Source organism: Acinetobacter sp. MB5, from assembly GCF_003261585.1.
GTDB lineage: Bacteria > Pseudomonadota > Gammaproteobacteria > Pseudomonadales > Moraxellaceae > Acinetobacter.
Map to the genome: position 1 here is coordinate 1 of NZ_POVU01000009.1, position 57,671 is coordinate 57,671.

General features: G+C 42.2%; 56 protein-coding genes (1 of these 56 running past the window's edge). 32 read left to right on the plus strand and 24 right to left on the minus strand.

The features are described from left to right. The coding region (locus tag C1A47_RS11590) for an Rne/Rng family ribonuclease (RefSeq protein WP_111895204.1) at positions 1–3,218 on the minus strand (3,218 nt) is incomplete at its 3' end. Between the two features lie 705 nt (positions 3,219–3,923). On the opposite strand from C1A47_RS11590, the gene C1A47_RS11600 reads away from it, so the two are divergent. Both C1A47_RS11600 and C1A47_RS11605 read left to right on the plus strand, forming a co-directional pair. Continuing rightward, positions 3,924–4,856 (plus strand): RluA family pseudouridine synthase, encoded by a 933-nt coding sequence (locus tag C1A47_RS11600; RefSeq protein WP_111895205.1) that lies wholly within the window; start codon positions 3,924–3,926, stop codon positions 4,854–4,856. A gap of 1 nt (position 4,857) precedes the next feature. Then, positions 4,858–5,505, plus strand: coding sequence for an HAD family hydrolase (locus C1A47_RS11605; protein WP_111895206.1), 648 nt, complete (start codon positions 4,858–4,860; stop codon positions 5,503–5,505). 5 nt (positions 5,506–5,510) lie between these two features. Here the strand turns inward: C1A47_RS11605 and C1A47_RS11610 are convergent, their stop codons facing one another. Further along, positions 5,511–6,410 carry a LysR substrate-binding domain-containing protein gene (locus tag C1A47_RS11610; protein ID WP_111895207.1) on the minus strand — a complete coding sequence of 300 codons (900 nt, stop codon included), beginning with the start codon at positions 6,408–6,410 and terminating at the stop codon, positions 5,511–5,513. 239 nt (positions 6,411–6,649) lie between these two features. Here C1A47_RS11610 and C1A47_RS11615 point away from each other — a divergent pair, with 239 nt between their 5' ends. From C1A47_RS11615 to C1A47_RS11625, 3 genes are all read left to right on the plus strand, one after another. Then, a complete protein-coding gene (locus C1A47_RS11615) occupies positions 6,650–7,696 on the plus strand; it encodes an MBL fold metallo-hydrolase (protein ID WP_111895208.1) in 1,047 nt (348 codons plus the stop codon). Positions 7,697–8,051: 355 nt separating this feature from the next. Next, complete coding sequence (gene katG, locus C1A47_RS11620) at positions 8,052–10,241, plus strand: catalase/peroxidase HPI (RefSeq protein ID WP_111895209.1); 2,190 nt, start codon at positions 8,052–8,054, stop codon at positions 10,239–10,241. Between the two features lie 174 nt (positions 10,242–10,415). Further along, a complete protein-coding gene (locus tag C1A47_RS11625; RefSeq protein ID WP_111895210.1) occupies positions 10,416–10,616 on the plus strand; it encodes a hypothetical protein in 201 nt (66 codons plus the stop codon). Here the strand turns inward: C1A47_RS11625 and ptsP are convergent. Both ptsP and C1A47_RS11635 read right to left on the minus strand, forming a co-directional pair. After that, on the minus strand, positions 10,613–12,907 hold the full coding sequence (ptsP, locus tag C1A47_RS11630) for a phosphoenolpyruvate--protein phosphotransferase (protein WP_111895211.1): 2,295 nt from the start codon (positions 12,905–12,907) through the stop codon (positions 10,613–10,615). The two genes, C1A47_RS11625 and ptsP, sit on opposite strands and share 4 nt — an antisense overlap. A 111-nt stretch (positions 12,908–13,018) precedes the next feature. Then, entirely contained in the window at positions 13,019–13,492 is a 474-nt protein-coding gene (locus tag C1A47_RS11635) for an RNA pyrophosphohydrolase (protein WP_111895212.1), read from the minus strand. 185 nt (positions 13,493–13,677) lie between these two features. Here C1A47_RS11635 and C1A47_RS11640 point away from each other — a divergent pair, with 185 nt between their 5' ends. Next, complete coding sequence (locus C1A47_RS11640) at positions 13,678–14,328, plus strand: HAD family hydrolase (RefSeq protein WP_111895213.1); 651 nt, start codon at positions 13,678–13,680, stop codon at positions 14,326–14,328. Between the two features lie 155 nt (positions 14,329–14,483). On the opposite strand, the gene C1A47_RS11645 is transcribed toward C1A47_RS11640, so the two are convergent. Both C1A47_RS11645 and C1A47_RS11650 read right to left on the minus strand, forming a co-directional pair. After that, positions 14,484–15,347, minus strand: coding sequence for a LysR family transcriptional regulator (locus tag C1A47_RS11645; RefSeq protein ID WP_111895214.1), 864 nt, complete (start codon positions 15,345–15,347; stop codon positions 14,484–14,486). Positions 15,348–15,568: 221 nt separating this feature from the next. Beyond that, on the minus strand, positions 15,569–15,808 hold the full coding sequence (locus C1A47_RS11650; protein WP_111895215.1) for a DUF2061 domain-containing protein: 240 nt from the start codon (positions 15,806–15,808) through the stop codon (positions 15,569–15,571). Between the two features lie 238 nt (positions 15,809–16,046). Here C1A47_RS11650 and leuC point away from each other — a divergent pair, with 238 nt between their 5' ends. From leuC to C1A47_RS11675, 5 genes are all read left to right on the plus strand, one after another. Beyond that, a complete protein-coding gene (leuC, locus tag C1A47_RS11655; protein WP_111895216.1) occupies positions 16,047–17,465 on the plus strand; it encodes a 3-isopropylmalate dehydratase large subunit in 1,419 nt (472 codons plus the stop codon). Between the two features lie 11 nt (positions 17,466–17,476). Then, positions 17,477–18,127 carry a 3-isopropylmalate dehydratase small subunit gene (gene leuD, locus C1A47_RS11660; protein WP_111895217.1) on the plus strand — a complete coding sequence of 217 codons (651 nt, stop codon included), beginning with the start codon at positions 17,477–17,479 and terminating at the stop codon, positions 18,125–18,127. Positions 18,128–18,230: 103 nt separating this feature from the next. After that, on the plus strand, positions 18,231–18,803 hold the full coding sequence (locus tag C1A47_RS11665) for a hypothetical protein (RefSeq protein ID WP_111895218.1): 573 nt from the start codon (positions 18,231–18,233) through the stop codon (positions 18,801–18,803). Positions 18,804–18,847: 44 nt separating this feature from the next. Continuing rightward, complete coding sequence (leuB, locus tag C1A47_RS11670; RefSeq protein WP_111895219.1) at positions 18,848–19,927, plus strand: 3-isopropylmalate dehydrogenase; 1,080 nt, start codon at positions 18,848–18,850, stop codon at positions 19,925–19,927. 101 nt (positions 19,928–20,028) lie between these two features. After that, the gene (locus tag C1A47_RS11675; protein WP_111895220.1) at positions 20,029–20,406 is read left to right on the plus strand and encodes a lysozyme inhibitor LprI family protein; all 378 of its coding nucleotides are present in this window, start codon (positions 20,029–20,031) and stop codon (positions 20,404–20,406) included. A gap of 121 nt (positions 20,407–20,527) precedes the next feature. Here the strand turns inward: C1A47_RS11675 and infA are convergent, their stop codons facing one another. Further along, on the minus strand, positions 20,528–20,749 hold the full coding sequence (gene infA, locus C1A47_RS11680) for a translation initiation factor IF-1 (RefSeq protein ID WP_004754324.1): 222 nt from the start codon (positions 20,747–20,749) through the stop codon (positions 20,528–20,530). Between the two features lie 213 nt (positions 20,750–20,962). On the opposite strand from infA, the gene C1A47_RS11685 reads away from it, so the two are divergent. Next, positions 20,963–21,973 (plus strand): AraC family transcriptional regulator, encoded by a 1,011-nt coding sequence (locus tag C1A47_RS11685; protein ID WP_111895221.1) that lies wholly within the window; start codon positions 20,963–20,965, stop codon positions 21,971–21,973. A gap of 6 nt (positions 21,974–21,979) precedes the next feature. On the opposite strand, the gene truA is transcribed toward C1A47_RS11685, so the two are convergent. The 8 genes from truA to C1A47_RS11725 form a co-directional block, all read right to left on the minus strand. Beyond that, positions 21,980–22,783, minus strand: coding sequence for a tRNA pseudouridine(38-40) synthase TruA (truA, locus tag C1A47_RS11690; protein WP_171294382.1), 804 nt, complete (start codon positions 22,781–22,783; stop codon positions 21,980–21,982). 7 nt (positions 22,784–22,790) lie between these two features. Further along, positions 22,791–23,753: an asparaginase domain-containing protein gene (locus tag C1A47_RS11695; protein WP_111895223.1), complete on the minus strand. Its 963-nt coding sequence runs from the start codon at positions 23,751–23,753 to the stop codon at positions 22,791–22,793. A 53-nt stretch (positions 23,754–23,806) separates the two neighbouring features. Continuing rightward, positions 23,807–25,375: a hypothetical protein gene (locus C1A47_RS11700; RefSeq protein ID WP_111895224.1), complete on the minus strand. Its 1,569-nt coding sequence runs from the start codon at positions 25,373–25,375 to the stop codon at positions 23,807–23,809. A gap of 46 nt (positions 25,376–25,421) precedes the next feature. Further along, positions 25,422–26,801 carry a hypothetical protein gene (locus tag C1A47_RS11705; RefSeq protein WP_111895225.1) on the minus strand — a complete coding sequence of 460 codons (1,380 nt, stop codon included), beginning with the start codon at positions 26,799–26,801 and terminating at the stop codon, positions 25,422–25,424. Positions 26,802–26,928: 127 nt separating this feature from the next. Beyond that, positions 26,929–28,047, minus strand: coding sequence for an aspartate-semialdehyde dehydrogenase (gene asd, locus C1A47_RS11710; RefSeq protein WP_111895226.1), 1,119 nt, complete (start codon positions 28,045–28,047; stop codon positions 26,929–26,931). 639 nt (positions 28,048–28,686) lie between these two features. Further along, the gene (locus tag C1A47_RS11715; RefSeq protein ID WP_111895227.1) at positions 28,687–29,787 is read right to left on the minus strand and encodes a glycosyltransferase family 4 protein; all 1,101 of its coding nucleotides are present in this window, start codon (positions 29,785–29,787) and stop codon (positions 28,687–28,689) included. Between the two features lie 15 nt (positions 29,788–29,802). After that, positions 29,803–30,738: an LpxL/LpxP family Kdo(2)-lipid IV(A) lauroyl/palmitoleoyl acyltransferase gene (gene lpxL / locus C1A47_RS11720; RefSeq protein ID WP_111895228.1), complete on the minus strand. Its 936-nt coding sequence runs from the start codon at positions 30,736–30,738 to the stop codon at positions 29,803–29,805. A 100-nt stretch (positions 30,739–30,838) separates the two neighbouring features. Next, positions 30,839–31,468: a LysE family translocator gene (locus tag C1A47_RS11725; RefSeq protein WP_111895229.1), complete on the minus strand. Its 630-nt coding sequence runs from the start codon at positions 31,466–31,468 to the stop codon at positions 30,839–30,841. Positions 31,469–31,568: 100 nt separating this feature from the next. Between C1A47_RS11725 and C1A47_RS11730 the strand changes: the two genes are divergently transcribed. From C1A47_RS11730 to C1A47_RS11740, 3 genes are all read left to right on the plus strand, one after another. After that, positions 31,569–32,120 (plus strand): O-acetyl-ADP-ribose deacetylase, encoded by a 552-nt coding sequence (locus C1A47_RS11730; RefSeq protein ID WP_111895230.1) that lies wholly within the window; start codon positions 31,569–31,571, stop codon positions 32,118–32,120. Between the two features lie 17 nt (positions 32,121–32,137). After that, positions 32,138–32,380: a DUF1272 domain-containing protein gene (locus C1A47_RS11735; RefSeq protein ID WP_111895231.1), complete on the plus strand. Its 243-nt coding sequence runs from the start codon at positions 32,138–32,140 to the stop codon at positions 32,378–32,380. A 77-nt stretch (positions 32,381–32,457) separates the two neighbouring features. Next, positions 32,458–32,850 (plus strand): cytochrome b562, encoded by a 393-nt coding sequence (locus tag C1A47_RS11740; RefSeq protein WP_111895232.1) that lies wholly within the window; start codon positions 32,458–32,460, stop codon positions 32,848–32,850. 75 nt (positions 32,851–32,925) lie between these two features. On the opposite strand, the gene C1A47_RS11745 is transcribed toward C1A47_RS11740, so the two are convergent. Further along, the gene (locus tag C1A47_RS11745) at positions 32,926–34,839 is read right to left on the minus strand and encodes an ATP-binding cassette domain-containing protein (RefSeq protein ID WP_111895233.1); all 1,914 of its coding nucleotides are present in this window, start codon (positions 34,837–34,839) and stop codon (positions 32,926–32,928) included. Between the two features lie 35 nt (positions 34,840–34,874). Here C1A47_RS11745 and C1A47_RS11750 point away from each other — a divergent pair, with 35 nt between their 5' ends. The 10 genes from C1A47_RS11750 (at position 34,875) to C1A47_RS11795 (ending at position 45,276) form a co-directional block, all read left to right on the plus strand. Continuing rightward, positions 34,875–35,117: a SlyX family protein gene (locus C1A47_RS11750; protein ID WP_111895234.1), complete on the plus strand. Its 243-nt coding sequence runs from the start codon at positions 34,875–34,877 to the stop codon at positions 35,115–35,117. Positions 35,118–35,579: 462 nt separating this feature from the next. Continuing rightward, positions 35,580–36,020 carry an ammonium transporter gene (locus tag C1A47_RS11755; protein ID WP_111895235.1) on the plus strand — a complete coding sequence of 147 codons (441 nt, stop codon included), beginning with the start codon at positions 35,580–35,582 and terminating at the stop codon, positions 36,018–36,020. 29 nt (positions 36,021–36,049) lie between these two features. Further along, on the plus strand, positions 36,050–38,695 hold the full coding sequence (gene topA / locus C1A47_RS11760) for a type I DNA topoisomerase (RefSeq protein WP_111895236.1): 2,646 nt from the start codon (positions 36,050–36,052) through the stop codon (positions 38,693–38,695). A gap of 84 nt (positions 38,696–38,779) precedes the next feature. Further along, positions 38,780–39,538, plus strand: a complete 759-nt coding sequence (locus C1A47_RS11765) for a hypothetical protein (RefSeq protein WP_111895237.1) — start codon at positions 38,780–38,782, stop codon at positions 39,536–39,538. Positions 39,539–39,551: 13 nt separating this feature from the next. Continuing rightward, positions 39,552–40,121, plus strand: a complete 570-nt coding sequence (locus tag C1A47_RS11770) for an HdeD family acid-resistance protein (protein ID WP_111895238.1) — start codon at positions 39,552–39,554, stop codon at positions 40,119–40,121. A gap of 226 nt (positions 40,122–40,347) precedes the next feature. After that, entirely contained in the window at positions 40,348–41,811 is a 1,464-nt protein-coding gene (locus tag C1A47_RS11775) for a CHAD domain-containing protein (protein ID WP_111895239.1), read from the plus strand. Between the two features lie 208 nt (positions 41,812–42,019). Further along, entirely contained in the window at positions 42,020–43,996 is a 1,977-nt protein-coding gene (locus C1A47_RS11780) for an ATP-dependent helicase (RefSeq protein WP_111895240.1), read from the plus strand. Between the two features lie 51 nt (positions 43,997–44,047). Then, positions 44,048–44,296, plus strand: a complete 249-nt coding sequence (locus C1A47_RS11785; RefSeq protein ID WP_111895241.1) for an RNA recognition motif domain-containing protein — start codon at positions 44,048–44,050, stop codon at positions 44,294–44,296. 125 nt (positions 44,297–44,421) lie between these two features. Next, positions 44,422–44,925 (plus strand): DUF6586 family protein, encoded by a 504-nt coding sequence (locus tag C1A47_RS11790; protein WP_111895242.1) that lies wholly within the window; start codon positions 44,422–44,424, stop codon positions 44,923–44,925. 72 nt (positions 44,926–44,997) lie between these two features. Further along, positions 44,998–45,276 carry a hypothetical protein gene (locus C1A47_RS11795; RefSeq protein ID WP_111895243.1) on the plus strand — a complete coding sequence of 93 codons (279 nt, stop codon included), beginning with the start codon at positions 44,998–45,000 and terminating at the stop codon, positions 45,274–45,276. A gap of 53 nt (positions 45,277–45,329) precedes the next feature. Here C1A47_RS11795 and C1A47_RS11800 read toward each other — a convergent pair whose 3' ends face one another. The 4 genes from C1A47_RS11800 to C1A47_RS11815 form a co-directional block, all read right to left on the minus strand. Continuing rightward, complete coding sequence (locus C1A47_RS11800) at positions 45,330–47,039, minus strand: cation:proton antiporter (protein ID WP_111895244.1); 1,710 nt, start codon at positions 47,037–47,039, stop codon at positions 45,330–45,332. A gap of 137 nt (positions 47,040–47,176) precedes the next feature. Then, on the minus strand, positions 47,177–47,332 hold the full coding sequence (gene rpmG / locus C1A47_RS11805; RefSeq protein WP_001205031.1) for a 50S ribosomal protein L33: 156 nt from the start codon (positions 47,330–47,332) through the stop codon (positions 47,177–47,179). A 12-nt stretch (positions 47,333–47,344) separates the two neighbouring features. After that, a complete protein-coding gene (gene rpmB, locus C1A47_RS11810) occupies positions 47,345–47,581 on the minus strand; it encodes a 50S ribosomal protein L28 (RefSeq protein ID WP_004754274.1) in 237 nt (78 codons plus the stop codon). Positions 47,582–47,748: 167 nt separating this feature from the next. Continuing rightward, the gene (locus tag C1A47_RS11815) at positions 47,749–49,188 is read right to left on the minus strand and encodes a coniferyl aldehyde dehydrogenase (RefSeq protein WP_111895245.1); all 1,440 of its coding nucleotides are present in this window, start codon (positions 49,186–49,188) and stop codon (positions 47,749–47,751) included. A gap of 120 nt (positions 49,189–49,308) precedes the next feature. Between C1A47_RS11815 and C1A47_RS11820 the strand changes: the two genes are divergently transcribed. Both C1A47_RS11820 and purU read left to right on the plus strand, forming a co-directional pair. Beyond that, positions 49,309–49,998 carry a TetR/AcrR family transcriptional regulator gene (locus tag C1A47_RS11820; protein ID WP_111895246.1) on the plus strand — a complete coding sequence of 230 codons (690 nt, stop codon included), beginning with the start codon at positions 49,309–49,311 and terminating at the stop codon, positions 49,996–49,998. Positions 49,999–50,079: 81 nt separating this feature from the next. Then, entirely contained in the window at positions 50,080–50,946 is an 867-nt protein-coding gene (gene purU / locus C1A47_RS11825) for a formyltetrahydrofolate deformylase (RefSeq protein WP_111895247.1), read from the plus strand. 46 nt (positions 50,947–50,992) lie between these two features. Here the strand turns inward: purU and yihA are convergent, their stop codons facing one another. From yihA to C1A47_RS11845, 4 genes are all read right to left on the minus strand, one after another. Further along, complete coding sequence (gene yihA, locus C1A47_RS11830; RefSeq protein WP_111895248.1) at positions 50,993–51,814, minus strand: ribosome biogenesis GTP-binding protein YihA/YsxC; 822 nt, start codon at positions 51,812–51,814, stop codon at positions 50,993–50,995. Positions 51,815–51,890: 76 nt separating this feature from the next. Next, a complete protein-coding gene (locus tag C1A47_RS11835) occupies positions 51,891–52,334 on the minus strand; it encodes an RrF2 family transcriptional regulator (protein WP_111895249.1) in 444 nt (147 codons plus the stop codon). A gap of 93 nt (positions 52,335–52,427) precedes the next feature. Then, positions 52,428–53,192, minus strand: coding sequence for a globin domain-containing protein (locus C1A47_RS11840; protein WP_111895250.1), 765 nt, complete (start codon positions 53,190–53,192; stop codon positions 52,428–52,430). A 208-nt stretch (positions 53,193–53,400) separates the two neighbouring features. Then, a complete protein-coding gene (locus tag C1A47_RS11845; RefSeq protein WP_111895251.1) occupies positions 53,401–54,585 on the minus strand; it encodes a PLP-dependent transferase in 1,185 nt (394 codons plus the stop codon). Positions 54,586–54,743: 158 nt separating this feature from the next. Between C1A47_RS11845 and C1A47_RS11850 the strand changes: the two genes are divergently transcribed. The 5 genes from C1A47_RS11850 to rplW all read left to right on the plus strand — a co-directional run. After that, positions 54,744–55,475, plus strand: coding sequence for a type 1 glutamine amidotransferase (locus tag C1A47_RS11850; protein ID WP_111895252.1), 732 nt, complete (start codon positions 54,744–54,746; stop codon positions 55,473–55,475). Positions 55,476–55,850: 375 nt separating this feature from the next. Further along, on the plus strand, positions 55,851–56,162 hold the full coding sequence (rpsJ, locus tag C1A47_RS11855) for a 30S ribosomal protein S10 (protein ID WP_000070912.1): 312 nt from the start codon (positions 55,851–55,853) through the stop codon (positions 56,160–56,162). 60 nt (positions 56,163–56,222) lie between these two features. Further along, on the plus strand, positions 56,223–56,861 hold the full coding sequence (gene rplC, locus C1A47_RS11860) for a 50S ribosomal protein L3 (RefSeq protein ID WP_100241842.1): 639 nt from the start codon (positions 56,223–56,225) through the stop codon (positions 56,859–56,861). Between the two features lie 11 nt (positions 56,862–56,872). Beyond that, the gene (gene rplD / locus C1A47_RS11865; protein WP_111895253.1) at positions 56,873–57,475 is read left to right on the plus strand and encodes a 50S ribosomal protein L4; all 603 of its coding nucleotides are present in this window, start codon (positions 56,873–56,875) and stop codon (positions 57,473–57,475) included. Then, on the plus strand, positions 57,472–57,671 hold the 5' portion of the coding sequence (gene rplW / locus C1A47_RS11870) for a 50S ribosomal protein L23 (RefSeq protein WP_111895254.1). Its footprint extends 121 nt past the window's final position; 200 of the gene's 321 nt are visible here — the first part of the coding sequence; it begins with the start codon at positions 57,472–57,474; its stop codon lies beyond the right edge, outside the window. The genes rplD and rplW overlap by 4 nt, the downstream gene beginning before the upstream one ends.

Consider the following 57,671-nt stretch of genomic DNA (forward strand, 5'->3'; position numbering starts at 1 on the left):
TCAACAGCTTCAACAGCTTCAACAGCTTCAACAGCTTCAACAGCTTCAACAGCTTCAACAGCTTCAACAGCTTCAACTTCAGTGTTTGCTGCTTCAGTAACAGACTCTACAACTGTTTCTGATGTTACTTCTGCCGATGTTTCAACTACAGGAGCAGAAACTTCAGTTGCCACGGGTTCAGCCGCTTGAGTAGCCACAGCAGTTTCTTCTGTTTGCTCTTGGATATGCTGCGCTTTAGCAAGCTCGGCCGCTTGTTTTGCAAGACGTCTACGTTCACGCGGATCATTGGCAACACGAACTTGTGGTGCTTCTGGTGGTGTGAGTGGTAGAACTTCAACAGGTTCAGCTTCTACAGTCGCTTTGCTTGGCAACTGTACATCACGCGTCACAGGCTTTTTCTCAGCTTCAACTTCAGCAGGTTGCTCTGCTAAAGTACTGACATATTGCTCGGTGAATTTAAGCAACGCGCGGTTAAAGGTTTGAACCAGACCAAACTGTTCAATGAGTACGGTGCAATCTTCACCATAGACATGGCGAATCAGGCTACCGATGTTGTATTGTACCAGTGTTGGTACTTGGCTTGGGTTGAGCTTAGCTACAGGTGCAGTCGTTTTTGCTTTGGCTTCACGTTGCTGGCGACGACGCATGCGCGGGTCATTGCTTGCACGTTTAACTTCAGCTTGAGCTGCTGGTTTGTTTTCAGCAGGTTTTTCTTCAGTTACGACAACAGTTTCAGCAACTACAGGTTGTTCAACCTTTGTTTCTGTTGCAGCTACTTCTTGAGTAGCAGGTTGAGCAACGACAGCCTCTTCTGCAACAGCAACTGGAGCAGGGCTTTCATGCAGTGCCACAATTTCACGTGTCGACTGTTCAACATTGACCAGTAGTGCAGTCGTCATTTCACCCGAACGCGGTACATCAACAACATTGACCTTTACTTCTGCTGACTTTGTAGGTGCAGCAGGGGGGGTATTGGTTTCAGTAGTTGGCTCTGTATTGAGAACAGAGGCATCACGATGGCGGTTTGGACGTTGTGGACGTTGTTGATTACGGTCACGACGTGCTACAGCAGGCGCTTCACTATTGTTTTGCTCAGCAGGAGTTTGCTCTTGTTGCTGGCGTTTTTGACGCTTTTGTTCACGCATTTCTTGACGTGACAATTGAACAACTTCTTCATGAACCTGATTGTTTTGGTTCTGATCTACTTGTTGTTCACGAGGCTCTTTATGCTTATTACGCTGTTTTTTGTTGTTATTGTTGTTGCGAGGTAATACCTTTTCTTCTTTCTCTGGTACTTCTCGTTTTTCTACTTTGTTTGAAACAGAAGAAGATGGTGCAAGGTAAGCATTACTTGCAGGTGTTGTTGCTACAGATGCAGCTTGAACACTTGGCGCTACTTGTACCTGACCAAACTGACCACGGCTTACTGCGCCATTGTTAACCATTTGTTCAATTGCTGCTGCTGCATTATTTGCAGAACGGGATTGATCAATGGTGTGAGCCTGTTTCTGAACAAACAAGTTTTCTAGCCAAGCACAAGGGCTATTTGGCGCAGCACTTTTTTGTGCAGGAGCAGATTGCGGAGCAACTTCGGCAACAGGTTGTTGTTGAGCAGGTGTACGGCGTTTTTTCGCTTCAGTAGCTTGTACTGGCGCAGTGTGTTCATCTTCCAAATGCCAGTCAGAAGACTCGTAACCTAACTCTTTTTCACTTGAACGCGTTGCTTCTGTACGTTCATAGCTTGTTGGTGCAAAACCTTCAGGGTTGTACTGAATTTCATAATGTGGTGTTTCCAAGTGCGGGTGAGGCAACACAGTGACACGTACATTTGAAGTTTGTTCAAGATAAACCAGACTGTGACGTTTTTCGTTCAATAAGAAAGCTGCAATTTCAACAGGAACTTCGACTTGAACTTCACCATGACGTTCTCGAAGTGCAATTTCTTCGATCTTACGCATGATAGAAAGAGAAAGAGAGCGGAGGTCACGCACCATGCCTGTACCATGACAGCGTGGGCAGACATAACCTGTTGCTTCTTCTAGAGATGGACGTAAGCGCTGACGGCTCATTTCCATTAAACCAAAACGTGATAGCTGACCAAACTGGATACGAGCACGGTCGCTTTGCGTTGCTTCGCGAAGTTTCGCTTCAACCACACGCTGGTTACGGTCTTTCGTCATGTCGATGAAGTCGATCACAACTAAACCACCGATATCACGTAAACGTAATTGACGTGCAATTTCTTCAGCAGCTTCAACGTTGGTGTTGAGCGCAGTTTCTTCAACATCGTGACCACGGGTTGATTTTGCTGAGTTGATGTCGATTGAAACCAAAGCTTCAGTTTGGTCAATGACAATCGAACCGCCAGATGGCAATTTCACTTCACGCTCGTAAGCGGTTTGAATTTGGCTTTCGATCCCAAAGTGTGCAAACAGTGGTTCATTCAGCGTATAGGTTTTTAATTTTTCGAGTTGGCGAGGCATCACCGCTTTAACAAAGTTATAGGCTTCGTTAAATGCTTGTTCGCTATCGATCAGGATTTCAGCAACATCATCACGCAAGTAATCACGAATGGCACGAGTAACAACACCCGCTTCCTGATGTACCAACATTGGAGATGGGCCAGAGTTTGCTGTGCTTTGAATTTGTGCCCAAAGGTCAAGCAAGTGTTGCAAGTCAAGTTGCAATTCTTCTTGGCTACGACCAATACCTGCAGTGCGGACAATCACGCTCATGCCACGAGGAACATTGAGCGATGCTAACATTTCTTTGAGTTCTTCACGGACAGAACCTGAAATTTGGCGGCTGATACCGCCACCTTTCGGGTTATTTGGCATAAGCACCAAATAACGACCTGCAAGTGAAATATATGTTGAAAGTGCAGCACCCTTGTTACCACGTTCTTCTTTTTCAACTTGAACAAGAAGTTCAGTCCCTTCGCTGATTAGTTCGCGAATGTTGCTGTTTTCACGTGGGTCGCTGTTGAGATAGCTGCGTGCAATTTCACGCATAGATAAAAAGCCTTGGCGACCAGCACCGTATTCAACAAATACAGCTTCGAGCGAAGGCTCGACTCGGGTCACATGGCCTTTATAGATATTTGATTTTTTTTGTTCACGGGTACGATTTTCGAGGTCAAAATCGTACAAACGATGACCAGTGATGAGTGCAACACGAACTTCTTCGGCATGTGTTGCATTGATCAACATACGTTTCATGGGTGTAATACCTAATCGTTGAAGCACAACGACAAGTCTGTTGCGGTGATGTATTCATGATGAAGAATCGAAAAGTTACGCAGAATTCGCGCACTCACGAGTGCCAACTTAAATGCTGGTATTTAATTCATGCATATGAATATACAAAACCGCTTTAATCCTTAATCGACTAAAATCACCTGAAGATTCACTGGCGCTCAGTAGGTGTATTGGATGTAGATACTTTCACTGTAGGTGGCAGGGCGTGTTTTTTGAACACGGGGTATACGGAATGTTCATCGTATCCTTTCCATGCATACAGTTCCAATACATCGAACATTGAGGCCTGAATTCGACATCAGGAGACTTGTCTGATGTGTTTCAGTTTACGTTTAATAACTAGCCTAAACTAGCGACATATTTTTTGGGGCAGGCTGTTTTACGTGCAAAAGTACAAATTAACGTAACAGCCTACAATTTTGCCGATATAATAAGCCTTCGGCGCGGCATATTCTTTTGGGACCTTTCCGAGTTGCACTTGAGATCTACCGTTCATTATTTTGAAATGGTAGACAATTTTACTCACTTACGGCGGTATCCGTGCGCTGACTATATCAAACCTTGTGGCATCTGCCTATGGGCTAAGCTTAAGTTTATTGTGAAAAGAATAGCCTATTTGATCTTTTTTTAATCATATTCGAGTATTTTTAAGGTTTAATGAGTTGTATGAATACCAACCAAGAATGGCAAAGTGTGACATGGTTTGAAGTGACTGAACACCAAGCAGGGCAACGTGTCGATAATTTTCTGTTTACCCGTTTAAAAGGCGTACCCAAGAGCCGTATTTATCGTTTGATTCGAGAAGGTCAGGTTCGCGTGAATAAAAAACGTATAAAAGCCGAAACGCGTCTGGAAATTGGTGATCAGGTTCGTGTCGCACCCATTCGCTATGAACAAAAACAAGAGGGTGATGTTCCTGTCAGTGACAGTGTTGCACAAGGTTTGTTGCAACGTGTGGTCTATGAAGATGAAGGTTTGTTAGTCGTTAATAAACCTTCAGGGATTGCAGTGCATGGTGGTAGTGGTGTGGCGTATGGCTTAATTGAAGCCTTACGTGCGGCAACAGGCAAAAAATATCTGGAACTGATCCACCGTATTGACCGTGATACGTCGGGTCTGGTGATGATCAGTAAAAAACGCAGTACTTTAAAGCATCTGCAAGATTTGCTGCGCGAACACAAAATCCAAAAAACCTATGCAGCGATTGTCAAAGGTCAGGTCAGTCTCGACAAGCAACTGATTGATGCGCCGCTTTTACGTTATGAATTGGCCAATGGTGAGCGCCGCGTGCGTGTATCTAAAGAAGGTAAACCGAGCCAAACGGTGTGGAAAGTTGCCAAGCGTTTTAAACAAGCGACTTTAGTGCATGCATCGCCTTTGTCGGGTCGTACGCATCAGATTCGTGTGCATGGGCAAAGTATCGGGCATCCTTTAGTGGGGGATGATAAATACGGACATACCACGCCCTATACTGGCCCTGAAGCGCGTCGCCTATGCTTACATGCTATGCGTTTGGAAATTCCAGATTATCCTGTGATCGAGGCTGAATTGCCTGAAGATATGCAGCAATTATTGAAAGAGTTGGAAAAAGGAGCCTAATGTGCAAAAACAATTGGTGATTTTTGATTGGGATGGCACATTATTTAATTCTGTTGGGCAAATTGTGACGAGTTTGAAATTTGCTGCGCAGCAACATCAGCAACCCTTAACGGATGAGGATGCCAAAAGTATTATTGGTCTTGGCTTGCCAGAAGTGATGCAAACCTTATTTCCAGATGTTCCTGAATTGCATCAGGAAATTTTGGACAGCTACGCACAGCACTATGTGGCCCATTCACAAGATGATCAGTGGTTTGAAGGTGTTAGTGAAATGCTGCAAGACCTGAAGCGACAAGGGATTCAGTTGGCCGTTGCAACAGGTAAGAGCCGTCGTGGTTTAGATCGTGTTTTGGCGAAAACCGAAAGTCAGGATTTATTTGTCATGACTCGTGCTGCAAGCGAAACGAAATCTAAACCTGATCCTTTAATGTTGCAGCAAATTCTGGATTTTACAGGCATCTCTGCCAATCAGGCGATTATGGTTGGGGATACCAGCTATGACCTTGAAATGGCGCAACGTATTGACATGCCAAGAGTTGGCGTGAGTTATGGGGTCCATCACGTTGATATTTTAAAACAATATCAACCACTCACCATTGCTAACAGTGTGAGTGAACTGCATGAGTGGTTAAATACTCAAGTTGCCTAAGTATCTTAAGCGTATTTCATCAATTCAAAATGCTGGCGTAATAACTCCAGCATTTTTTGCATTGGGAAAGACAGATTATTTTTGCGGTAGCTGACAAATAAATTCAGTGGCGGTAGGGCACATTCAAGTGGGCGGATTGCAATTTGATCCAGTTTGATAAATGGGTCAAGATACTGTGGCAAGATTGAACATCCCAAATCTTGTTCAATAGCCGCAATATTCTCCACCAAATTTTCTGTTTTTTCCAAAATACGTGGTTTGATGTGGTGCTTCTCAAAAAAATCTAAAATTGATTTATTCATGATGTGATAAGCCGTTGCATTCGACATAATTAAATCTACATCGTTCAACGCTTCTAGCGGAATGGTCTTGAACGCAGCTAGAGGATGGCTGTTAGCTAAAAACAGAGCCAGCGTGTCTTGTAGTACGACAAAATTATCGATTTCATCATCGTTGAAAGATTGGCGCGAAAATACGACATCAAGATCGCCCCGTTTAAGCGCTTTATGCTGATCAAACCCATTTAAAATTTGCAGATCAAGTTTAATATTCGGGTAAAGCATGCGTAGGCTCGGGAGTATTTTCGGAAATACGCGAACTTCAGCGGTGGTAATAAATCCAATTTTGAGACTTTGCTGTTTTGAAAAATGCAGTTCACGCGCCATTCGCACCGCTTTTTCAGCTTGAGCAATGGTGAGGCGAGCTTGTTCTAGAAAAACGGCACCTTCTTCGGTTAACTCAACTTTGCGTTTGGTTCGGTTCAGCAGACGGACGCCAATTTCATCTTCTAGGTCTTTGATTTGTTGGCTTAATGATGGCTGTGCAGTATACAGTTTTAATGCTGCCTTACTAAAATTAAGTTCTTCTGCGACGGTAATAAAATATCGAAGATGGCGTAGTTCCATTAACCGATCCAATTCTCAAGCATTTTTATCTATGGCTTAGCAGTATAATCGAAAGCGCTTCATTTGAAATGAAGAAAACCATACAAAAATAAAAAGAAAAATGAATCCAAATTCTGTATATGATCTAGGGCAGAATAATTTTTCAGCAATTTGCGTCAGTATCTTTGATCTTTAACGGTGACAGGATATATTGACAGTGTGGCACGTAAAACAGATTCGATTTTTATATTGTAAGCCTTATGGATAAAACAACAGAATTGCACTATGAACTACCAACTCAGAACAGTTGGTTTCACACTCTCTTGCAACCAAAGTCAGATTTTGAGTCGCCACACTTCCGTGCAGGGCAATTTCATAACGAAGTGACTGGTCCACGGGGTAGAAAATTTAGCTTATTTAAATGGCTGGCGACTCGAAAATCATCAACGTGGAATGTCGATCGCGATCAGGAGTTTCAGAAATTTCAGTCTGCTACTCGAGAATTGCCTGGAGATCATCCAAGTCAGGATATGAATCAATGGCGAGTCTGGTTTGTGGGGCATGCAACGGTTCTGATTCAAATTGGGCCTTATAATTTCTTGACTGATCCTGTTTGGGCAGAGTTTGTTAGTCCCAAGCAAGGCTCTGGCCCGCGTCGTGTTTGCCCAGCAGGGATTGCATTAGAACAATTGCCGCAGATTCATGGGGTGCTGTTAAGTCATAACCATTATGACCATATGGATTTGGCGACTCTGACTTGGCTTCATAAAAAATTTAACATGCCGATTTATACAGGATTGGGGAATGCTTGGTATTTGCCAAAGTCTTTTCATGTGGTTGAACTGGATTGGTGGCAGTCTGCGCATTTAGATGATTTTGAAATTATTTATACGCCCGCACAGCATGGCTCGGGGCGTGGCTTGCGTGATCAAAATCGTGCTTTGTGGGGTGGTTTCTGTTTAAAGCTCAAAAAGCAGTATTGTTTTTTTGCAGGTGACACAGGCTATGCGGGGCATTTTAAAGAAATCCATGCGCGTTTTGGCGCACCGCGAATTGCGTTATTACCAATAGGGGCTTATGAACCTCAGCATGTTCTGCATTACTTGCATATGAATCCTCAGGATGCATTAAAAGCTCATGGGGACTTACACGCACAGCGAACATTGGCCATTCATTACCGAACCTTTCAACTGACCGATGAGCAGCGTGATGAGCCAGAGCAAAATTTGGAACATGCCATCAAATATGCTTCTAAGTTGATGAATCCTTTTTATTGTATTCGGGAAGGACGAAAATTGATTGTTTGAAGTCATCCACCTGACTAAAAGCTTAGAGGAAGCACATGTTGCTTTCTAAGCTTTATGAGATGGATTGAACATTTTAGTCGCAATTTTGCGAAGAAAAACAACATTTATTATTTTTAGAATAGTTTTATTTAATTGAAATATAATAAATTTATAAAAATAAATGTGTTCTCACGACATAAGTGCTCCAAGTGCTGTGAACTTTATTCTCACAATCAAAGATAGAAGATTTCGATTGTTGTGATTAGTTAAATCCGCTTTAGCTTGTATGTAAAAACAGCTATTTTGATATACGTAGAACCTTAAAAACAACATTGATTGCAAGAATCAAAATGAGTTATTGAATTGGAGATACAACATGGACCATAAGCAAGCTTCGACAGGGAAATGTCCATTTGCACAGGGTGCAAATACGTCAGCAGCCAGCTCAAATACAGACTGGTGGCCAAATGCATTAAATCTAGACATCCTTTCACAGCACGATACCAAAACTAATCCTTTAGATCCTGATTTTAATTATGAAGAAGCATTCAAGTCGCTTGATTTAGATGCTGTTAAAGAAGATATCCGTGCCCTAATTAATACCAGTCAGGACTGGTGGCCAGCCGATTACGGTAGCTACATTGGTATGTTTGTCCGTACGGCTTGGCACTTGGCAGGAACGTATCGTAAGCAAGATGGTCGTGGTGGTGCTAACACCGGTAATCAGCGCTTTGCACCACTCAATAGCTGGCCAGATAACGTTAATACCGATAAAGGCCGTCGCTTACTTTGGCCAATTAAGAAAAAATATGGCAATAAGATTTCTTGGGGGGACTTAATTGTTCTCGCAGGGACAGTTGCTTATGAAGTCGCAGGCTTAAAAACTTTCGGTTTTGGTGGTGGTCGAGCAGACATTTGGCATCCTGAAAAAGATATTTATTGGGGTGAAGAACGTAAATGGCTCGATGCAACGAAAAATCGTTATGGTGATGATCAGGATCGTGCGTCATTAGAAAATCCTTTGGCCGCTGTGCAAATGGGTCTGATTTATGTCAATCCAGAAGGGGTTGATGGTCAGCCTGATCCGCTCAAAACAGCGCAAGATATGCGTACCACTTTTGACCGCATGGCGATGAATGACGAGGAAACCGTGGCATTGACGATAGGTGGTCATACCATCGGGAAAGCACATGGTAATGGTAAGGCCGATTTACTCGGTGCGGATACTGAAGGAGCGGATGTCGAATTTCAGGGCCTAGGTTGGCATAACCCTGAAGGTACAGGCAATGCGGGCAATACCATGGTCAGCGGGATTGAGGGGGCTTGGACAACGCATCCGACCAAATGGGACAATGAATATTTATATTTATTGTTTACCTATGACTGGGAACAGCGCAGAAGTCCGGCAGGAGCACATCAGTGGGAACCGATCAACATTAAAGAAGAAGACAAACCTGTCGATGCACATAACCCGAATATTCGCCGTAACCCAATGATGACCGATGCCGATATGGCATTAAAAGTGGATCCTGAATATCGCAAAATTGCAGAACATTTCTATCAAAATCCTGATGAGTTAGCAGACGTATTTGCCCGTGCATGGTTTAAACTCACCCACCGTGATATGGGGCCAAAAACTCGTTATTTGGGTGTAGATGTACCTGCTGAAGATTTAATCTGGCAAGATCCAGTTCCAGCAGTAGACTACACATTAACTGAAGCAGAAATTGATGAACTGAAAGCCAAATTGCTCAATAGTGGTTTATCGAGCAGTGACCTGATTACCACAGCATGGGATAGTGCACGGACATATCGAGGTTCGGACTTCCGTGGTGGTGCAAATGGCGCACGTATTCGTTTATCTCCACAAAAAGATTGGATCGGGAATGAGCCAGAACGCTTACAAAAAGTGCTCGCCAAACTTGAAGAAATTCAAGCAGGCTTGAGCAAAAAAGTCAGTCTTGCTGATCTCATTGTCTTAGGTGGAACGGCAGCCGTAGAAAAGGCAGCTCAAGCCGCAGGTGTCAATGTTAAAGTCCCATTTATCTCTGGTCGTGGTGATGCTACGCAAGCGCAGACCGATGAATATTCATTTGCCGATCTAGAGCCAAAACATGATGGTTACCGTAACTGGATCAAACAGGATTATGCGGTACAGCCTGAAGAAATGTTGCTGGATCGGACGCAATTGATGGGTCTCACTGCCCCTGAAATGACGGTCTTGATTGGTGGGATGCGTGTTTTAGACACTAACTATGGTGGTGCGAAAGAAGGGGTATTTACTGACCGTGTCGGTGTATTGAGTAATGATTTCTTTGTGAATCTCACTGACATGCACAATACATGGAAACCTGTTGGTAAAAACCGTTATGAAATTCGTGACCGTGCAACAGGCGCAGTAAAATGGACAGCAACCCGGGTGGATTTGGTCTTCGGTTCAAATTCGATTTTGCGTTCTTATGCGGAAGTGTACGCGCAGGATGATAACCAAGAGAAATTTGTACATGACTTTATTGCAGCGTGGAATAAAGTGATGAATGCGGATCGCTTTGATGTTAAAAAATAAGTCTAACGCATGATTGAAAAAGCCAGTTTAAATGACTGGCTTTTTCTTTTTTTGATTATTCAGAATAATTTTTGTCATGAATCCACGGACATTAAATTTTTTAAATTGTTTAATAAATGTGCTAAATTAGATCGCTGTCTTATATAGACAGCATTTTTAGAAAAGGTAAAGAAAATGGCGAAACGTCAAATGCAACCAGAGGTTGTGATTCATAATTTTGTGGCAAAACACATGCACGACGTCAATAAAAGTCAAGTGTTTGTGGATCGAAAGAAAAATGCCAAACGTGGCTACACCAAACATAAAAAAGGGCGATATTCTGAAGAAAGTCGCCCTTTTTTATATGCTGCTTTTGGCAGTCAGATGTATTGCTAAACACTTACCAAACGGTTGGTTTTCACCATATCGGCTAGACCATGATTTCTAAAATAATGTTCAAGCCAGCTTTTAATCAGTAATGGATTATTGAGTTTTAAAACATGATCAAGCAACTCTTGTGCATCTGTCATTGGGACATGACAAATCGCTTTACGAACCCGCAAGATATTACTTGAACTCATTGAAAGGGTATTAAAGCCCATTGCCATAAGTAAAATGGCAGACAACGGATCTCCCGCCATTTCCCCACAAATACTAATCGGTTTTTCATATTCATGACATTCTTTTACCAAGCGGTGTAAAGCGCGCAAAATTGAAGGATGAAAATGTGAATAGACACTCGAAACATGTGGGTTATTACGGTCTACAGCTAGTAGGTACTGAATCAAGTCATTGGAACCGACCGAGAAGAAATCTACCAGTGGTGCAAATTCGTCAATCTGCAACAATACACTTGGCACTTCGACCATAATCCCGATTTTAGGTTTGTTGATTTTGACCTGTTCTTCCTCTTGAACTGCAACCCAGTCACGCTCAAGTAAATACAGCACTTCTTCGACTTCGCTCACACTGGTGACCATTGGCAACAGAATATGCAGGTTATTTAAACCGATGCTGGCTTTAAGCATTGCTCGGATTTGTGCAGAGAAAATCTCTGGATGATCCAGTGTAAAGCGTAGCCCTCGCCAACCCAGTGCTGAGTTTTCTTCATCAATACTGAAGTAAGGCAAATCTTTATCTGCGCCAATATCGAGAGTACGCATAATCACAGGTTTATTGGCAAAATGGCTGAGCTGTTGCCGATAAATTGCGCGCTGCTCTTCTTCACCAGGGAAACGGTCACGCAGCATAAATGGAATTTCAGAGCGGTATAAACCAACCCCTTTGGCACCACGTTGTACACCACGAACCACGTCAATCATGAGGCCTGTATTAACAAATAGACGAACAGGAACGCCGTCAGGCGTAATCGCATCTTTGGTCTCATATTGCTTGAGATCTTTGGCGATTTGCTCTTCTTCTTTTTGAATTTCTTTATAACGTTGGCGCAGTCGACGTGGCGGATTAACAAAAACCCGACCTTGATAGGCATCGACAATCATTTCTGCATCATCAATGGTATTAATTGGAAGTTCAGTCACCCCGACAACCGTTGGAATACCTAAAGCACGTGCAACAATGACCATATGTGAATTGGCTGCACCTTCACTGGTCACGATTGCCGCGATTTTATCCATTGGGAGTTCAACTAGAGCGGCAGTACTGATTTCTTCACCAATTAAAATACTGTCTGAACTCAGTTCGCGGTGGCTTGAGTCAGCTTCTTGCAATGAAGCAAGAATACGTCGCCCCAAATCTTTGAGATCAGATACACGTTCGCGGAGATAGTCATCTTCCATTTGGGCAAAGAGTGCAATGTGTTTGTCGAGGACTTTTTTGACTGCCCCTTGTGCCCAGTGTCCTTCTCGGATCAATTCCTTGATTTCGGCAGGTAAGGCATTTTCATCAAGCATACGTAAGAAAACGCTAAATAAGGCGCGCTCTTCCGACATGAGCGAATCTTGCATTTTCTCATCGAGCGATTGAATTTCGCTACGAACATTGGCAACCGCATGGTCTAGCAGTTGAAGTTCATCGGGAATGCTTTCAGCTTCGCGTTCAGGAACAGCAGATAAATCGGCAGCAGGGTAGAGCACAATCGCACGTCCAAGCGCGACACCGCCTGCACCAGAAACGCCTTGAAAGGTTTTATAACTCGATAAATTACTCGGCTTACGAAATACATCGATATTTCCAACCGCATGCGCATGTGCAATAACACCTGAAAGCTGGGCACAGAGTGTAACGAGGAAGGATTCAGCCGCTTCGCTGAAATCTTGGGATTCTCGGTTTTGTACAACTAAGACACCCATCACCTTACGGCGATACATGACGGGTACACCAAGAAATGAATTGAAAATTTCTTCACCTGTTTCGGGGAAGTAGGCATAGCGTTCGTGTTGAGCTGCATTGTCCAGATTGACAATTTCTTCACGTTGTCCAACCAAGCCGACTAGGCCTTCACCCAGTTGTAAAGAGACGCTACCAACCGCCTCGGGATTGAGGCCTTTGGTTGCCATCAGCACATAACGCTGGTTACGTTCATCCAGTAAATAAATCGAACATACGTCAACATCCATGGCAACCGAAATCTGATTGACCACAATGTCTAGTGACTCATGCAAGCTCACGGCTGCATTGACCTCTTGGACAATGCGTCGGAGCGTGTCTAATTGCATGTTCGACATAAATACGTACTCCCAAAACAATTTATATAATTAGTAAGTAATTATTACTTTACTTATAGCAGTAGCCTGTTAGAAAAGCATTCACTAAAAAACTCTTTTTTTGAATTATTTTTAGTGGGGTAGCTGGCTACATAATTCGGCCATGGCCTTGCGGTATACATCCCTTTTAAAGTTGATGACTTGTCCAAGTGGATACCAGTAACTGACCCATTGCCATTCGTCAAATTCGGGTGGATCGGAGAGATTCAGCCGAATATTTTTTACAGATGCAGTCAGTTTTAATAAAAACCACTTTTGTTTTTGACCAATACAGACAGGATCTGTGCCTGCACGAATGTATCGGTGTGGCAAACGGTAACGCAACCAGCCTTTGGTCTGCGCAATGATTTGGACGTGTTCTGGCAATAAGCCAACTTCTTCTCTTAGCTCACGGTATAACGCTTGTTCAGGTGATTCTCCAATCTGGATACCACCTTGCGGAAATTGCCAAGCATTGTGCCCAATGCGTTTTGCCCATAACACTTGTCCATGTTCGTTTGCCAAAATGATCCCGACATTGGGTCGGAAACCTTCAGAGTCGATCATTTGGCTACCTAAATTTGTTCGATCTTATTGTCTTTATTTTGGGGATGGCAAAATTTGTGCATCCTACACAAAAAAAGACCTCAGAATATTGTTAAAAATTGCTATGATCTTAACGAATTTCTTTGCATTAGCGGCAACTGATTTACATTTTTTTGCTTTAATTTTCAGTTTTAACGAGAATTTCCATGAAATTGGCTTTATTTGATCTTGATCACACCCTGTTAAATACCGACTCAGACCATTCTTGGGGAGAGTTTCTAGTCAATGAGGGCTTGGTCGATCCAGTGCATCATCGTCAAATGAATGACAAATTTTATGATGATTACAAAGCGGGACAGCTTGATCCGATTGCGTATAATGAATTTGTATTTCAATTTTTGACCAAACATTCAAATCAATATTTAGCTGATCTGCATGAGTTGTTTATGCAGAAAATTATTCGGCCACAGATGCGTCAAAAAGGTTTTGATGCAATTCAAAAGCATAAAGACTTGGGGCATGCAATTGTTGGGATTACTGCAACCAGCGATTTTATTACTGCGCCAATTTTTCATGAATTTGGAATTACCGAAATTATTGCCACCAATGCAGAAGTTAAAGATGGAAAATATACAGGTAAAGTCACAGGTACGGCATGTTATCAAAAAGGTAAACTGGTACGTTTAGATCAGTGGTTGGCAGGTCGCGAGGTTGATGAATCTTGGGCATATTCAGATTCAATTAATGACCGTTTCTTGCTTGAGCATGCAACGCATGCGATTGCTGTGAATCCAGATGACCGTTTAGAACAACTTGCTGGGGAGCAGGGTTGGGAAATTCAAGACTGGTCGATTTAATTCTAGAATATCCTTGAGTTTTTCCACGTTATTAAGGGCTAGGTTGAGTATACAACCTAGCCCTTTTTATTATGATGTTATTGTGCAGAGGGTGCTTATATAACCAAGGTTTTATTGCGTTAGTTAGAAGTCATGTTTATAAGTTATTTTAAAAGTTATGGTCTTTTCATCATTTCAATCAATGCCTGCATAGCACGCGATTGGGTGCGGGCAGGATGCCAGACCAAGCCCAGTTGGCGCTGCATTTTAATTTCGAGCGGTAGTCTTTTCAGGTCTTGATTAACGAGTGTTAGGGGCAGCACTGACCAGCCCAAACCAATCGAAACCAACATGCGAATGGATTCTAGAGGGTTGTTACTCATACTGACTTTTGGCTTTAAGCCTTGTTTTTCAAACTCGGCCAAAGTGATTTGACTGGTATAGGTCTTTGCAGCAGGCAACAAACTCGGATAGGTCATTAAATCTTCTAAACTCAATTGAGTTTTAGCAGCAAGCGGATGAAATGGCGCAGCCACAAACACCAAAGGATCATTCCAGATCGGTTGATACTTTAAACGTTCATCCAGTTGCGGTGGTAAGGTTAAAAAAGCCAGTTCCAAATCACCCGCCAAGACCTGTTCATGGGCTTGCTCTGAATCGACAAAATGTACATCTAAGGTGACATCGGGATAATGCTGAACGTATTGCTTGAGTGGGTGAGGTAAGTGGTGCAAACCAATATGATGACTGGTGCCAATTTTTAAACGACCTTGTACGGTATTTTGTTGATGGCTAAGCGTGTGATGCATTTCACCCAGTTCATTCAACCATGTTTTGACTTTTGGTAGAAGCTCATAGGCGGTGTGTGTGGGTTGAATCCCGCGACCAGCAGATTCAAACAGGGTAACGCCAAAATATTCTTCTAAGCAGTGAATACGTTTAGTGACCGCAGGTTGGGTAATAAACAGTTGATCGGCGGCAAGTGAAATCGAGCCTGTTTCCATGACTTTAATAAAGGCTTCAAAAGCGGCCAAATTCATGTTTATTATCCATAAACTATTTTTATCGTTTTCTATTATTTAAGAATAATGTGGATTAAGCAAAATAAAATAAACCTTTTTACATATGCGTCTTTAATTTTCTTCGCAATCTCAGAATCTTTCATTATTTGAGAGATGAAAAGCGTGTAGGCATCTGAATATTGATCCAGATAAAAAAGCCACTGAAACAGTGGCTTCTTGAGGAATAGAAGTGCTTTAAGTTATGAGGACATTATTTTTTCTTTTTGATTGAGATTTTGCTTTTCCCAAACGCGTTCGTGAATAAAGTAAGCAAATGCTTGAACAGTGGGTTCAAGTAAACTCAGGGTCATGGCCATCCAAAAGTTACCTGTTACAAAATATCCCACCAACATGGCAACCGTAATATGCATGACATAGTAGCTCAGGGTTTTTTTGAACATTCGCTGATGCGTAATCACAAAGTGTTGAATGTGTGCCATATCGGGATTCCTCTGCTCAATGCTGATCTTGAATAGAGCTTAACGCTGACCATTTGATTTGTAAAAACGAATATTTTTGTTATTTTGATTGATAAAATAGATGTGCATGTGAATTCTATGATTCAATTCATTCCAAAAAGTTTATTGATTTATAAAAATGATAAATTAGATTTATGCAAAACACGGCTTATAATGAAAATAGAAGATTTAATTACCCAGTCCAATGGAGCACGTCGACATGGCAGGCAAGACATTATATGACAAGTTGTGGGATGACCATTTGGTGAAGCAACGTGATGATGGTTCGAGTTTAATTTACATCGACCGTCACCTTTTGCATGAAGTGACTTCACCGCAAGCATTTGAAGGTTTGCAACTTGCAGGTCGTCAGCCGTGGCGTTTAAGTGCCAACATCGCAACGCCTGACCATAACGTTCCAACGTCGAAAAAAGAACGTGAGCAAGGTGTTGCTGGAATTGAAGATGATACGTCACGTATTCAAGTCCAAACTTTAGATGACAACTGTAAAACCTTTAACATTGTTGAGTTTGATATCAATGATGTACGTCAAGGGATTGCACATGTGGTTGGGCCAGAGCAAGGTTTAACTTTGCCAGGCATGACTGTGGTGTGTGGTGACTCACATACAGCGACGCATGGTGCATTTGGCTGTTTGGCACATGGTATCGGCACTTCTGAAGTTGAACATGTATTGGCAACCCAATGCTTGGTTCAAAAGAAAATGAAGAACATGTTGGTTCGTGTCGATGGTACATTGGGCAAAGGCGTGACTTCTAAAGACGTGGTTTTGGCGATTATTGGTAAAATCGGTACAGCAGGTGGTACAGGCCACGCGATTGAATTTGGCGGTCAAGTCTTCCGAGACATGTCGATGGAAGGTCGTATGACTGTGTGTAACATGGCAATCGAAGCAGGCGCACGCGTTGGCTTGGTGGCTGTGGATGACAAAACCATTGAGTATGTGAAAGACCGTCCATATGCACCAAAAGGTGAAGATTGGGACAAAGCGGTTGCTTACTGGAATACTTTACATTCTGATGATGATGCTCAATTTGACACGGTTGTGGTGTTAAACGGCGAAGAGATTGAACCACAAGTCTCTTGGGGTACATCTCCAGAAATGGTGATTGCGGTATCACAAGCGGTTCCAACGTTGGAACAGGCAAAAGATGATGTACAGCGTAAAGACTGGACACGTGCTTATCAGTACATGGGTTTAACCGCAGGTCAGGCTTTGGCAGACATTCAGTTAGATCGTGTATTTATTGGTTCATGCACCAACTCACGTATTGAAGATATTCGTGCTGCGGCTGAAGTGGTGAAAGGCCATAAAGTAGCAACAAGCATTAAACAGGCCATGGTTGTTCCGGGTTCTGGTTTGGTGAAACAGCAAGCTGAAGCTGAAGGTTTGGACAAAATCTTCATTGAAGCTGGTTTTGAATGGCGTGAACCGGGTTGCTCAATGTGCTTGGCGATGAATGCTGACAAGTTACAACCAGGTGAGCACTGCGCATCAACCTCAAACCGTAACTTTGAAGGTCGTCAGGGGAATGGCGGGCGTACCCATTTGGTCAGCCCGGCAATGGCAGCCGCAGCGGCAATTGCAGGTCATTTCGTTGATGTTCGTACATTCTAAGGGAGTCGCAGATGAAAGCGTATACAGTTGAACAGGGTATCGTTGCACCTTTAGACCGTGCCAATGTCGATACCGACTTGATTATTCCAAAACAGTTTTTGAAATCCATTAAACGTACAGGCTTTGGCGATAATTTGTTTGATGAGCTTCGTTATTTGGATGAAGGTTATTTGGGACAAGACATTAGCAAACGTCCTAAAAACCCTGACTTCATGTTGAACCAAGCACGTTATCAGGGTGCTTCGGTGCTGATTGCTCGTAGCAACTTTGGTTGTGGTTCAAGCCGTGAACATGCACCTTGGGCACTTGAAGAGTATGGTTTCCGTACCGTGATTGCACCAAGTTTCGCAGACATTTTTTTCAATAACAGTTTTAAAAATGGCATGTTACCTGTCATTTTATCTGAAGAAATTGTTGATCAACTTTTCAAGGAATGTGCAGCGACTGAAGGTTATCAGTTAACGATTGATTTGGCTGCACAAGAAGTGCGTACACCATCGGGTCAAGCATTTGCATTTGAAGTTGATCCATTTCGTAAGCACTGTTTGTTAAATGGTTTGGATGATATTGGTTTGACTTTACAAGACGCGGATTTAATCCGTGAATATGAAGCCAAAACCAAACAAGCTCGCCCTTGGGTTTTCCAAGAATTACAGGGCTAAGTTGTTGCACTATAAACATGGCGCGAATGCCCAACTATTGCTAACATGTCGAATTATTTTATGTAATTCAATCTGCTGATCGGCAAAAGGTTGGGCCATTCAAATGCTAAAAAACATCGGTCGAGGTGCTTTCTGGGGGTTATGTGCGGTACTGCTCGGTGCGTGTCAACATACGCAACAGGCAGTCGATACGATGGCAATCAAGTTTATTGCGCCTGAGCAACGACCTGCGAATGTGAAGTTGTATTGCTCAGGAACAGCCAATTGTGAGTTTGAACGTTTTGATAATATTCAGATTGTTGATGACACTACGCATTTGGTGAATTATGAAGCCATTAAAAAAGGGTATGTACGTTTAAATGCAAAAACGACGGGCTACAACAACGCCTTATATTTAACCGTACCTGACCAGCAGCATGAGGTGGTGATTCGGTTCTATCCAATTTCGATGGATCGGGCTGAGAAAATTAGCATCATTCAAAACTTTAAACCCAATAAAAGCTATACCTTCAAGATGTATCGCAACCGTATTAAGCAATCAGGCAGCTTACTGAGTGTTTCTGCACCTGATCCTTTATGTGTCGTATTGTTGCAAGATCAACGCCCAATTCGCCGTTTTTGTAAGCCCTATAATGTGCTGACAGGCTTAGGTGAATTTGTGGAACAAAAATTTTAACTGGGCAATTTGCGCCACAGTTGTTGTGATGAATGGAACCATTTATGTCTAAACATATTTTAATTTTAGCGGGCGATGGTATTGGCCCTGAGATTGTTGCTGCTGCGGAAACTGTTTTAAACACAGTCAATGACAAGTTTAATCTTGGTTTAACTTGGGAACATGGTTTACTCGGTGGTTCAGCGATTGATGCACATGGCGAACCATACCCAGCAGTGACCAGTGCACAAGCACAAAAAGCGGATGCAATTTTATTGGGTGCTGTCGGTGGACCAAAATGGGACACCATTGAGCGCTCAATCCGTCCAGAACGTGGTTTACTTAAAATCCGTAGCGAACTTAACTTATTCGCTAACTTGCGCCCAGCGATCTTGTATCCGCAATTGGCAGATGCTTCAAGCTTGAAGCCTGAAATTGTAGCGGGTTTAGACATTCTCATCGTTCGTGAATTGACAGGCGGAATCTACTTCGGTCAGCCACGTGGTATTCGTGAACTCGAAAACGGTGAAAAACAGGGTTATAACACTGACGTTTATGCAGAGTCTGAAATTAAACGTATTGCCAAAGTTGCTTTTGAAATGGCAAACCTACGTGGTGGCAAAGTGTGTTCAGTAGACAAGGCTAACGTGCTTGAAGTGACTGAACTTTGGAAGCAAACCGTAACTGCGCTTAAAGAAGAACAGTACCCTGAGATTAATTTGTCACACATGTACGTGGACAATGCTGCGATGCAATTGGTGCGTGCACCAAAACAGTTTGATGTCATTGTGACAGGTAACTTGTTTGGCGATATTTTGTCAGACGAAGCTGCGATGTTGACAGGTTCAATTGGCATGTTGCCATCTGCATCACTTGATGAAAATGGCAAAGGCATGTATGAGCCATGTCATGGTTCTGCACCAGATATCGCGGGTAAAGACTTGGCTAACCCATTAGCGACGATTCTTTCAGTGGCAATGATGCTACGTTATACTTTCCGTGAAGAAGCGGCAGCAAAAGCAATTGAAGATGCTGTGGGTCAAGTTTTAGATCAAGGTTTACGTACCGCAGATATTATGTCTGAAGGCATGGACAAAGTTGGCACTAAGGCAATGGGTGCCGCAGTGGTTGCAGCTTTAGTGTAAGTTGAACAGATTTAAAAAGCGTGATCACCAAGATCGCGCTTTTTTCTTATTAAAAAATAGATAAAAAATTAAAGTTTATATAACAAGGAAAGGAAAAAATCATGAAAAGAAAGCTCGCTTTGGGCGTTTTAATCGCAGGCTTATCATGGGCAGCACACGCTGATAATTGTGATCATGTTCGAAATAGTTATGATGCGGTGCATTGTAATAATAAAGTTTATGTCAATGCTGACAATGACTTGAACAAAAACTATCAAGAATTACAGCGCAAATTGAGTCCCCAGCAAAGTAGTATTTTGAAGCGTTCCCAGCTTGCGTGGATCAAAGATCGTGATAATACATGCTCTGGCGAGTCAAATGTTGGGACGGTAATTTATACTGTTTGCCAAATCAGAAAAACACAAGAACGAAATGCATGGTTACAAGACCGTTTACGCGAATGTAAGGTCATTGGTTGCAAAACTTCGGCACTTTCATAGATCTTCTAGAGTTTGATCTGGAGAAGAGTTTAGGCAGGGGAATCTGTAGTGATAAGGATGACCTTGCATCCAACATAAAAAAAAGCCACAAACATGTGGCTTTTTTTGCTTCGGCTAATACTTAACGCGCACGGTAAGTGATGCGACCTTTGGTCAAATCATATGGAGTCATTTCAACTTTGACATGGTCACCCGTTAAAATACGGATGTAATGCTTACGCATTTTACCTGAAATATGAGCAATCACTTCATGACCGTTTTCTAAACGAACACGGAACATGGTATTAGGAAGCGTTTCGGTGACAACGCCTTCGAACTCAATCAGTTCCTCTTTATTGGCCATAGCCTACCTAAAAGAATAAATAACAAGGCGCAAATTATAGACAAAATTAAGCAATAAAACAATATAAAGGCAAATAAAGCGTGATGAAAAGCAGCAAAAGTGAACCATGCGTCTAAACTTTTTCAGTAAAAACCAAGAGCATCAGGTTGTCAGTTTGGTCAATCCTCAGTACTCTGAAAAATGGCGATGCATAGATAAAAATAAGGTGGAAATGTGGGACAGTTAACGGATGCTTCTGTCGTATTGAGACTCGGTTATCAAGCATTGCGTCGGGCAGGATTGTCAACCGAGCAGATTCTCGCCAAGGCAGGCGTAGAAATCAACCAACTTGAAACGAATCAACGTACTCCTGTGAGTGCGCAAAATGCTTTCTGGCTTGCAGCAGAGCAGATTAGCCATGATCCTGATATAGGGCTGCACTTAGGTGAGCATTTGCCTTTATATCGTGGTCAGGTCATTGAACATCTGTTTATGAGTAGTGAGAACTTCGGTGAGGGATTACGCCGAGCATTGGCCTATCAACGTCTGATTAGTGATGCTTTTCAGGCTCAGCTTGTTTGTGAAGATGGGCAGTGTTATTTGACCAATGGAACGCAAGCGCACCCCAATCGATTATTGAACCGTCATTTTTCAGAATGTGCCATGTCAGGCGTTTTACGGTTTTTTAAGTTTTTAACAGAAGGGCAGTTTCAGCCGCTTTTTATTGATTTTGATTTTCATGAAGGAGCAGCATCTGAAGAATATTTTCGTGTTTATGAATGTCCAGTAAGTTTAGGGCAAAAAGAAACACGATTGTATTTTGATCCTGCCATTTTAAAACATCCCCTTTGGCAGGCAGACCCTGATCTTTTACAATTGCATGAGCAACTTGCCAATGAAAAACTACAGGAATTGGCCCGTTATGACTTGGTGGCTGAGGTTCGCCGCGTGATTGGGGCGACGTTGGAACGGGGTGATACAACTTTAGAAAGTGTGGCAGCACAATTACAGATTACACCGCGTCGCCTGCGCACTTTATTGAGCGATGCGGAAACCAGTTTTCAGCAAATATTGTCAGGCTATCGTTGTCGATTGGCAAAAAAATTATTGGCCAATACTCATGAGAGTATTGAAAAAATTGTGTACCTGACTGGCTTTGCCGAGCCAAGTACCTTTTATCGGGCATTTAAACGCTGGGCCAATGAAACACCGATTGAGTACCGCAAACGAAAACAGAGTGACTAAGTCAAGTCACTCTGGCCAGTTAAGCCATTGAGGCCCCAACGCAACTTTGGGTAAATCAAATTGCTCTGGATAATAGGCTTGAATAAAATACAAACCATCCGCAGGGGCAGTCACGCCTGCTGCTTTGCGGTCTTCTGCGGCAAACATCACATCAATATGCTCAATCGGATATTGCTCCTGACCAATTTCCAGTAAACAGCCCATGATGTTGCGCACCATGTGATGCAAGAAGCCATCTGCCTGAATGTCTAAAATCAGAAATGGTCCATGCTGAGTAAGGCGGCAATGTTTCACATGGCGGACAGGTTGGTTGGATTGGCAAGCTGCTGCACGAAAAGTTTCGAAGTTATGTGTCCCTTCAAACTTTTGTGCAGCTTCCATCATTTTTTCAATATTGAGGGTCTGATGAATATGCGTGACTTGTTTGTGTAGCAAAGCAGGGCGATGAGCTGCGTTATATACGACATAGCGATAGCGTCGAGCAGTAGCTTTAAAACGTGCATGGAAATCAGAGTCTATCCGCTTGATCCACTGAATCGAGATATCTTTCGGAAGTTGACTATTGGTTCCCATAATCCAGCCGCGTTCAGAACGATCAGCCGGGCTGTCAAAGTGTGCCACCATGTTGGTTGCATGAACGCCTGCATCTGTCCGTCCTGCGCCATGTAAAATAACAGGATGATTGGCAACTTTGCTGAGCACTCGTTCTAAGGTTTCTTGAACGCTCGCAACACCTGCTTGCTGGGTTTGCCAACCACGATAGGCTGTACCACAAAACTCAATCCCAATCGCATAGCGTTGCGCTGTCATTTCTATTTCACTCATGCCAGTGTTTCAACCAATCACTTGCTTGATCGTACTGTAAGTAGAGTGCCAACAATTTGGCATACAAATCTGCATGACCTAAACAGTCAGACACTGCAATATTGGCTTCTTTGACCCATGCACTGACAGCATAGCGCTGATCAATGCCGCCCGCAGTCACTTGCGTATTCAATACAGGTAAACAGTTCTTTTGTTTAAGCTGCTGGAAGATCTCAATAATTGCAGGATTGGTGACCAAATTACCTGTCCCGAAACCCTGTAAAATCAGGAAGTCAGGTGCATGGTTTAATACATGTGCCAAATTCTGCTCGAGTTGATTTAAGCTGATTGGCTGCATCATCCAGTTTAAAATATTGAGGTTCTGTGCACGTTCAAGCACGGCTTCAGTCACGATTGTTGCCTGAGCTTGCTGTGCAATGGCTTGAGTAGCGGCAATGCCTTTAAATGCATCTAATTCAGTCGTATGGGCTTTAAGTGCAGTACGTCCATGAAAGAGTTGATGATGAAACGCTAAATAAACACCTGATTCAACAGTTAAAATATGCTCAAGGGCAAACCATAAGTTATCATGAGCATCGGTTTCTTCTCGAATGGTCGTACCATCAACAGTCAATAATGGGAACTGGCTGCCTGTAATAATCAGGTGACATGATTTTGCCAAAATTCGTGCAAGGACTGCACTGGCATAGCTGAGCGTATCTGTGCCATGAATGACGACAAAATGCTGAAAACCTTGGCTTTGTAATTGTTGAATAAACTGTGCCAGTTTGAGCCAGTCGACCGCTGTATAGGCACTACTGTCTTTAATCACAGGTGCAGCAAAACATTCGATGCTCAAGTGATCTGGCAAATAACTGTGTAGACGAGGGAGAAACTCATGTTCTGGCATTGGGCTAAGGGGTTCACCTACACAGCCAAATGTCCCACCCATATAAATTAAAGCAATTTTAGACATGGTAAAAATAAAAAAGCAGCCGAATTCGACTGCTTATGGTAGAACGAACTGCTTTAAGATGCTATTTGATTTAATAAATATTTAGCGCGATCTAATTCATCAGGATTATATTGGAGTTGTGTATCTTCCAATAATGCACGTGCTGAACTAAATGCACCTAAACGAATGTATTGTTCAGCGAGTGATAAATTAAGCTGGGTATCATTAAGTTCAGCTAACTCTGGAAACTTTTGAATAATATAATCAGTTGCTAATGGCTGGGCATTTACAATTGGCTCAATAATTTCAACTGATGTTGGTTCTTCAACAGGCTCTAATAAGTCAAAATTTGCAGTAGCAGGTGTTTCTGTTTCAAATGCAAGCGTAGGTGCAAGTGTTTCGACTACTGGTGGTATTTCAACTTTTGGTTGAGTGTCTAAATCTAAACGATCAAAGTTAAAAGAAAGATCAGTAACTTCTTCATTTGCTGGTTCAGATTCAGATTTTACTTCAGCATCTACTTTTTCAAAATTAAATGCCAGTTCAGCCGTAGGAGCTGGTTCTATAACTGGCTCAGGTTGTTTTTCTTGAGCGGGAACTGACTCTTCCAGATCAAATTTAAACTCTAGAGCTGATGGAGCTTCTTCAGTTTCTACCTTCTGGATTTTAAGGGCTTCAGCTTCTGTCTTTTTAATGACTTCACTGTGTGTATGAGCAATTGCATCATGATGCTCTTTTTTGGCAACTTCAGGAATGGCATCTTCTTTTTTGCCAAAATCTAAGCTCTTGGTGAAGTGTTCTGGGCCTCGAGTTTCTATCGCGCGAGGCTCAACAGACAAGTGCACATGTTCAGTAGGTTTTGCTTCTTCTTCAGTTGGACTAAAAGTATCAAAATTGAAGTCTAGCGGCTTATGTTCTTCTGCTTTTGGTGCTGGAGCTATCTCAACTTCTTCTTTTGGACTATGAAGTTCTTCTTGAAGTTGATCAAAATATAAGCTGTTTGTTGCTTGTGGCGTAGCTTCAGTTTTATTTAGATCAGCTTTAAGTAAATCAAAGTCAGGCGATGACTTTTTATTCGTTGCTGTTTGAGCACCTTCAGACGTTGGAACCTTATTTGCTTGTTGTGTAGGCTCATCATCTGGAAGCTGAACAGGTGTATATTGAACCGAATCAATTTTTGCAGGTTCTTTCTTTTCTGCAAGTTTTTGTTCAACTTGATTAATGACATCAAACAGATTTAATGCACGAAGGTGTGATAGTAATTGTTTGATTGAGAACTGATCATTTTGATCAATATGAATTTGTAGTAATAATAAATATAAGTCATGTTGTTCATGATCGGCATTGAGTGCTTGATTAATTAATGCTTCAGCATTATTAAAGTTTCTCTCACGAATCAGACTTTCAATTTGACTACGTAATGCAGGGTCAAGTTCTTTTGGTTTTGCTTCCGCTACAATCGTACCCTGAGCATCTTTTGCTTCCTCAGTTGCTGCTGAGTTCGAACGAGCCTTTACTTTCTTTTTTGGGTCAGCTTTTCTTTTTGACCGATTAGAATCAGTGTCTTGTTGCCCCGAACCTCGTTTCTTGAGCACAATCGCTACAACGAGTACTAAAACAAATGGAATGATGTATAACAACATTTTTTTATCCTTGCATTGGCAGCAATGAGTTCAAGCTAAATAGTTCTCAGTGATGACTTGGCTTTTTGACTTTTTGTTGCTGTTGCAACTGTTGCTGCAACTGCGCAAGTCGAGCATTTAATAGTTGAATTTGATGGTCTTTTTTCTGCAAGGCCAAATCCAATTGAACTACATTCTTTTGTAATGTAACGGTTTTTTCCCGAATTGTCATAACTTTTGATGATAATTCAGGTGAGGTCTTAGCCATATGTCGCCCATTTTCATCCATTTTACCAGAAGAAGTATTGGCATTTTCAGTGACTAAGGTCATTTCAGCCTGATTTAACCGATATTTGGTTGAATATTTATTTCCGGCTTTTGAGTTCATGCTCTTGGTCGGAGTATTTGGGTGAGCATGTGGAGGTGCTACATCATTTGCTCCTAAATTGAGCGTTGCTCCAGCTTTTAAACGATTGATATTTCCACCAATAAATGCATGTTCATTTAACGCTTTAATATGATTCATAACAGCACCAATCGGTTGATGAGTCTGTTCAGAAATACGCGCTGCAATTCGCCATAGAGAGTCTTGGTGCTGAACGACATAGTTTGTATGTTTTGTTGTTTCTGCTTGTGGCGTAATCTTGGCTTTTGGTGCTGTTGCATCAATAGGTTTGGGCACATTTTCTTTAAGTGCTTGCTGATGTGGACTGGTTTGTGGATTGTTTGTTGAAATTGCGGCTGGTTGTTGTGTTGCTTGAACCACATTTTGTGCTTTTCTAGCGATTGGTGTAGGTGTAGTGGCTGGTGCAGATTTCACGACCACAGAAGCTGAATTCGAAGGATTTGGCGTTACTGGGTTCAAGTGCGGTGGTGCTGAAACACTAATTGCTAATTGCTCAACAGGCGTAGGGGTACTGACCATTGGTGCTGTTTGAGTATATAACTTGCTTTCAGGCAAATTCAGAGCAATATCTTTTTCACTGACAATCTGTTTCGGAATAAGAGCATGCTCTTGGGTCGACATAGCCACAAGATTATTTCGAGCCATTTGTGTTTTTGGCGAGTCTCCAGTCAAACTTTTCTGAATTTGTTGCAGATGAGCGCCATCACCATCTTGAACTTTTAAAACAAGATTGATGTTTTTATTGTTGATCGGCTGTGATGAAGTAATGACAATGACACCACTACTTTTTCCAGTGCGACGAATGAAGAAGTTGAGACCGTTTAAGTCTTGCTGGCTGGCTCCCATTCGAATCAAGTCATCGGTATCAGCTAAACCAGCTTGAATTGTAGAGTTATCACTGGCATTGGCATACGGAATTTCTACATATAACAATTGCCCCTGAGTTGATTCAACTTGGGCAGCGTTAAAAGTTAAAGCATAGCCGCTTTGTGCAGCAAAACATAAAATCAGTGCTGAAGCGAGTTTGTTGTATGCAGTCATTTTCATCCACAAAATGGAATTGTTGATTGTTTTGTCTATAATGTAGCGGTATGTAATTGAATTGTAAATTTCTACAATGTTAAAAAGCCGATCTTTTCAGATCGGCTTTTTAGTTTGACGCTAAAAATTAGGCATTTTTATAGTCAATCAAGATACGCAGCATACGACGTAGTGGCTCAGCCGCGCCCCAAAGCAGTTGGTCACCTACTGTAAACGCACCTAGATATTCTTTACCCATGTTGAGTTTACGTAGACGGCCGACAGGAACACTCAAAGTACCTGTTACCGCAACAGGTGTGAGGTCAGTCATTGATGCTTCACGTGTATTTGGAACAACTTTTGCCCATTGGTTAGATTGACGAATCATACCTTCGATTTCATCAAGCGGAGCATCTTTTTTCAATTTCAATGTCAATGCTTGAGAGTGACAACGCATCGCACCAATACGAACACAGTGGCCATCAATCGGAACGATTTGCTGGTTACCCAAGATCTTGTTGGTTTCAACCTGACCTTTCCATTCTTCTTTTGATTGACCGCTTTCAAGTTGCTTGTCAATGTAAGGAATCAGTGAGCCAGCCAAAGGTACGCCAAAGTTTGCAGAAGGGAAGCCTTCGCCACGTTGTAATTCGGCAATTTTAGAGTCAATGTCCAAAATGGCAGATTTAGGATCATCCAACAAATCTTTAGTATTGTTGTATAAATAACCCATACCTGTGATCAGTTCACGCATATTTTGTGCGCCTGCGCCTGATGCAGCCTGATAGGTCATTGAAGTTGCCCATTCCACCAAATTATTTTGGAAGAGACCGCCTAAGCCCATCAACATCAATGAAACGGTGCAGTTACCGCCCACGAAAGTTTTAGTGCCTTTGACTAGACCTTCTTTAATGACATTCATATTCACTGGGTCAAGCACGATGATTGCTTCATCGTCCATACGCAGTGTCGATGCAGCATCGATCCAGTAACCGTTCCAGCCTTCTGCTTTAATTTTTGGGAAAATCTCAGAAGTATAGTCACCACCTTGGCAGGTAATAATGACATCCATTTGCTTCAGACTCTTAATGTCTGATGCATCCATAAGTGCTGGGGCAGTCTTACCACCAAAAGCAGGGGCTTCACCACCTGCATTACTGGTAGAAAAATAGAATGGCTCAAAATGTGCAAAGTCATTCTCTTCAACCATACGTTGCATAAGGACAGAACCAACCATCCCACGCCAACCGACCAGACCTACTTTCATGTCATTGTGCCTCGGTATTGTGATAAAAAAATAAAGGGTATTGAGTGTACCAAAAGTGTCCTCAACTGCAAGCGCTACATAAGTCAAACAAGCAGTTTTTTGAGTGAAATAACTTGTTTATGATACATACAAAACTGATAAAGCTAGTTTTGGGTACTTATACCATAAAAATTAAAAACATAGCGCAAATTTACAGGGCTTTTTTCAAGATATTGTTTTTACTGGAGTGTTGGCTTTTTAAGCAAAAATAATGATGAAATATTGAGCAATTTTGGTGTGTTTTGAGTTGACTAGACGGTAAAAAAATTGAATACGCTAATTTAAAAATTTTATTGTTCAAACAGTAAGTTAATGGAGAAGCGTAATATGTGCTTGTTTTATGTAAGCATAAACGTACAGAAAACTAGGCTGATGACGGCTATACGCTTTTGAGAATTCCTTTTAATCTATATTCATCGGCACAAGGAAGAATGGGAATGGAGCATCCCGTATGGAAGAGGTGCTGATTGGATAACATCAATGGCATGATGGCAACATGGATAGGCGACAATACAAATAAAAATAAGAAAATCTGGAAACACAACCTCAATTGACCCGAGTAAGGTAGGATGCCTGACTCGGGTTTTTAATTTTCAGTCTTTATTTTAATATCTCGGCATAAAGTGCCAAGGTATTCTGACACATATCTCGCAGACTAAATTGAGTGACAGGTGCAACACTCACAGGGTGTTCAATATGCTTTTGAACACAATGCAGTAGGCTTGTTGTGTCATCCACTTCAATAAGACCTTGCGGATACACCTCAGACAAAATCTCAGCGACACCGCCACGTTTCCAGCCAATCACAGGTGTTCCGACAGATAACGCTTCTAAGGCGGTACGCCCGAAAGTTTCTGCCTGATTGGAAAGAGACAGCACCACATCGCTGAAAGCGAGCCATTCACGAATATCTGAGCGATGACCAACGAAAGTGATGTCCTCGGTTAATCCTTGCTGTTCTACACTCTTTTGTAATTCATCCAGATAAGCCTGTTTCTTGGCATCTGCACCGCCAACGACTAAAGCATGAACTTGTGGGTATTGCTGCTTGAGCTGAACCATCAATTGAATCAGGGTTTCATGTCCTTTTAGGCGCGTAATTCGTCCAGGGAGACAGAGTAGAAACTTATTTTCAAGCTGTGGGTAATCCAAATAGACCTGATTGAGCCATTTCGCAGTTGGTTGATAGCCATGTGGAAATGCTTTGGGATCAATACCACGGTAAATTCGTACAATATCTTGTGCTGGGCATTCTGGGTAATTCTGATGAATGTAATCCACGACGCTATCAGAGACTGCAATGACTTTTTCAGCATGAGCCATGATGGCGCTGTAGCGGTTCACCGAATAAAAGCCATGTACCGTACTGATTAAATGTGGACGGCGTGCCGTGGGAATGCCCTTGAGTGCAAAATGCGTGAGCCAAGCAGGCACGCGTGAACGCACATGTACAATATCAGGTTGATACTGTTCAATGACTTTTCTAAGCGGACGAATTTGCCATAAGCTCGACAATGCTTTTTTATGAATGGGTAATTGAATATGTGTCGAACCTTCAGCTTCTAGTTCGGGTACTAAGCGCCCACCATTGGACACCACCAATGATTCATGGCCTTGTTGCACCAAAGCACGCGCAATTTCAAGGGTTCCACGTTCCACACCGCCACTGTTCAGTTCTGGAAGAAGTTGCATCACTTTCATGCTGAATTCCTGATTTTAATAAATTTTGTCGTAGCCTTCAGGGCGGGTTTTAAAGCGGCGGTGAAACCACATGTATTGCGTTGGTGCAATACGGAGCTGATTTTCAATAATTTTATTCACGCGAGTTGCATCATCGACTTCATCATCAGAAGGCAGGTTTTCAACAGGCGGTTCAATCAAAATATGATAACGCGGATCGGCTTCATCGCCATGACGGTAGAAATACAGCGGAATTGCTGCTGCTTTGCTAATTTTGAGCAAACGACGGTGCGCAGTCACAGTTGCGGCAGGTATACCGAAAAATGGTGCCATCACGCCTTGTTTTAAGCCAAAGTCCTGATCGGGGCTATACCAGATCGCGCGGCCATTTTTCAGATGACGAATCAGACCACGCATATCATCATGGTCAATTTGGTTTTTATAAATCGTGGCACGACCACGGTAAATCAGCATATCCAGTAAAGGATTGTTTTGCGGGCGATACACCACATCAGGTTCAAAGTACTGTGCGCAGACATAGCCGCCTGCATCGAGCAAAGTGCTGTGTGTCCCCAGTAACAGCACACCCTGACCTTTTTGCTGAGCATGGGTGATGTGTTCCAAACCTTCGATGGTTACACGATCTTTAAACCATTTGGGTTTATACCAAGCATTCAGTGTTTCAAATGTACCGAGCATCATGTCGACAAAGACTTGCTTGGCCTGTTGTTCCACTTCCGCTTGTGACCATTCAGGAAAACACACTTGCAGATTGCGAATTGTGGTTTTACGACGAGACTTGAGATATTTCCATGCCAAGTTCGCTAAAAGGTGTGCCAGACGGCGCTGAATAGCCCACGGTAACATGGCAAGCAGCATCAGAAAGACAATCGCAAGCCATACCCCCCAATATTTAGGGAGTAGAAAAGACCATTGAAATTGACCTGGAATGTAATCTTGCTGTTTACTCATATGGCGATAAAAACTGAATAAAAAACTGCACGCAGTGTAGCATGAACTGATTTTTAAAATTCAACAGTTATCGCAATCCATATCATGGCTAAGAGATTGGTTAACGACGTTGTTCCAATAAAACGCGTAAGGCAAGTGCTGAAAGGACAGTGCCCATCAGCCATTTTTGCAGTTGTGCCCAAGATGAATGCTGTTGTAAAAACTGAGCAATATGTGCTGCTGAAAATACAATCATGGCATTTACAGAGACACTGATCATAATCTGGATTAGGCCTAAAGAGACAGATTGCATCAAAATATGCCCCTGTTCAGGATGTAAAAACTGAGGCAGCAGTGAGAGATACATAACCGCAATTTTGGGATTGAGCAGATTGGTGAAGAAACCCATCAGAAATAATTTGTGTGGTTGGTCGTAGTTTAAAGATTTAACAGAAAAAACGTTTCCTTCAGAACGTATGGCTTTATAGGCTAAATATAGAAGATAGGCTGCACCTAATATTCGAATAGCATCGTAGGCATAGGGAATGGCAACCACAAATGAGGTAATGCCAAAGGCTGCACAAAGCATGTAAAACACAAAACCGAGAGCCACACCTGCTAGCGAAATTAGCCCTGCCAACCGACCTTGCGAAATTGAACGTGAAATCAGGTAAATCATATTTGGACCTGGCGTGAGTACCATCAGCAGGGACACTAGAGAAAATGCGAGGATTTGGCTCAGGTTAAGCATAGATATGATTATTGATTTATAGTGATTGAGGTCATTATAAAGAGGCTTGTTGAATTTTTAAACAGCCTGCTTGATGAATAACATCAGATTGGAGATTGAGATGAAAACAATCCGCATTATACAAGGAGATATTACCGAACTCGCTGTGGATGCTATTGTCAATGCAGCAAATTCATCATTACTGGGCGGTGGGGGCGTCGATGGAGCAATTCATCGAAAAGGTGGCGCTGAAATTTTAAAGGAATGTCAGCAGATACGCGCACAACAAGGCGGCTGTGCGGTGGGTCAGGCAGTCATTACCCATGCGGGCTTATTGCCTGCGAAATACGTGATTCATACGGTTGGTCCGATTTGGCGAAATGGTATGTATGATGAAAATCAGTTTCTTGCAAATGCCTATCTGAATAGTCTCAAACTCGCAGAAGCCCATCAGTTGCACCGAATTGCATTTCCCAATATTTCAACAGGTGTGTATGGTTTCCCCAAAGCACGTGCGGTCAAAATTGCCTTAACCACTGTAATTGATTTTCTAAAAACCTCAACACAGGTTGAAGAAGTCATTTTTGTCTGTTTTGATCAGGAAAATTATCAGCTTTATCAGCAAGAAAGTTTAAGTCATGCCAAGCAGCAGAGCGATTTACGCTTACTTTAAATTCAAAGGAAAATACCATGCTGGAACTTCGACCCAACTGTGAGAGTTGTAATACCGATTTAGCCGTAGATTCACAAGATGTGCTGATTTGTTCTTTTGAATGCACCTTTTGCTTGGCATGTAGCGAGCAGATTTTAAATTTTATTTGCCCTAACTGTGGTGGAGAATTGGTTAAACGGCCTCTTCGCCCAAGCAATAAACTCGAAAAATATCCTGCTTCCACCCTACGTGTTTTTAATCCGAATTTAAAGAATCACTAAGCTTCCTGTGACAAGATCGGACGTGTGGTTTGTAGTACACCGATACTCAGTTTGAATAATTCAATAAGGAAGCAGTAATGAGCAGAATATGGCAAATGATGGGTGCAGCAACTTTAGTTTTTGCAGTGCAATCCAGTTTTGCAGCAGATCTTGGGCAGGATATGGAAATCTTGCAGAAGAATTATATGGTATTTCAACATACTCAAAATACCAATCAAGCACTGACAGCTTTGACCGCCATGCAACAAGCAGCGCAAGATGCCAAGCAATCGATTCCGATGAAATTGATAGGTCAACCTGATAATAGTCCTGAGATTCAGCAGTATCATAAAGCATTCGACAATTTAGACTCTGAACTGAAGCAAACTATAGCTATGGTGAAAACTGGACATTTGCAGCAGGCGCGTGAACAGGCGATTCCTGTGATTGATCAGATCAAAAAGACCAATCACCAGAAATTTCGCGACTAATCCACACTATAAAAATGAATGAACGCGAATGAAAAAACCACGCCGTAGCGTGGTTTTTTTAGATACAACAGAGGATTAATTGCCGTTGGACATATTTTCTAGTTCATCCCAACGCTCTAATTTTTCAAGCAGAACTTCTTCAATTTCTGCTAAGCGCTGACTGGCTTGAGTAGCTGCATCGGCATCTTTAACGAACCATGAACCATCAGCCAGTTTTTCTGAAAGTTCACTTTGCTCAGCTTCCAGATTCTCAATTTCAGCAGGGAGTTGTTCAAGCTCACGCTGATCTTTATAGCTGAGTTTCACTTTCTTGGTTGGTGCTGCTTGGGCAGCGAGCTTCTCGGCTTCTGCTTTCGCTTGGGCTTTTTTCACATCGGCTTTTTGATCAACGACTTTCTCATCAGGGCGTTGTAGTAAATAGTCCTGATAACCACCGATATATTCAGCAATACCGCCTTTACCATCAAACACCCAAGTTGAAGTTACCACGTTGTCCATAAAGGCACGGTCATGGCTGATTAACAGTAACGTGCCTTTGTATTCAGCCAGCATTTCTTCAAGCAGCTCGAGTGTTACCATATCCAAGTCATTGGTCGGTTCGTCCATGACAATCAGGTTAGATGGCTTGAGCAAGAGTTTTGCCAGTAAGACGCGGTTACGCTCACCACCTGACAAGGCTTTCACAGGCGTGCGGGCACGTTCAGGTGAGAACAAGAAGTCTTGTAAATAACTGTAGATATGACGGCGCTGACCATTCACATCGACAAAGTCAGAACCTTCAGACACGTTGGCAGCCACCGATTTTTCAAGCTCAAGCTGGTTACGCAACTGGTCGAAGTAAGCCACTTCTAGCTGTGTACCTGTTTTCACTGTGCCTGTGTGTTCAACATCACCCAAAATGGCTTTAATCAGTGTGGTTTTACCAACACCATTATCACCGACAAGGCCGATACGATCACCACGCATTACCAATGCAGAGAAGTCTTTAATGAGCGGTTTGTCGCCATATTGAACACTCAAATGCTCAATATCAAAGACCAGTTTGCCTGAGCGCTGTGCTTCCTGAACGCCCATGTTGACTTTGCCTTGCTGGAAGCGACGTGCTTTGGATTCTTCACGTAAGGCTTTTAATGCGCGCACACGACCTTCATTACGGGTACGACGCGCTTTAATGCCTTGGCGAATCCAAGCTTCTTCTTCAGCCAGTTTTTTGTCAAACAAGGCATTTTGCTTTTCTTCAGCTTCAAGCTGTTGGGCTTTCAGTTCTAGGTAACGTGAATAGTTACCTTCAAAGCTGCGCAATGTGCCGCGATCAAGTTCGACAATTCGTGTGGCTAAGCTGTCTACAAATGCACGGTCATGCGAAATAAATAACAGGGTTAAGTTATTTTGATCGAGTAAGAATTTTTCTAACCATTCGATACTTTCGACATCCAAATGGTTGGTTGGTTCGTCGAGTAAAAGTACATCAGGTTGAGTTAAAAGTGCGCGAGCCAATAGTACGCGACGTTTACGACCACCTGATAAATCAGCCAAATCGGCATTTGGGTCTAAGCCCATTTTGCCCAAAATGGTGTTGACCTTGTTTTCAAGTGACCAGCCATCAAGCTGATCGAGTTTGTGTTGCAGGTCGCCCATGCGTTCGCAGGCAGCCATATCACCAAGTACGCAAGCATCGCTGGCAGTATGATATTGTTTTAAAACTTCAGCCGCTTCACCTGCGCCATCGGCGACGATGTCGGCAACTTTACCCGAATCCATCGGTACATCTTGGGCAAGCATGGAAATGGTTAAGCCATTTTGCACTAAAACTTCACCATGATCGGGCAATAAGCTTCCCTCAATCAGTTTAAGTAAAGTAGACTTACCCTCGCCGTTGCGCCCAATCAAACACACTCGTTCGCCACGTTCCAAATTAAAGTTCGCGCCGTCGAGAAGGGCAGGTCCACCAAATGCAAGTTGGACATCCCTTAAAGTAATATAGGCCATAGAGTTTCCTAAAATCTCAAATTGAGGAGTGTTAAATGACTAAACCACCATACGATGATCAAGCGTCATTTTCCGCACCCATTGAAGATTTGCAAGTCCGAATTGCATTTTTAGATGATTTAGTTGAACAATTAAATGAGCAACTGGCTCGTCAAAGTCAGGAAATTGCGGATTTACAAAAACAAATGCAGTTATTGTATCAGCGCGTTGAGGCTGCCGATTTGTCTGAAGGCGTTGCGCCGTTTGACCCAATGACCAATAAACCACCACATTACTAAATTATCGTTACACCTGTTTCAAGACGACAGCATTGTTGTGTACATGCGTATTTGGGCTTGAACAACGTGAATACAATGGCTGCACATCAACAAATACTTTTCGCTATAACAAAATATCCAAAAGTGATGAATTCAATATGACTTTGGGTTTGTGGTCTCTTCATCTACACATGTCAAATTTTCAGTTAACGTGATTGATGTGTGGATTTTCCTATTTGCTAAAGCATCAACCTGATCTGGATTTTACGGATATAAAACTACAGCGTTGATTGTGGCATGGCATCTATTTATGGCTCGAGAGTATATTTTCATATCACCCTAAAAATCAGTTTTTCATCATTCAAATTGAAAATATGATGACAAATACATACATCCTGATCTGCACTTGATCAGGAAAACTTGCCTTTTCTATTCAGCTTATGTAACTCTAATATAAAGATGAATAGATGAAGAACGTCAGGTATGGGGCTTTGGATTACCATTATTATTGTGGTGTTTGTGCTTGGGTCAATTTTAGGATTGAGGGTCAATCCACGGGAAAAAGCACTGGGAATCATGCGTGACAAAGCGCGCAAGATTGGATTGCATCCCCGTTTAATCGTTGCACCTGACTGGACAAATATTCCCAAAGCCACTGAAAGCCGTGCCAGTATGGTGGCCTATTACAGTGTGCTATTACCTGAAGCGAAACTACCTTTAATGCGTGCCCGAATTCAGGACGATAAGTTGGAACTGGTGTATGGGGATGAGAAATTTAAAGATTATCCCATTGCATTAAAGGGGATTTATGCTATTGATATGCAGGCAAACTGTGTGGGTGCGTATTGGGATGAACATGCAGACTTACATGCGACCCAATTAGAAGCAATGAAAGCATACTTAACAGCTTTGGCTGAACGTTAAAATTTTAGAAATAGGAAACGAATACCATTATGGCGAATGCTCCTCGGTCTAGCGCTAAAACGACTACAGAACAATCCGAAAGTGCGACTAAAAAACGCGCACTGGTGATTGTGGAGTCGCCAGCCAAAGCGAAAACCATTAACAAGTATTTGGGGAATGAATATATCGTCAAGTCTTCGGTCGGTCACGTTCGTGACTTGCCGACAGGCGGTTCAGCCAACAAAACGGGTGAGAAAAAACCAGCCACCCGTACCAAATTAACCGATGCCGAAAAACAGCAAAAATCACAGCTTGCTCTGATTAACCGTATGGGTGTTGATCCTGAACATGATTGGGCCGCGCATTATGAAGTTTTGCCAGGCAAAGAACATGTGGTTGCTGAGTTAAAAAAACTGGCTTCACAAGTTGATGAAATCTATCTCGCAACGGATTTGGACCGTGAAGGGGAAGCGATTGCTTGGCATTTACGTGAAGTGATCGGTGGTGCTGATTCGCGTTATCAACGTGTGGTGTTTAACGAAATTACCAAAAATGCCATTCAGGAAGCGTTTAAGCATCCTACCCGTTTAGATATCCATCGTGTCAATGCACAACAGGCACGTCGTTTTCTAGACCGTGTCGTAGGCTTTATGATTTCTCCTTTACTTTGGGAGAAAATTGCACGTGGTCTATCAGCAGGACGCGTTCAATCTGTTGCGGTTAAACTGGTGGTAGAGCGTGAGCGTGAAATTCGTGCCTTTATCCCAGAAGAATATTGGCAAGTCTTTGCTGACACCAAATCTTTGAACGATGACATTCGTCTAGAAGCGGTCAAGCAAGCAGGCAAAACACTCAAATTACGCAATAAAGCAGAAACCGACGCTTTATTGAATATTTTAAAAGGCGCTGAATATAAAGTTGCCAACCGCGAGGATAAACCGACCAAGGTTAATCCAAGTGCACCATATATCACCTCAACTCTACAGCAAGCAGCCAGTACGCGTTTAGGTTTCTCTGTGAAGAAAACCATGATGTTGGCGCAGCGTTTGTACGAAGCAGGTTTTATTACCTATATGCGTACCGACTCGACTTTCTTGAGTGATGATGCGGTGAATATGGTGCGTCACCATATTGAAACGGAATTTGGTGCTAAATACCTGCCAGCAAAACCAAATCGTTATGGCAATAAAGCGGGTGCACAAGAAGCCCATGAAGCAATTCGTCCATCTAATGTAGCCCTTTCAGGTGATCAACTGGTGGGTGTGGAACGTGATGCCCAGCGTTTGTATGATTTAATCTGGCGCCAATTTGTGGCATGTCAGATGACACCAGCAGAATATCTATCTTCTACAATTTTGGTCGATGCCAATGGTGTTGAACTAAAAGCCAAAGGTCGTACTCTGGTATTTGATGGCTTTACTAAAGTCCGTGGTCAAAACAAGTCTGATGATGATGTGTTGTTGCCTGCTGTGAAAGTCGGTGAAGTCCTTAATCTGGAAAAACTTGATCCATCACAACATTTCACCAAGCCACCAGCACGTTTTACTGAGGCGTCATTGGTCAAAGAGTTGGAAAAGCGTGGGATTGGTCGACCATCGACCTATGCTGCGATTATTTCGACCATTCAGGAACGCGGTTACGTCAAACTGGAAAACCGTCGTCTCTTTGCGGAAAAAATGGGTGAGATTGTCACTGACCGCTTGGATGAAAGTTTTAACAACCTGATGAACTATGCATTTACTGCGGATCTTGAAGGTCAGCTCGATAGAGTTGCAACAGGTGAGCGTAACTGGAAAGAGTTACTCGACACGTTCTATGGTGACTTTAAAAACCGTTTAACAGTCGCACAAGGCGATCATGGCATGCGCCGTAATCAGCCTGTAGAAGTGGCTGATGTTCACTGTCCAGAATGTAGCCGTCCAATGCAGATTCGTACGGGAACAACAGGTGTATTCCTCGGTTGTTCGGGCTATAACTTGCCACCGAAAGAACGTTGTAAAGGTACGCTCAACCTGACGCCAGTTGAGTCTTTAGCGGTGCTATCCGATGATGATAGTGCTGAAACTGCCGATCTTATGTCTAAACGCCGTTGTCCAAAATGTGGTACGGCAATGGACAGCTATGTGATTGATGGTGGTCGTAAACTGCATATTTGCGGGAATAACCCAGACTGTGAAGGTTATGAACTTGAAGAAGGTGAGTTCAAGATCAAAGGGTACGATGGCCCGACCATTCCATGTGACAAATGTGATGGCGAAATGCAGTTAAAAACTGGACGTTTTGGCCCTTACTTTGCCTGCATGAGTTGTGACAATACCCGTAAAGTTCTGAAAAATGGTCAACCTGCACCTCCACGTGTTGATCCAATTAAAATGGAACATCTCCGTTCAGCAAAACATGATGATTTCTTCGTGTTGAGAGATGGTGCAGCAGGTCTGTTTTTGGCAGCAAGTAAGTTTCCGAAAATTCGTGAAACTCGTGCACCAAAAGTGGCAGAGCTGCGTACGGTGGCTGAACAGCTTGATCCGAAATATCAGTATTTGTTGCAAGCACCCGATGCTGACCCAGAAGGCAATGTAACCATTGTCAAATTCAGTCGTAAAAATCAGGCACAGTATATTGGTTCTGAAAATGCTGAAGGCAAGCCGACCAAATGGAGTCTTGTTTATCAGGATAGTAAGTGGATTGAAGGTTAAGACCTTCGTTTGAAATTGATTTAAAAATGCTGGCAAATTTGCTGGCATTTTTTATAGAACAACAATAAATAGGTACTTGAGGATATGTGGAAAAAAATTCGAATTTTAATTTTATTGTCAGTGTTGCTGGTGGTTGCGGTCAATGCATGGCGAGACCAAAATCAAAATTGGAATCATCCTGTAGTGGTGCTGTTACATCCAGTCAATGCCGATGGGCAAACCGCAACTGAACAATATATTCGGCAGTTAACCGTAGATAATTTTAGAGATTCCCAAGCATTTTTGGCAGAAACCAGTGCAGCTTATCGTGGGCAAAAGGTTTATTTTATTTATCAACTTGGGCGTGAGTTGACCCAGCAGCCACCGAAAGTTCCAGAAAATGCCACAACGATGCAAGCGATTTTATGGAGCTTAAAATTCCGTTATTACGCATGGCAACAGCATCAGTCCAAAGATGGTCGCCCAACGGTCACCTTGTATTTAAACTATTATGATCCACAACATATTTCAGCGTTAAAACATTCTACAGCGTTAGAAAAAGGCAAGATCGGGTCAGTCAATCTATTTGCATCTCCTGCGCAGGCAGCGCAGAATGAAATTGTAGTGACACATGAGCTGTTGCATACCTTTGGGGCAACCGATAAATACGATTTAACGACAGGTCAACCGATTTACCCTTTAGGTTATAGCAATCCTGAGCAACAGCCGTTATATCCGCAGCATCAGGCTGAAATTATGGGAGGCTATATTGCGTTGTCAGCAACCCAACATAGAATGCCTGATAGTCTCGCAGAGGTTGAATTAAATAAAGCCACGGCCACTGAAGTGGGGTGGATAAAATAAAAAGAGAATAATTATGCTTACAGTCGGAAATGACTTGGTGCGTCATCAACTGCATCAGCAACGAAAATGGTATTTGGCTTTTGGCTGGTTATTGGTGTTATTTACGGTAATATTGCTATTGAGCTTGCCCTTTGCTACGTTGGCGGTTGTCGTACTGTTTGGTACGCTGATGATGTTGGCAGCAATCCTGCATGTTCTGGCGGCATTTAAGTTTTTTGAAGGCGGTGTTCGCTGGGTCTGGTTGTTATTTGCAGTGATTTATTTTATCGCAGGCTTTTTAGCATTTCGCCATCCTTGGGGGACTGCCATTTTTTTGACACAGATCGTGGGTGTTATTCTTATTGTGGCAGGTGTGTTACGTATCTTTAAGGCTCTTTTGTTTCGTGCCTTTCAAGGCTGGGGCTGGATTGTCTTCTCAGGTGGTTTTACAGTACTGACTGGAATTCTGATTTTAATCACGCCGAATACCGCATTTTGGTTATTAGGATTCTGTTTGGCACTCGATCTATTTTTTCAGGGAATTAACTATTTAAACTTGGCTGCAGTCATTAAGCAAATTCCACCAAGCTCAGCAGACATTTAATGTTTGTAATATAAAGAATTTGAGAATTTCGCCGTTTAAAATTGAACTGGGAATGTATCACAAGCTGCATTCCTTTCTGGTCTTGTATGACATTCATCGGTATTCATCACATTGTTTTGCTGAGGATATAGACAATATAAAGATTCAATTTTAGAGTAATCACTAGAATGACTTTCAAAATTTGAGATCCAATGGGCAATCATCGGGTTAAAGAGGGAGGGTAGACATGACTGAAATTGAATTAAAATTTCAAGTGCCAATCTCACAGCATGTCAATGTTTCTCAGGCATTCGATTCTCAAACGCAGCAGACCTGTGAACTGTATAGCCAGTATTATGATACGCCAGACAGAAAGTTGGCAGCAGCTGAACTAGAGTTGAGCTTAAGTTTAAAAGAAAATCAATGGATTCAGACGCTCAAATATGTAGGCGCTAGCCAATATAATCCTTTAGAACATGTGGTGAGTTTAGCTGAGAGTAATATACCGATCGTGAATGTTGATTTACATCAGGGAACGGCTGTTGGTCAGCTTTTCTTTGATGTTCTGGGTAAAAAAGATGCATTAATTTTGCAATTTGAAACGGATATTCTTCGTACATTTCAAATTTTTGAAGAAAAACATAGCAAAATAAAAGTATCGTTAGATATTGGTGAAATTCGGACAGAACAGCAGCATATTTCGATTTATGAACTGGTGTTTGAGCGACAAGCAGGTTCTATGGGTGGCTTATTCGCTTTCGTACAGGCATGGATTGAACGTTATGACTTATGGCTCGATGTAAGTCGTCATGTCACACGTGGCGATCAATTATCCCAAGGTTTGAATACTTTACCAGTCATACAGGCATCTCAAGTCACATTTAAAAAAAAGCAGTCTACAGAGTGTGCTTTACGCCTCATGGTTGCGAACTGCTTACAGCAAATTTTCCCTAATCTTCGTGATGTCATTGATGAAACTGCTGAAATAGAGCATTTACATCAGATTCGGATTGGGATTCGTCGATTACGCAGTACCCTGAATGTTTTTGGTCATTGGTCTAAGCATGTAAATCCTGCATGGGAGCCTGCTTTAAAAGTATTGTTTAATCAACTTGGAAGCGTTCGTGACCGTGATGCCTTAGAGGAAACATTGCTTCCTAAATTGCGTGCAGCGGGCGCACCTTATGTAGAACTTCCTGTCCATGCAGCGGGAGATCATGCGGCAATGCTGGCTTTAAGTCATCCATCCTGTAATCAGTTATGGATCGGGTTAATTGCATTTGCACAATCTCCTGCACAAGGAAAAAGTCAGTTAAAGGCAGGCGGCGATTTAACTGAACTTGCCAGAAAAGAAATTAAGCATCTGCATCGGCAGTTGTTAAAAGACACAGAAATTGATTTTAATGTACAGGAATTTTTATGGCATCGCACACGTAAGCGACTGAAACGCCTGCGCTATTGTACTGAATTTATCTCTGGATTGTATGAACCCAAAAGTGTCCAGCGATATCTGAATGCATTGCGCCCAGTACAAGATATTTTGGGTCAATATAACGATGCAGTCATTGCAGAACAGCTATTTAAACAGCAAGCACAGCAGCATCCAGAAGCTTGGTTTGTATTAGGATGGTTGCTCCCATATCGGATGCAATTACTGGCTGAATCCGTTGCTGCCTTACGCAAACTGCAACACGTCAAAAGATTTTGGTAGTTGTTTATCTACGCTATTCACAAGAGGGCATTTGTTTACATAAAATTTTTTGAATATGAAGCATTCAAGTCAGCATAGAACACGGTCACTCACGATAATTTTACAGGTTCTTTGCACTTCTCCCGACTTATGATCTCAGTTCAGTTACAGCAAGCAAGGCGAGTTTGTTAAACTAGAGACTGTACCTTGATTGATTTATGATGTTTGCATGAGCCTTGAAACCTTGATTTCCGAGTTAAATCCGCAGCAAAAACGGGCGGCAACGACAACAGCTCAAAACTGTCTGGTTTTGGCTGGAGCAGGGTGTGGGAAAACCAAAACCATTGTGGCCCGTGCAGCTTATCTCATCGAACAGGGCATCCCTGCCAATCAGATTCAAATTTTGACGTTTACACGCCGTACTGCCAGTGAAATTGTGACACGCGTAGAGCAACATTTGGGCGAAGCAGCACAGGGTCTACGGGCTTCAACATTCCATACCTTTTGTATGTATTTGCTACGCCGTAACCCAAAAGCCTTTGGATTGACTCAGTTTAGTATTATTGATCGGGATGATCAGCTCATGATCTTTCGGTTATTGCGAGGCAAAGGACGCGATAATATTTTACCGAAAGCCGCTCAACTCTGTGATCTGTATTCTTATGCGCGTAATACACAAGTGAAACTGTCTGAGGCATTGATACAACAGATGCCTGAAGCTTTAGAACACAAAGCTGAAATTGCCGAAGTTATGCGTCAGTACGAACAGCGTAAACAGGATCGCAATTATCTAGATTACGATGATATTTTGTCTATTGTGGCAGGGAATTTACAGCAATCGCCAGAACTGGTGGATTGGGTCAGTCGTTTGTGCTCGGTCATGTTGGTTGATGAAATGCAGGACACGAATCCGTTACAGTGGTCATTAATCGAGCCACTGATTGGGCGAGTGCAGTTGTTTTGTGTCGGAGATGATGCTCAGTCGATTTATGGCTTCCGTGGTGCAGATTTTGAAAATATCCATCATTTTAAAAGTCGTATTCCCGATGCAGAAGTGCTGACACTTGAGGAAAATTATCGCTCTACGCAGGAAATTCTGGATTTATCCAATTGGTTATTGCGAAGTAGTTCGATTCAATATAATAAACAGCTCCGCGCGTATCGTGGCTCGGGACAAAAACCACATTTACATATTTTCCCGAATGAATTTGAAGAAGCGAATTGGATTGCACAGGATTTACAGCGACGTTATCAGCAAGATGTTTCGTGGAACACCCACATGATTTTAGTGCGCTCTGCTTTTGCAGCACGCTATTTGGAAAGTGCTTTTATTAAAATGGCGATTCCTTACCGATTTGTCGGTGGAACCAAATTACTGGAAGCCGCACATGTTAAAGATCTACTCAGCCTCCTTCGAATCGCTGCAAACCCGCAAGATGATATTGCCTGGATGCGATTCTTAACCTTGTGGAATGGTGTGGGTGATGTTGGTGCGAGTCGGCTGACTGCAGAGTTAATTGGCTTAGAAGATTTAACAGCACGCTGCGAACGTCTGGAACGTCATGGTAAAGTGTCGCAAGAAGCCATTTTAATTCTCAAGCAACTTTCGATCTTGCAGCATGAAGTCCAGCATAGTATTGGGCTTGCAATAGATGCACTCACAGAGCAGCTTGCACAAAATTATCAAAATCAGGACTGGACGCGCCGTGTCAAAGATTTTGATTTGGTGAAGCAACTGGCAAAAAAACATGGTTCTTTGGGCGAATTTCTTGAAGAATATGTGCTAGAGCCGATTTCGATTTCAGAAGTCGAGCGTAGCCCTGATCAGGATGTCGTGACCCTGATTACGGTGCATTCAGCCAAAGGTGCGGAGCAAAAAGTTTGCTATGTGCCACATCTGACGGTGAATCAGTATCCACATGCACGAGCACAAGGTGACTTTGATGCCGTGGAAGAAGAGCGTCGTGTGCTCTATGTGGCGTTAACACGTGCACAAAATGAATTAATTTTGACCAAGCAGGATTTAAATCATTGGGCATATGATCAAACGGATGAGCAAGGGCGTAAAATCAGCAGCTATTTTTTGAATGACTTGCCATCATCCTTGGTAAACGCTGAAGTGCATAAGCGTGTACCTTCAACCCAAACACATTTTTCCCCAAAGAAATCACCAACCCGTATTACATTTGGTCTAGATTTTGATTAGGTATCCGATGTTTCAAGACATCGTTTCAATCGACAATGAAAAGGTTTATACATGAAAATTTTAGTGCGTAACTTAGAGCGTTCAATTAACGAAGATGAACTGAAAGAATTATTTCAGACTTATGGTGATGTTGAATCTTGCGTAATTGTGCTCGATCAGGCAACGGGTAAATCAAAAGGCTTTGGCTTTGTTGAAATGCCACATGCACGTGAAGCCATTAAAGCGATTAAAGGGTTAAATACCTTGAAGATCAAAGGATTTGGAATTCGCGTTAAAGCAGCTGCAAGCGAAGAAAAATAAATTGGAAAAGGAAGGTATTAAAGCCTTCTTTTTTTATATAAAAACATCAAAAAACTATATTCAAAGCATTAGACTGGCGCTAATCTATGAATAGGTTATCTGAGATGAATTGAAAGGAAATCATTATGTCACGTGTTGCTCGCTACCATGCCGATCGTACCAACCAAAAATTATATTTTGCGCGTTTAGCATGTTTGCAAGCAGAACAGACTGATCATGTACAACAAATTCAAGCTTATCGTGAAGCGGCCGTATTTCATTTACATGGAGCGATGTTGGCATTTTTGCAGGAGTTAGTGCGTTATTATCGGTTGAGTGATACTCAGCCGACATTGAAGTCGATTGAAGAGCATATGGCAGAAAAAGGGCAAGTTTCACCTGAAGTGACTGTCATGCAACAGCTTGCTCGCGATGGTTTTATTGCTGAATTAAAACGTGCATATCGTATGTGTCAGTATGCGCCTGAGCCAATTGCACCTACAGCAGAGCAAGAAACATCATCTAATTTGATTATCAAAGTAACTCAAGGGCCGCAGTCATGGTTGCCAGATATCGAGATTCTACGTGAATGGCATCGTGAGTTAAGTCGTTTGATTGATGGCTTTCGTAATGAGATGGTCGAATTTTAATACCTTGAATTTTACATTTTTGCACCGATATAAAGTCTAAGTGTTTAAATTCGTGGTGCGTATGGAGGTCGTATGTCTATACAGCAATTGAAAGAGTTATTTGGTAATCAAGATGCAGTTCTTGAGCTTGTGCAATTAGAAAATGGTGAGTTAGCACTACGCAATGCGGACTCGGAAAAAGCACCATTGGTTACTATTCAGTTTAATGACGAGGTTCGTGAATTACTCGGTGAAAATACCGCAGTAGTTGCACAACATATGATTCAGGCTGCACTAATGGGGCTGCTCGAAAAACAGGTCAATCAATGGCAAGCCGAAGTTGTGGATGAACCCCCTAAAGTTTTTAGTTAATTGAAAAGGAAAAACGTACAGTTTGGCTGTACGTTTTTTTTATACGTATTTTTTTAATGCTGATGGGCAAGCTCAATGTGATGCAAAATATGTTTACTCATATTCACGGCCATTTCTTCTTTTGCATAGAACACTTCGCCAATCGCATCGGCACGAATGATCTCGGCTTCCTCTTTACTTTCAGCACAAACCAAGACTTGTACATGCGGATTGAGTTGTTTGGCAATATCAACAATCCGATGAATATCTAAAATATCCATAGGCGATAAAATTAACATGCGTGCATGCATAATATGCGCCTGAATCAGGACATTGGGTTCAGTTGCGATACCGCTAACGGCTGCAATGCCTTTCTCACGCAAATTTTCTACAATCTCACGGTTTTCTTCGGCAATCACCACTTTAATATTTTGTTCCATCAGTGTTTTGGTAATACGACGCCCGACTTCACCATGTCCAACAATAACAACCTGATCGCGTAAATACGCCTGATCCATTTCATCGGGCAGCATGGCAAGCGGATCGCCACTGCGTTCAAGTAATCGAGCAAGATGAGAGCGTGCCCGAATCCAGCGCTGGGCAGGTTCAATGGCTGAAAATACAAATGAATTCAGCGTAATTGAAAATAATGCCCCTGCTAAAATCAGATTTTGTGCTGTTGTGGTGAGTAGCCCTAAAGAAATACCAAGCGTTGCTAAAATAAATGAAAACTCTCCAATTTGCGCCAAACTTGCACCTACCGTAAGGGCTGTATTAATTGGATAGCGGAAAAACAGGACTAAGCCCATCGCAGCAATCGTCTTACCCAGCATGATAATGGCAACAACCGCTAAAATATGGAGTGGCTGCTCAATAATAATATGTGGGTCAAACAGCATTCCGACTGAAACGAAGAACAAAATCGAGAAGATTTCACGTAGGGGAAGGGTTTCTTCTTCGGCACGGTGGCTAAAGTCAGATTCCTTCACGACCATGCCCGCGAAAAATGCGCCGAGCGCCATCGATACGCCAAAAATGGCATACGACCCATAGGCAATAGAAACGGCGCAGGCAACGACGGTTAAGGTAAATAATTCACGGGAACCCAAACGCGCAACAAACTGCATAATGAGGGGGACAAGGCGCTTGCCAATAATCAGCATAAAGGCAATAAAGCCTGTGACCTTGAGAAAGGTGAGTCCGAGTGTCAGCCAGATATTTGTAGATGTAGCATGCCCATGGTCTAAACTTTTCCCGCCTAAAAGCATGGCAGTTGCAGGCAGAATGACCAGAACCAAGACCATCACCAAGTCTTCAACCAAGAGCCAGCCGACAGCAATCTTACCATTCACTGATTCCAATAAGCCGCGATCACTGAGGGCTTTAAGCAATACAACTGTACTAGCACAGGACAAGCTTAAACCAAAGATTAATGCTGAACCAAAAGACCATCCCCACAGCATACTAACAGCCAAGCCGAGTGATGTAGCAACCGCAATTTGCAGAATTGCTCCAGGTAAAGCAATACGTCTGACTTGGATAAGGTCATTCAATGAAAAATGCATGCCGACACCAAACATCAAAAACATGACACCGAGTTCAGCAAGTTGGTTCGCTAGGCTTAAATCTGCCACAATTCCTGGGGTATTGGGACTAATGATAATTCCTGCAACTAGATAACCAATCAAAGGGGGGAGGCGTAGTCGAGCACTAACGTAACCACACAATAACGCTAGACCAAAACCCACGGCGAGTAAAACAATCAGGTCAACATTATGCGGCACAACTGACTCCTCAAAAATGTGAGAAAAAGGAAAAGAAAAAATATAAAAATTGAAGATTTTATAAATATTAGCAATAACCTTAAAAAAAAGGCAAAAAAAACGACCCCAAAAGGAGTCGTTTTTTTCGGAAACTAAAATTATTTGATTTTAGCTTCTTTGAAAATTACGTGTTGACGGATTTTTGGATCAAATTTTTTGATTTCCATTTTTTCCGGCATAGTACGTTTGTTCTTAGTAGTGGTATAGAAATAACCTGTACCCGCAGAAGAAACTAGGCGAATTTTGTCACGCATTTCTATGACTCCTTAGATCTTTTGACCTTGAGCACGAAGATCAGCTACAACCTTTTCAATGCCCAATTTGTCGATGATACGCATACCTTTAGTAGATAGACGAATACGTACAAAACGTTTTTCGCTTTCTAACCAAAAACGGTGGTGGTGCAGGTTCGGCTCGAACCGGCGCTTGGTTTTGTTGTTTGCGTGTGAGACGTTGTTACCAACGACTGGACGCTTGCCGGTAACTTGGCAAACCTTAGACATGGTGGAACTCCATTGATGATTTAGCCAACAGCAATCCTGTGGCCAGTCATAAAACAAACAGATTGAATTGATTCAAGGGGCGTTTTATATCAAAAATGCGATTAAAAGACAAGCAATTTTACATAAAACGACTCATGAATGTGATCGATAGCTCATGCCTTGATCATTTAGCGCAGTAAAGCCTTGGAAATCAATTTGTGAATGGGTTTGTTGAACGGTGGTAGTACAAATTTCAAACTATACAGTTTTGGATTTGACATCATTGAGCGTTCATGTGACAAATTGAAAAAGCCTTCTGGTCCATGATATTTCCCCATACCTGATGCACCGATACCGCCAAAGGGCAAGTCATCTTGTGCTACGTGGCTGAGAACCATGTTTTGACCAAAGTGTCCTGAGTGGGTTCGTTCAGCGACATAATCGGCACGAGCCTGATCGAAGTCGAAGTAGTATAACGCAAGTGGACGCGGTCTGCGATTAATAAACTCGATAACTTGCTCGATATCTTCATATTCCATAATCGGCAAAATTGGGCCGAAAATTTCATGTTGCATGAGCTGCATCTCTGTCGTCACTCCAGTCACCAGTGTCGGCGCTATTTTTCGGTGCGTGCTGAGTAATTCATTTTTAGGATTAATTTCAACAATTTTTGCTCCTGAAAGCTGAGCATCTTCTAAATAACGGTGCAGACGTAAATATTGTTTATCATTCACAATCGCAGTGTAGTCCTGATTGTTTGCAAGATCGGGATACATCTGCTTGACAGCAATTTTAAAATGTTTTGTGAACTCGTCAGTTTTGCCTTTTGGCAGGAAAATATAGTCAGGAGCCACACAGGTTTGTCCTGCATTCCATAATTTTCCTACCGCAACACGTAATGCGACATCTTTCATATGCATAGAAGAATGCACGAGCACAGGCGATTTCCCGCCTAGCTCTAAAATCACAGGCACCAGATTTTTAGCAGCCGCTTGCATGACTGTTTTGCCTACACTGGTCGAGCCTGTAAAAATCATTTTGTCAAAAGGCAGGTGGCTAAAGGTATCTGAAATGACACCGCCACCATTGACGACCGCAATCAGTTCTTGGGGGAAGGCTTCAGATAAAGCTTTGTCGAGGACTTTACCGAAATGTGCTGAAGCACTCGACACTTTGATCATGGCATGATTGCCCGCAGCGAGTGCACAAATCAGTGGACCAATGGACAATAGTAAAGGGTAATTCCACGGTGCGATAATCCCAATCACCCCGAGTGGCTGAAACTGTACCCAGCCTTTGGCAGGCTGATGCAACCAGCTAATATGACGTTTTTCAGGTTTCATCCATGCCGTGAGGTTTTTGCGATAATAGCGAATCTGTTCGAGACAAGTCAGTATCTCACCAATACGGGTTTCGCCTAAGGCGCGATTACCAAAATCTTGACTGATGGCTTCAGCAAATTGATCTTGGTATTTCACCAAAATTGCTTTTAGTCGGTCTAGGCGTTCGATACGATCTTTTGCCGATGGCATGGGATAAAGCTGGTAGGCTTGTTTTTGCTGCTGTAGGGTGTGTGTAAGTTGTTGTTCAATACGCTCAGGAGAAATGGGAGAAACTGTGGTTTGCATGGTAGATGCCTCCTTTGCATATTGTGGATGATAAATATTTTTAGAGTAAAAACTCTAACCAGTCAAGCGTAGATTTGTGCTAGGCTGTTACAGTTTTCTGGCGAAATTCGGTTGTAGTGAATGTCACAAACAAAAACAGTGAAGACCAAGCAGCGGATCTTGAATTTAAGTCTGCAAATGTTTAATGAACGTGGTGAGCGGGCGGTAACGACCAATCATATTGCATCTGCGCTCGAGATGAGTCCTGGCAATTTGTATTACCATTTTCGTAATAAGCAGGAAATTATTAAAGCACTGACGGATCAGTATCAACAAGAAACTTTGGATATGCTAGCTTTGCCAAAAAACCGTCAGGTTGATGCAAATGACAAAATTAAATATTTTCAGGTTTTGAGTGATCAGCTTTGGCGTTATCGTTTTTTGCATCGGGATGTTTATCATCTGGCAGAAAATGATCCTGATTTTAAACAGCAATATGCACAGTTTGCTCGGCAAGTCATGCGTCAGGGGCAGCGAATTTATCAGGCATTTGTCGATGCAGGTCTCATGAAAATGACGCCTGTGGAAATTGAAGCATTGATTGTGAATATTTGGATTGTACTTACCAACTGGACGAATTTTCTGTTCATGACAGGTCATCTGGATGATCAAAATCAGCTTGAAGATAAATGGATTTGGCAAGCATTAAGACAAATGCTATTTCTTGAAGGGCCTTATTTGCTAGGGGAAAGTCGTGCGGCTTATGAAAGTCTATTGACCAGTATTGGTCAGTTTGACTGGTTTAATCCTTTGGTTTTGGAGCCGCAATAATAAAAAGCTATAGGTGTATATCTAAAAAAAGAGTAGAATACTCGGCTATCTTTTTTTAATGAATTATTGATATAGAGCAACATGAATATGACTACTGCCAATACCGCACGCTTGCTGATTACCTGTGAAGATAAGCCAGGCATCGTGCAAGCTGTATCGAGTTTTTTGTATCATCAAGGTGCGAACATTACTGCACTCGACCAGTATGCTACGGAAGCTCAGGGCGGGCGTTACTTCATGCGTGTTGAGTTTGAACTCGATCATTTACAGAGTCGTAAAGATACTTTATTACAAACCTTCGATACCAATGTTGCAGAGCGTTATGAAATGCAATGGCGTTTGGCCTTTGTTGGTGATGTGAAAAAAGTCGGTATTCTGGTGTCTAAAGTTGATCACGCTTTACTTGAGTTGTTGTGGCGTCATTCACGTGGCTCGTTACCGTGTGAAATCACTCAAGTCATTTCAAACCATGAAGATCTTCGTGAAGCAGTTGAAAACTTTGGCATTCCATTTACTGTCGTTAAAATCACCAAAGACAATAAAGCCGAAGCTTATGCACAAATTGATGAATTGATGCAAGGTAATGATTTGCTGGTGCTTGCACGTTATATGCAAATCTTGAATGAAGATTTTGTCACCAAGTGGCCGATGAAAATTATCAATATTCACCACTCATTCCTGCCAGCCTTTGTTGGTGCAAATCCGTACAAGCAAGCCTATGAAAAAGGGGTGAAATTGATTGGTGCCACAGCGCATTATGTGACTGCGGAACTGGATCAAGGTCCAATTATCGAGCAGGATGTTGAGCGTGTCAGCCACCAATACAGCGTTGAACAGTTACGTGAACTGGGTGAAGACGTTGAACGTAATGTGCTTGCACGTGCGGTGAAATGGCATTTAGAAGACCGTGTGATTGTGCATGGTACAAAAACGGTCGTGTTCCAGTAAGCACGATGGCAATAAAAAAAGGCATGTTGAACATGCCTTTTTTTATTTATGGGGTTTCAGTTTCGATTTCATCTTCACTGTCATCATGATCATCTTCGGCATCGTCATCAGAAGCCTCAGGAATCATATTGATGTCGATGACTTGTTGGTTGTCATCTAAGATATAGTGCAGACGGCCAGCCATGACAGCAGCCAATTCTTCCAAACCTTGTTTATTCAGCGAAGAAAACAGTTGAATTGAGAACTGCATTTTCATTTTCTTCAAGGCTTGTTTTACTTCAAGTAAGGCTTTGTTGGCAGGGCCGCGATTCAGTTTGTCAGCTTTCGTCAAAAGAATGTGAACAAACAATTTACGCGAATGTGCCCATTCCAGCATCATCAAGTCAAAGTGTTGTAGTGGATGGCGAATATCCATTAAAAGCACCAAGCCTTGCAGGCTTTCACGGTGAATCAGATAATTTTCCAGCTCTTTTTGCCAAACGCGCTTCATTTCTTCAGGTACAGCAGCATAACCATAGCCTGGTAAGTCAACCAAACGTTGATTCGGATTGCCTAAACTGAAAAAGTTAATCATTTGGGTACGGCCTGGTTTTTTTGAGGCGCGTGCCAATTGCTTTTGATTGGTAAGGGCATTAATTGCACTGGATTTCCCAGCGTTAGACCGACCTGCAAATGCAATTTCATAACCTGTATCTTCTACACAAAGCGCAAGTTTAGGAGCGCTCATCAAGAATTCGGCTTGGCGTAACCAGTTCAGGGACTGCACCGCATAACCCGTAATTGCTGGGTCAGACTGTTTTTCATAGCTGATCTTGTGCTTGGGTGCAAGTCTCGCTTTGGTGTCTTTAGATTTTGCATAACGATGCATAGATAGATTTCACGCGAGATAAAAAATGTCTCGCATAGTATAAAGCAAGCCGCAGCGAGGTGCGAATTTTCAGTTTTTACAAATTGAGTAGTGCAATTGGTGAGTGTTCGGCAACTGCATTGGGTGTTGATGTGTCGAGGACTTGACCGAGCGTATAAATATTTAAACTGGCATAGAATTGATCAACAGCATGATCGAGAATACCTTTTAGACCACATTGCGGACGTAATATACAAGGAGGATTATTACATTCCACAATATTGACTTCGCCTTGGAGAATTTTGACTAAATCTCCGAGTCGAGCACTTAATGCTTCTGGATTTAAACGAATCCCGCCACCTTTGCCGCGGGTAGTAATAATCCACTGCTGTTTAGCCATGAAGTGAACAATTTTAACTAAATGGTTGGCAGGCACTTGTAAGCTCTCTGCAAGCTCGGCAATGGTATAAGGCGCTTGGCGAGTTTGGGCGACTGTAATTAAGATGCGTAATGCATAATCGGTAAACTTATTAAGCTGCATAAGTAAGACATAATCATATTTATGTACAGATATTAATACTAAAGCCAGTAAAAATGAAACTTTTGTCAATATCTGTACATGAATAGCATTTGATTAGTCGGCAAGTGGGGCTGAAACTTGAACCTGATCGCCAACGTTGTAGTTTGCAAGCAAGATATTGGCAACATCATATTCACTATGATTTTCTTCTGGGTGAACTTCAATGTGATATTCAGTATTGTCTTGCTGTGCTGAGAATTTAAATTGTTGGGGTTGCTCAATCTCGTGATTTGGTACTTTGATTTTTACAGAAATATAAGCACCGATTTGCCCTTCGCTAATCGCATGACCATCAGTCGGCTTAAGTGTAAAACGTTTACCAGATTCTAGTGCATCAATGGCTGTAATTTCAAAACCACGCCAGCCAGCCCAGCCGCCATTTTGTGCAGAAAGCTGTTCATATTTTTGCTTTTCAACATTAATTAAAATATCTGCCAATTGTAGATAGGCCTGTTTCCATGCTTCGATCAATTCTGATTCAAAAGGTACATTAAGCACTTCACTAATTGAGTGAAGTAAGTTTTCTCCGACAATTGAATATTGATCTGCTTGAATGTCGAGACTGACATGCTTATTGGTAATATGATCTACAGCTTTGGCTAAAACAGTTGGGTTTTCAATATGTTCAGCATAAGCCAAAACCGCAGCAGCCAAAGCGCGTGGTTGACGACCTGTGCTTTGATGATCAAGGTTGAATACATTTTTGAGTTCAGGGTGATTGCCGAGCATGCGCTTATAGAAATATGAAGTCAACGCAACTCCATTTTCACGAAGGACAGGTACAGTTGATTTTACAAGTTCGATATGTTCTGGAGTCATTGCTGAACCTTCTTATAATGGCTGTGACTATTTAAGATGTATTTAAAATATATCTTTATAATTAAGAAAACAAGAGCGTCAAATTAAAAATACATAATTTTTTTATGGAAATTTTTTAAGCGACTTATATATAAGTAAAAATATTTTTATGCGCTAAATTTGAGGAAAGGTGCTTAGTTCCTAAAAGATGGAACTAAGCAGAAGAAGGTTATAAAGTTTGCAAAGCATTTTGAATATCGGTAATTAAATCTTGGCTGGATTCTAGGCCAATACAAAAGCGAACTAGGAAGCCGTTCGCAAGATGCGGATGTTCTAGACTGCGCATTCCTTTTAGATCATACAACATAACAAGGCTCACAGGGCCACCCCAGCTAAAGCCAAGCTTGAAAAGTTGCAAGGCATCGCAAAAGCGGCGTATATCTTCAAGCGTATATTTTTCTTGGAAAATGACACTGACTAAACCTGCACTTTGTTGATCTTGGCAAACTTCAAGCCAGAATTCATGTCCAGCTGAAAGCGGGTTGCTCGGGTGTAATACTTGTTGAAACTCAGACTGCTGTTTTAACCAATGCAAAAGATCTTGTGTACTTCGAGACTGTTGCTGGTAGCGAAGTTCGATATGTGCAAGGCTACGCTGGATTTGTGCACAGTCGTCACCAGAAACTGAAATGCCTTGAGTGGCATGCATGTGTAGTAGTTTGAGGTGTAGTTTATGTTCTTGCGTCACGACACTGCCCATTAAAATGTCACCACCACCACTTGGGTATTTGGTAAGAGCATGCACACTAATATCAACAGATAAATGCTCATCTGAAAAATCGAAAGCATTAAAGGCTAAACCTGCACCCCAAGTATTATCGAGAACAGTGGTAATCTGATGCTGTTTAGCTTTTTTAACCAGATTGACTAAATCTGGGAATTCTAAAGTGACCGATCCAGCAGCTTCCAACCATAATAATTTGGTCTGTGCAGTAGGTTGGAAACTGTGATGATTAAGAGGATCATAGACTCGAACAATCACCCCAAAGCTCTGCTTTAGATAATTTAAGTGAGCCATCCCAGGCCCATAAATATTATCTGGAACCCAAACTTCATCACCTGACTGTAAAAATGCAGAATTCACTAGATTAATTGCAGAAAGCCCACTAGGTGCAAGTAGGCAGTAATTGCCATTTTCCAATTGGGCAATTTTATCGGCCAATGTATATGTGGTCGGCGTACCATGGGTTCCATAACTATAGTCATAACGATCAGTCCAGTGACGGTCAAATACCTTCTGGGTGTTTTCAAAAATAATGGTTGATGCGCGATAAAGGGGAGGTTGAATCGTTTCTATATATTGTGGAGCTAATCTTGGTGCGTGAATTCGCTTGGTTTGAGATGAATTTTTCAAAGCTCATACCCTATAAATTAAAAGATTGTGACTAATTTAAGTGATTTGCGCATAAAAGTGACAAAAATAAAAAAATTAAGAAAGAGCATTTCTTTCTAAAAGTTGGCGTTATTTTTGCTAATAAAAACTTAATCATCGCAATTATAGGACAATGATGCATGAGAACGCATTTTAAAGTTCATTACTTTCAACATATTGCAGGCGAAGGATTTGGTAGCTGCTATGAATTTTTAAAATCTCATCAGGCTAAAATCACTGCAACTGAATTTTTTGCTTTACCGAGTGATACTGGGTTGGAAATCGAAGCGCTACCTCAAATCGAAGATGTGGATCTCCTGATTATTATGGGAGGGCCGATGAGTGTAAATGATGAAGCCAACTATCCGTGGTTAAAAATAGAAAAACGCTGGCTTCGTCGTTATCTGGCTACGGGTAAGCCTGCGATCGGATTATGCTTGGGTGGTCAACTGATCGCAAATGCTTTGGGGGCTTCTGTGAGTCGTCATACACAAAAAGAATTGGGTTGGACGACCGTCTATCGAATTGATAATGTACCTAAACATTGTTTTGAATTGCCTAAAGAATTCAATGTATTGCAATGGCATAGTGAGTCTTTTGATATTCCTAAAGGCGCAATACATCTCGCTGAAAATCCAGTTTGCCGCAATCAAATGTACCAGATTGGTAGTAATGTTCTGGGTTTTCAGTTTCATCCTGAAATTACCCCTGAAGTTTTGCAGAAATTTCTAGATGATGATGACAAACTGGCAGTTTTTGATGGTGAGCAAATACAGAGTGTTGATCGTTTAAGAAAATCACCGTTGCAATATTTTTTGCAGGGGAATGACTTGTTGAATCGTGCGATTGAATTTGTATTAAAAAGCGCTTAATCATTTTAGTTATACTTTAAATTGTCAGTGTCAAAATAATAAGTTTTCTGTGTAAATAAGAAGATATTCCTATGCGAAATAGGCAATAGAAAAAGGTGTCGTACTACTCAATTTATAAAATCGGTAATGCTCTGAAAAATAGGAAACAATTCTACCTTTCAAAATATATGCAAAAGATATTTGCGTAATCATTGAACAGTGGTTATAATAGGCGACCTCTCAAAGAGAGCGTGGTTATTGAAAAATATAACCCAATCGTAACAGTCGTGGCATCGATCATGACCTTAGTGATTTTCACTGCCCTTGACACTTGCTTTTAATAGGTGAGGTGCGTCATGGGTGATTCTTTATATATTTGGCTTGGAGTTAACTGGTATGTCTAACCAGAGAATTCGTATCCGTCTTAAGTCTTTTGATCACCGTTTAATTGATCAATCAGCTCAAGAAATCGTAGAAACTGCAAAACGTACTGGCGCACAAGTGTGTGGCCCAATCCCGATGCCAACTCGCATCGAACGTTTTAACGTTTTGACATCACCACACGTAAACAAAGATGCTCGTGACCAATACGAGATCCGTACTTACAAACGTTTGATCGACATCGTTCAACCTACAGATAAAACTGTTGATGCATTGATGAAGTTGGATCTTGCTGCTGGTGTTGATGTTCAGATCGCTTTGGGTTAAGACTTTCGGTTGATTAACGTTTTAAAAGTTAATTAGGCCGCTTTTTTAGAGGTTATGCACATGGCTATTGGTTTAGTCGGTCGCAAGTGCGGTATGACCCGTATCTTTACAGATGCTGGTGTTTCTGTACCTGTAACAGTGATTGAGGTTGATCCTAACCGTATCACTCAAATCAAAACGCTTGAAACTGATGGTTATCAAGCGATTCAAATCACTACTGGTGAACGTCGCGAATCTCGCGTAACTAACGCTCAGAAAGGTCACTTTGCGAAAGCTGGTGTTGCTGCTGGTCGTCTAGTTCAAGAATTCCGCGCTACAGAAGCTGATCTTGAAGGTCGTGAAGTTGGTGGTGTTCTAACTGTTGATATGTTCACAGTTGGTCAAATCGTTGACGTTACTGGTACGTCTAAAGGTAAAGGTTTCCAAGGTGGTGTTAAGCGTTGGAACTTCCGTACTCAAGATGCTACACATGGTAACTCGGTTTCTCACCGTGTTTTAGGTTCTACTGGTCAAAACCAGACTCCTGGTCGCGTATTCAAGGGCAAAAAAATGGCTGGCCATTTAGGTGCTGAACGCGTAACTACTCAGGGTCTTGAGATCGTTGCTATTGACGCTGAACGTTCAGTTCTAGTTGTTAAAGGTGCGGTTCCTGGTGCTACTGGTGGTGACGTTACCGTTCGTCCTACGATTAAGGCCTGAGGGGAAATAACGTGAATTTAAAAACTGTTTCCGGCTCTGCTGTTGAATTGTCTGAAGTTGCTTTCGGTCGTGACTTTAACGAAGCTCTTGTACACCAAGTTGTTACAGCTTACTTAGCTGGTGGTCGTCAAGGTTCGAAAGCTCAGAAATCACGTGCTGACGTATCTGGTGGTGGTAAAAAACCATTCCGTCAAAAAGGTACTGGCCGTGCACGTGCTGGTTCTATTCGTAGCCCAATCTGGGTTGGCGGTGGTAAAACATTTGCTGCTCGTCCACAAGACTGGTCTCAAAAAGTTAACCGTAAAATGTACCGCGGTGCAATGCAATGTATCTTAGCTGAACTTGTTCGCCAAGATCGTCTTGTATTGGTTGAAGAGATTGCTGTTGCAGCTCCAAAAACTAAAGAATTGCTTGCAAAACTTAACGACTTGAATGCACCTCGCGCATTGATCGTTACAGAAGCTGTAGAAGAGAATTTATATCTTGCAGCGCGTAACCTTCCACACGTTGATGTGGTTGATGCTGCTGCAATCGATCCTGTTAGCTTGATCGCGTTCGATAAAGTTGTTATGTCTGTGGCTGCTGCTAAGAAAATTGAGGTAGAACTCGGATGAACAACGAACGTATCTATCAAGTCCTTCAAGGACCAGTATTCTCAGAAAAAGCTCAAGTTTTAGGTGAAACTGCTGGTGTTCAAGTATTTAAAGTTGCACTTGATGCAAACAAACTTGAAATCAAAAAAGCAGTTGAGCAACTATTTGGTGTTGAAGTTGTGAAAGTAAACACAACAATCACTAAAGGTAAGACTAA

Coding starts and splice junctions, on each gene's coding strand:
- C1A47_RS11765 (WP_111895237.1), top strand. CDS start 38,780: ATGTGGAAAAAAATTCGAATTTTAATTTTATTGTCAGTGTTGCTGGTG.
- C1A47_RS11700 (WP_111895224.1), bottom strand. CDS start 25,375: ATGTTGTTATACATCATTCCATTTGTTTTAGTACTCGTTGTAGCGATT.
- C1A47_RS11780 (WP_111895240.1), top strand. CDS start 42,020: ATGAGCCTTGAAACCTTGATTTCCGAGTTAAATCCGCAGCAAAAACGG.
- C1A47_RS11795 (WP_111895243.1), top strand. CDS start 44,998: ATGTCTATACAGCAATTGAAAGAGTTATTTGGTAATCAAGATGCAGTT.
- yihA (WP_111895248.1), bottom strand. CDS start 51,814: ATGCATCGTTATGCAAAATCTAAAGACACCAAAGCGAGACTTGCACCC.
- C1A47_RS11600 (WP_111895205.1), top strand. CDS start 3,924: ATGAATACCAACCAAGAATGGCAAAGTGTGACATGGTTTGAAGTGACT.
- C1A47_RS11740 (WP_111895232.1), top strand. CDS start 32,458: ATGAGCAGAATATGGCAAATGATGGGTGCAGCAACTTTAGTTTTTGCA.
- infA (WP_004754324.1), bottom strand. CDS start 20,749: ATGGCCAATAAAGAGGAACTGATTGAGTTCGAAGGCGTTGTCACCGAA.
- C1A47_RS11625 (WP_111895210.1), top strand. CDS start 10,416: ATGGCGAAACGTCAAATGCAACCAGAGGTTGTGATTCATAATTTTGTG.
- katG (WP_111895209.1), top strand. CDS start 8,052: ATGGACCATAAGCAAGCTTCGACAGGGAAATGTCCATTTGCACAGGGT.
- C1A47_RS11840 (WP_111895250.1), bottom strand. CDS start 53,192: ATGACTCCAGAACATATCGAACTTGTAAAATCAACTGTACCTGTCCTT.
- rpmB (WP_004754274.1), bottom strand. CDS start 47,581: ATGTCTAAGGTTTGCCAAGTTACCGGCAAGCGTCCAGTCGTTGGTAAC.
- C1A47_RS11725 (WP_111895229.1), bottom strand. CDS start 31,468: ATGCTTAACCTGAGCCAAATCCTCGCATTTTCTCTAGTGTCCCTGCTG.
- rpmG (WP_001205031.1), bottom strand. CDS start 47,332: ATGCGTGACAAAATTCGCCTAGTTTCTTCTGCGGGTACAGGTTATTTC.
- rpsJ (WP_000070912.1), top strand. CDS start 55,851: ATGTCTAACCAGAGAATTCGTATCCGTCTTAAGTCTTTTGATCACCGT.
- leuB (WP_111895219.1), top strand. CDS start 18,848: ATGTCTAAACATATTTTAATTTTAGCGGGCGATGGTATTGGCCCTGAG.
- C1A47_RS11745 (WP_111895233.1), bottom strand. CDS start 34,839: ATGGCCTATATTACTTTAAGGGATGTCCAACTTGCATTTGGTGGACCT.
- C1A47_RS11750 (WP_111895234.1), top strand. CDS start 34,875: ATGACTAAACCACCATACGATGATCAAGCGTCATTTTCCGCACCCATT.
- C1A47_RS11775 (WP_111895239.1), top strand. CDS start 40,348: ATGACTGAAATTGAATTAAAATTTCAAGTGCCAATCTCACAGCATGTC.
- C1A47_RS11715 (WP_111895227.1), bottom strand. CDS start 29,787: ATGAAAGTGATGCAACTTCTTCCAGAACTGAACAGTGGCGGTGTGGAA.
- leuD (WP_111895217.1), top strand. CDS start 17,477: ATGAAAGCGTATACAGTTGAACAGGGTATCGTTGCACCTTTAGACCGT.
- C1A47_RS11850 (WP_111895252.1), top strand. CDS start 54,744: ATGAGAACGCATTTTAAAGTTCATTACTTTCAACATATTGCAGGCGAA.
- C1A47_RS11705 (WP_111895225.1), bottom strand. CDS start 26,801: ATGACTGCATACAACAAACTCGCTTCAGCACTGATTTTATGTTTTGCT.
- C1A47_RS11610 (WP_111895207.1), bottom strand. CDS start 6,410: ATGGAACTACGCCATCTTCGATATTTTATTACCGTCGCAGAAGAACTT.
- C1A47_RS11790 (WP_111895242.1), top strand. CDS start 44,422: ATGTCACGTGTTGCTCGCTACCATGCCGATCGTACCAACCAAAAATTA.
- C1A47_RS11615 (WP_111895208.1), top strand. CDS start 6,650: ATGGATAAAACAACAGAATTGCACTATGAACTACCAACTCAGAACAGT.
- C1A47_RS11815 (WP_111895245.1), bottom strand. CDS start 49,188: ATGCAAACCACAGTTTCTCCCATTTCTCCTGAGCGTATTGAACAACAA.
- C1A47_RS11640 (WP_111895213.1), top strand. CDS start 13,678: ATGAAATTGGCTTTATTTGATCTTGATCACACCCTGTTAAATACCGAC.
- truA (WP_171294382.1), bottom strand. CDS start 22,783: ATGACAGCGCAACGCTATGCGATTGGGATTGAGTTTTGTGGTACAGCC.
- C1A47_RS11645 (WP_111895214.1), bottom strand. CDS start 15,347: ATGAATTTGGCCGCTTTTGAAGCCTTTATTAAAGTCATGGAAACAGGC.
- ptsP (WP_111895211.1), bottom strand. CDS start 12,907: ATGTCGAACATGCAATTAGACACGCTCCGACGCATTGTCCAAGAGGTC.
- C1A47_RS11770 (WP_111895238.1), top strand. CDS start 39,552: ATGCTTACAGTCGGAAATGACTTGGTGCGTCATCAACTGCATCAGCAA.
- topA (WP_111895236.1), top strand. CDS start 36,050: ATGGCGAATGCTCCTCGGTCTAGCGCTAAAACGACTACAGAACAATCC.
- C1A47_RS11650 (WP_111895215.1), bottom strand. CDS start 15,808: ATGGCACACATTCAACACTTTGTGATTACGCATCAGCGAATGTTCAAA.
- purU (WP_111895247.1), top strand. CDS start 50,080: ATGAATATGACTACTGCCAATACCGCACGCTTGCTGATTACCTGTGAA.
- leuC (WP_111895216.1), top strand. CDS start 16,047: ATGGCAGGCAAGACATTATATGACAAGTTGTGGGATGACCATTTGGTG.
- C1A47_RS11635 (WP_111895212.1), bottom strand. CDS start 13,492: ATGATCGACTCTGAAGGTTTCCGACCCAATGTCGGGATCATTTTGGCA.
- C1A47_RS11785 (WP_111895241.1), top strand. CDS start 44,048: ATGAAAATTTTAGTGCGTAACTTAGAGCGTTCAATTAACGAAGATGAA.
- C1A47_RS11820 (WP_111895246.1), top strand. CDS start 49,309: ATGTCACAAACAAAAACAGTGAAGACCAAGCAGCGGATCTTGAATTTA.
- C1A47_RS11675 (WP_111895220.1), top strand. CDS start 20,029: ATGAAAAGAAAGCTCGCTTTGGGCGTTTTAATCGCAGGCTTATCATGG.
- C1A47_RS11665 (WP_111895218.1), top strand. CDS start 18,231: ATGCTAAAAAACATCGGTCGAGGTGCTTTCTGGGGGTTATGTGCGGTA.
- asd (WP_111895226.1), bottom strand. CDS start 28,047: ATGAAAGTAGGTCTGGTCGGTTGGCGTGGGATGGTTGGTTCTGTCCTT.
- C1A47_RS11755 (WP_111895235.1), top strand. CDS start 35,580: ATGGGGCTTTGGATTACCATTATTATTGTGGTGTTTGTGCTTGGGTCA.
- rplC (WP_100241842.1), top strand. CDS start 56,223: ATGGCTATTGGTTTAGTCGGTCGCAAGTGCGGTATGACCCGTATCTTT.
- C1A47_RS11835 (WP_111895249.1), bottom strand. CDS start 52,334: ATGCAGCTTAATAAGTTTACCGATTATGCATTACGCATCTTAATTACA.
- lpxL (WP_111895228.1), bottom strand. CDS start 30,738: ATGAGTAAACAGCAAGATTACATTCCAGGTCAATTTCAATGGTCTTTT.
- C1A47_RS11730 (WP_111895230.1), top strand. CDS start 31,569: ATGAAAACAATCCGCATTATACAAGGAGATATTACCGAACTCGCTGTG.
- C1A47_RS11735 (WP_111895231.1), top strand. CDS start 32,138: ATGCTGGAACTTCGACCCAACTGTGAGAGTTGTAATACCGATTTAGCC.
- C1A47_RS11695 (WP_111895223.1), bottom strand. CDS start 23,753: ATGTCTAAAATTGCTTTAATTTATATGGGTGGGACATTTGGCTGTGTA.